This is a genomic window from Paraburkholderia sp. TE9906 (assembly GCF_056279605.1).
In genome coordinates this window covers 458,378-515,432 of sequence record NZ_JBWCCT010000006.1, presented here as the reverse complement: position 1 = coordinate 515,432, position 57,055 = coordinate 458,378, and the positions used below count along the sequence as shown (strand labels likewise).

Genomic DNA, 57,055 nt, shown 5'->3' with positions numbered 1-57,055 from the left:
TGTTCGGCAACATGCCGATGGTGCGCGATCATATGAGTGCGATCGTCCTGCTGGGCATTGCGCTCGGTGGCGCCATGTTGATCGGCGGCACGCTATGGCGCCTGGTCCATCGGCGCTTGCGCGCTCCCTGACCTCCGGGCACGGCATGCCTCGCGTGACCTGCGTGGCGGCAGGTCGCGCCAGCGCCCTCAGCTTGACTCGAAGGGTATACGAAGGTAACCTTCGCAGGTAACCTTCACATCTGGCCGCCATCGCATGAGCAGGAATGCCCCTTCGCCTACCCCCGAAGCGCTGCACGCATTGGCTGAAGACCTGCGCGTGGTGGGCGTGAAACTGCGCCGCCGTCTGCGTGAAGAGTCCAATGTGGGCGACTTCACGCCTTCGCAAATGCAGGTTCTCGCCCTGCTGGAGCGCGAAGGTCCGGCTACGGTCACGGCGCTCGCGCGGGCGCGGGGCATGCGCCCGCAATCGATGGGCGAAACGCTTTCGGCGCTGAAAGCCGCGGGATTCGTCACCGGCGCACCCGATCCGAATGACGGCCGGCAGACGGTTCTCTCCCTGACTCCGGCCTTTCGCAAGAAAATCAAGGCCGCCCGGGCCGCACGCGAAGACTGGCTGTTTCGCACCATCCAGACCCACTTCTCGCCGGCTGAGCAGCAACAACTCGCAATCGGCGTCGACCTGCTCAAACGCCTGATCGACTCGTAACGACTCGTACCATCCTGGAGCACACCATGGCACTCACCACTCTCGATGCAAAGACCGCACTGATCGTCATCGATTTGCAGCGCGGCATCGTCGCACTGCCCGTCGTTCACCCGGCGAGCGAAATCGTCCAACGCTCGGTCGCCGTCCTCGACGCGTTTCGCCGCCACGGTCTGCCCGTGGTGCTCGTGAACGTCGCGGCCGGCGCACCGGGCCGCACCGACCAGGGGCGCCACAGCGGCGACTTCCCCGCCGGTTTCGCGGACCTCGTGCCCGAACTGAAGCAGCAGCCGTCGGATCATCTGGTGACCAAGCGCACCTGGGGCGCGTTCACGAACACGGACCTCGAAGCCTATCTGCGCAAGGAAGGTGTGACGCAAGTGGTACTGGTGGGTATCGCAACCAGCATCGGCGTCGAATCCACCGCGCGCTACGCGAGCGAACTCGGCCTGAACGTCACGCTCGTCGTCGACGCGATGACCGACATGAACGCGGATGCGCACACCAACAGCATCACGCGCATCTTCCCGCGCCTGGGCGAAACCGGCACGACGCAGGAAGTCCTCGCCCTGCTCGACAGCACGCGCGCATGACCATGCGCCTGAGCGCGCGCTCGCGCCTGCTCACAGCATGGCTCGCCGCTCCGACGGGAAGCAGGCTGTGACAGGCACTTTCCGTTCGCTGCGAAATTTCAACTACCGGGTCTGGGCGAGTGGCGCAATCGTCTCGAACGTCGGTACATGGATGCAGCGTACGGCGCAAGACTGGCTCGTACTCACGGAACTCACGCATCACAATGCGACTTCCGTGGGTATCGTCATGTCGTTGCAGTTCGGACCGCAAATGCTGTTGCTGCCTCTCACCGGCTATGCGGCCGATCATTTCGACCGCCGCAAGCTGCTGTTCGCCACCCAGGCGGCGATGGGCTCGCTGGCATTGGCGCTCGGTCTTCTCACGATCACCGGGCTCGTGCAGCTCTGGCAGGTCTACGTTTTCGCGGGGCTGCTCGGCTGCGTCACCGCGTTCGATTCTCCGGCGCGTCAAACCTTCGTATCGGATCTGGTCGGCGAAAGCGATCTGGCGAATGCGGTCGGCCTCAATTCGACCTCGTTCAACGCGGCGCGCATGATCGGGCCCGCGGTAGCGGGGCTGCTGATCGCCTCGGTGGGCACCGGCTGGGTGTTCCTGATCAACGCGCTGTCTTTCGTCGCGGTGCTCGGTTCGCTGCGCATGCTGCGCCTGCACGAACTGCATCTGAAGCCGCGCGCCGTCCGCTCGCGCGGCAGTTTCGTCGAGGGCTTCAGGTATGTGTGGACGCGTCCCGATCTGAAAGCGGCCTTGCTGATGCTGTTCCTGATCGGCACGTTCGGACTGAACTTCCCGATTTTCATCTCCACGATGTCGGTCACGGCCTTTCACGCGGGCGCCAGTCAATACGGCGTGTTGAGCTCGACGATGGCGATCGGCTCGGTCACCGGCGCACTGCTCGCCGCGCGCCGCGCGCGGCCCCGGATGGCGCTGCTGCTCGGCGCGGGCGCGATTTTCGGCGTGGGCTGCACCGTGGCCGCGCTGATGCCGAACTACGTGCTGTTCGGCATGGCGCTCGTCGTGATCGGCGTATCGACGCAAACCTTCACGACCTCCACCAACAGTCTCGTGCAGCTCACCACGGAGCCCGCGATGCGCGGCCGCGTGATCGCAATCCTGCTGGCGATCGCACTGGGCGGCACGCCGCTCGGCGCACCGGTGGTGGGCTGGGTCGCGGATCGGTTCGGCCCGCGCTGGGCGCTCGGCGTGGGTGCCGCATCGGGGTTCGCTGCGGCGCTCGTCGGTCTGCTTTATCTGGTGAAGTACCGGCAGTTGCGCGTGTACGTCGAAGGGCGACGGTTGCGCTACAGCATCGACGACCCGCGTCCGGTTGCGAGCGCGGCAACGTCTTACGTCGGTCCCGTCACCGCGGTGCAGAGCGCCGCCGTGAGCGAAGCGGAGGAAGACGCTTCGTCGAGCGTTTAGACAACGCCGCCGATCTGATTCAATGCAAAAAAGCCGCGCCTGATTCGATCAGGCGCGGCTTTTATCTGTACCGCCGTACTGGTGCTGCGCGGCAGCTTACTTGGCGACCGGCATCGTGAATTCCGCGCCCTTCGCAATGCTGTCCGGCCAGCGCTGCATGATGCTCTTGTAGCGCGTATAGAAGCGCACGCCCTCTTCGCCGTACGCATGGTGATCGCCGAACAGCGAACGCTTCCAGCCGCCGAACGAGTGCCACGCCATCGGCACCGGAATCGGCACGTTGATGCCGACCATGCCCACCTGAATCTGCCGGCCGAACGCACGGGCAACGCCGCCATCCGAGGTGAAGAGCGACACGCCGTTGCCGAACTCGTGCGCGTTGATCAACTCGACGGCGCTAGCGAAGTCGGGCACTCGCACCACCGCCAGCACCGGGCCGAAGATCTCTTCCTTGTAGATCTTCATCTGCGTGCCGACGTTGTCGAACAAGGTACCGCCGATGAAGAAGCCTTCCTCCGCCGCCACCGGATGCGCGCGGCCGTCGACGATCAGCTGCGCGCCTTCCGCCTCGCCCGAGGCGATATAGCCGGCCACCTTGGCCTTATGTTCGGCGGTAACCAACGGCCCCATCTCGGCGTCGAGGTGCTCGCCATTCTTGATGACGAGCGATTTGACGCGCGGCACCAGTCTGTCGATCAACTGGTCGGCGACATCGCCCACCGCCACGGCGACCGAGATCGCCATGCAACGCTCGCCCGCCGACCCGTACGCGGCGCCGATCAGCGCATCGACGGCCTGGTCGAGATCGGCGTCCGGCATCACGACGAGGTGATTCTTCGCGCCGCCCAGCGCCTGCACGCGCTTGCCGTGTTTCGACGCTTCCGTGTGAATGTATTCGGCGATCGGCGTGGATCCCACGAACGACAGCGCCGCGACGTCCGGGTGTTCGATCAGCGCATCGACAGCCACCTTGTCGCCGTTCACCACATTGAATACGCCGTCCGGCAGACCCGCTTCCTTCAGCAGTTCGGCGATCCGCAGCGATGCCGACGGATCACGCTCCGACGGCTTCAGCACGAAGGTGTTGCCACATGCGAGCGCGACCGGGAACATCCACATCGGCACCATCACCGGGAAATTGAACGGCGTGATGCCGGCTACCACGCCGAGCGGCTGACGCAGATTCCAGTTGTCGATGCCGCCGCCGATCTGGTCGGTAAAGTCGGTCTTCAACAGGTTCGGAATGCCGCACGCGAACTCGACCACTTCAATGCCGCGCACCACTTCGCCTTGCGCGTCCGTGAACACCTTGCCGTGTTCGCGCGTGATCAGCATCGCGAGTTCGTCGTGATGCTGATTCAGCAGTTCCTTGAATTTGAACAGGATGCGGGCGCGCTTGAGCGGCGCCGTTTCGCTCCACGCAGCAAACGCGGCCTTCGCAGCCTTGACGGCCGCGTCCACTTCTTCGACCGAAGCCAGCGCGACCGAACCGGTCACCTTGCCTGTCGCGGGATTGAACACGTCCTTGAAGCGGCCGCTCGTCGGCTCGACCGGCGCACCGCCGATGTAATGACCCAGTTGCCGCACCGACAGCTGCGCTTCTTTGTTCGCTACATTCATGTTCGACCTCGTGTTCGGGATAGGCCACGGCGCTTCGCCACCTGGCCGTGAGCAAGAAATATCGGGCTGCGTCGCACAGCGCATGAAAGCGGCGGGCCGCCCGCTGCGCTGGCTTCATGAAGACCCGCCAACTGTATCGACGGCGCCGGTCATACTCCCGATACAGCGCGATAGAACCGCGCCTCACTGTATTGTTTTTTGCGTCGCAACTGTCATGGGGCAGCGCGCGTCGGCAGCGAAGCGATACGCACACGCGGGCGACTCACGACGCGCAGAGCGTCAAAACCCGCCCACGCCCCGCGTGACGAGTGCGTACGGTCCGCACGTCAACTGTTCCCTGAGGAATTCGATGCACACCTGGATCTTCGCCGACGACGACAGCCGCTCCGCCGTCACGGCCCACACATCGGCGGACTGCTGGTAGTCCGGCAGCACGCGCACCAGTTCGCCGGCGCGCAGACTCTCGGCTACATCCCAGATCGACACCATCACCACGCCGTAGCCGTCCTTGGCCCATTGCACGACGATATCGCTGAGATTCGACGCGACCGTGCCCGTCACCTTCACGCTCTTTTCGCCATCCGGTCCGGCCAGACGCCAGACGCCGAAGCGATCGTCGCGGCCGCGAAACAGCAGGCAGTCGTGTTGTGTCAGGTCGCCCAGATCGGCCGGCGTGCCTCGCCGCTCGAGATAAGCGGGCGACGCGCAAAGAATCCGCGCGCTCTCCACCATCTTGTGCGCGATCAGATGCGGCTCCTGCACTTCGCCCACGCGCACGTCGATGTCAAAGTTCTCGCCAACCAGATCCGCGCGGCGGTCCAGCAACTCCAGCCAGATCTCCAGATTCGGATGACGCTCGCGCAGCATCGCGAGAATCGGCGACACGTGTTTGCGGCCGAGCCGCAGACTCGTGCTGATACGCAGCAGCCCGCGCAACTCGGTACGGCGGTCGGCGAACGCATCGGCCATGCCTTGCACGTCGTCGAGTATTTTCTGCGCCCACTGCAAAGCGGCTTCGCCATCGCTCGTCACGCTGACCCGCCGCGTGGTGCGCTGAAACAGCTTCACGCCGAGACTGGCCTCCAGCATCGCGATCCGCTTGCTCACATGCGAGGGCGACAAGCCCATCTCCGTCGACGCCGCGACGAAGCTGCCCCGCCGCGCGATGTTGCAGAACAGCTGGAGATCACGCAGGAAGGACTCATTGCTGGCTGTGAGCGCATTCTGATTTTCCATCTGGGCGCATTGTGTCCGTGCAGAAGCACATTACCCTAGCTCCAACGGATTGATCGGGCAAGCCAGGGCAGACCGGGCGCGATCTTCCGGACACCCAGGTACTGGTTAACCCTGTACCGCAATGCGGCAACGACCGGTAACAGAGCGCCGGCCAGCGCGTCCCGGAAAGTCCTGGCTTGCATAGTTTTGATTTCAGCGCGCCAATGAGTCAGCCATAGAAGCTGACAAAAACATTTCTGTTCAGGAGACGATATGGAAACGAACGCATCGGCGAGCACCCACGGGCATGGCTCGCAAGCTCGCAAAGCAACCGCCAGCGGCTGGATCGGCTCGGCGCTCGAGTACTACGATTTCTTCATCTACGCTCAGGCGGCCGCCCTCATCTTCCCTCAGCTGTTCTTTCCATCCGGCAACCCGAAGATCGCGATCGTCGCCTCGCTCGCCACCTATGGCGTCGGTTACGTCGCGCGGCCGATCGGCGCGGTCGTGCTCGGGCATTGGGGCGACACCCACGGCCGCAAGAACGTGCTGCTCGTATGCATGTTCCTGATGGGCTTCTCGACGATGGCGGTCGGCTTCCTGCCTACCTACCATCAGGTGGGCATGCTGGCGCCGACGCTTCTGGTGATCCTCCGGCTGATTCAGGGCTTCGCCGTCGCCGGTGAAATCTCGGGCGCGAGCTCGATGATTCTCGAACACGCGCCATTCGGACGACGCGGCTACTACGCGAGTTTCACGCTGCAGGGCGTGCAGGCGGGCCAGATTCTCGCCGCCGCCGTGTTCCTGCCGCTCGCCTACTTCATGGACGATAGTGCCTTCAACTCGTGGGGCTGGCGGATTCCGTTCCTGCTCAGCGCGGTGGTGCTGATCGCCGGCTACTACATTCGCCGCGAGGTGGACGAAACGCCCGCCTTCGCCAAGGAAGACGCGAGCGGCAACGTGCCGAAGTCGCCGATCGTCGAAGCCTTCCGCTACAACTGGGGCGATATGCTGCGCGTGGTCGGCTGCTCGCTGATGAATGTGATTCCCGTGGTCGCCACGATCTTCGGCGCGGCGTATGCGGTGCAGCAGTCTTACGGCATTGGTTTTTCGAAGAGCGTCTATCTGTGGATTCCCGTGGTCGGCAACATCGTCGCGGTGCTGGTGATTCCGTATGTGGGCAATCTGTCGGACCGTATCGGGCGGCGCCTGCCGATCATCGTCGGTGCGCTCGGCGCGGGCCTGCTCTCGTTCGCGTATCTCTACGCGATCAGCATCCGCAACGTGCCGCTCGCCATGGTCATGTCGATCCTCATGTGGGGCATCGTCTATCAAGGCTATAACGCGACCTTCCCGAGCTTCTATCCGGAACTGTTCCCGACCCGCTCGCGCGTGTCCGCCATGGCGATCGGCCAGAACATCGGTACGACGATCACCGCACTGCTGCCGGCCCTGTTCGCCTACGTCGCGCCGCCCGGATCGAACAACATCCCGCTCACCATCGGCGCGATCACGTTCGGCATCACGGTCATCGCGGCGGCCACGGCATGGAGTGCGCGCGAGAACTTCCGCGTCAAGCTGAGCGATCTGGGTCAACCCGACGCGGTGCCGATCGACAAGCACAGCTATGAAGCCCTGCGCGCGCAGACCATGGCCGACGCAAAAAAAGCCGTCGCGTGAGCGCCGACACTCACGCATCCGAGCGCAACCGCAGAGGACCCAATTCATGAACAGGACCCGGATCGCCGTGGCCGGTGCGGGCTATATCGGCCGCGCGCATATGGGCGTCGCGCAACAGAGCGGCACGTGCACGCTGTCGGCGATCGTCGATCCTTCGCCGGCGGCCGGGCCGATCGCCGCGCAGGCCGGCGTGCCGCTCTACCGCACGCTCGACGAACTGATCGAACGGGACCGTCCGGACGGTGTGATTCTCGCCACGCCGAACCAGTTGCATGTGGAGCATGCGTTGGCCTGCCTCGCGGCCGGCGTGCCGACGCTCCTCGAAAAGCCGATCGCGCCGACCGTCGATGAAGCCGAGATGCTGGTCGGCGCAGTCGAGCGCAGCGGCGTGCCATTGCTGATCGGCCATCACCGCGCGCATAGTCCGATCATGGCGCGCGCGCGGCAACTGATCGACGAAGGCCGCCTCGGCAAACTGGTCGCGGTGATGGGCAGCGCGGTGTTTTTCAAACCCGACCAGTACTTCGCCGACGCCGAATGGCGGCGCAAGCCAGGCGGCGGCCCGATTCTGCTGAACATGATTCACGAAGTGCACAACCTGCGCATGCTGTGCGGCGACATCGTCGCCGTGCAGGCTTTTTCCTCGCATGCGACGCGCGGCTTTCCGGTCGAAGACACGGTCGCGATCAATCTGCGTTTCGCGAGCGGCGCGCTCGGCAGTTTCATGCTGTCGGACACCGCGGCGAGCGCGCGTAGCTGGGAACAGACTTCGCAGGAAAACAAGGCCTACCCGTCGTATCCGGACGAAGATTGCTACGTGATCGCGGGCACGTTCGGCTCGTTGTCGGTGCCGACCATGCGCCTGAAAACGTATGGCAAAGCCGAGGACCGTTCGTGGTGGAAACCGTTCGACGTGAGCGTCGCCGCCATGACGCGCGACGATCCGCTCAAGCTGCAGCTGGCTCACTTCGAACGCGTGATTCGCCGTGATACGGAGCCGCTCGTGAGCGCCCGGGACGGCTTGCAGAATCTGCGTATTACCGAGGCCATCGCCGAAGCCGCGAACGCGGGCTCGGTCGTGGACACCACGCCCGCCGTCGCGTCGGCTCATTAATACCGTGCGCCGCACCACGCGGGCAAATTCATTCTTCAGGATCCCAGATGAAAACCTTCGTGATGCTGCACGGCATCAACCACAACATGTTCGGCAAACGTGATCCGGCGCAATACGGCACCATCACGCTCGCTGAAATCGACAGCAAGCTGCAGGCGCTCGGCAAGGAACTGGGCGTTCACGTGGAAAGCTTCCAGACCAACAGCGAAGCCGCCATGTGCGAGCGCATTCACCAGGCGTTCACGGACAACGTCGACGGCGTGCTCATCAACGCCGGCGCATGGACGCACTACAGCTACGGAATTCGCGACGCGCTCGCCATTCTGGTGGTGCCGGTGGTCGAAATCCATATGTCGAACATTCACGCGCGCGAAGCGTTCCGGCATCAGTCCGTGTTCGCGGAGATCGTCAAAGGGCAGATTTGCGGCTTTGGCGTCGACAGTTATCTGCTCGGGCTACGGGCGGCTGTGTCGGCGACTGTCTAGCTAGCGGAGCATGCCTGGCGTTGCGTGCGGCCTCTTTTCACGCACGCAACGCCACGTCGCGTGTACTACGCCATTAGCGCCATTGCTCAGTCAGTTCGTTGGCCAGCACCATCTTCTCGCGCACCACGTCCACCAACACGGCATCGACACCGCCCTGCGCTTTCAGGAACTTCAGCGCGGCGGAATGCACCGTGCGCATGGCGCGTCCGTCGATCCCCGCCATGCGTGCCGCGCTGCGCCGCGTTTCTTCGACCAGATCGCGGGCGCTGCCGAAGTCGGGCGACAAACCGCTCTGCGCTTCGAACGCAGCGCGCAAACCTGCCGCGTAGTCGCGCGACTGCCCGAGCCGGTCGATGTCGACCAGCAAATCGACGCCCTCGGCCATTCGCAACGCGCAGAGAATCCACAATGCAACGAACGCCCGATAGGCGTTATTGCCTTCCGCCGTGCGCGCGTATTGCTCGCACGCCGCCGCATAGGCGTCGTCCGGCATCGATCCCACGGGCGGCAAGCTCGCACCGCAAACATCGATCGCCTGCCTGACCAGCGGGTCCGACTGATTCAGACCGAGCACACGAAACGGCGCGGCGACGAAAAACGGATTGCTCCATTGCTGACTGAGCAGCCATCCCGATGCGAACTGCGACGCGGGATTGCGCAGCACGCCCACGTGCATCGCCTGGGGAAAGGCCTGTTTCAACCAGGGGAGCCGGCCCGACGAGCGGCAAAACTTGAAGACCGGCACGCTGTTCTGTTCGACTGTACGTTCACACAGATTGCGCAAATAGGCCTGTAAGGCAGGGAATTCCGCATCCGGCACGCTCGCGAAACGATCGATGCTGAAGCGTTTGCGATAGCCGGCCACGCCGCGCGCGCTGGCCTGAAGGAACGGGCGGTACTCGTCGAAGTAAGGCGCGGCGAGCGGTGGATGCCCCGAGGTCAGCGTGGGACGGGAGGCGGCCACGTCGGCGAGGCTCAGTTCGGCCAGCACGTTGCTGAGCGGTTCATAAAAGCCGGTTGCCGCGTCGAGTTCACGCAGACGGGACCAGACCCACGTGCCTGCGCTGCGCCAGCCCGTGTGCAGAAATACCGCCTGTTTCAGCGCACTTTTCCGCGCGGCCTCGTTCGATCGGGAAACCGGCCCGTCAGCGGTGCTCGACGGACCATTCGACGGCCCTTGTGACAACGGCATGGGACTTCTCTTCTGAAAGCGACAACGATTCGATGGAAAGCGGACACTGCCCGCGCCGCTGCATGGCCGCTCATACCTTAGCGGGCCGGGCTGTCGGCTTCGTGACGGAAACATCACTTTACCTTGCGAGGCCGCGCCGCGTTCGCCCGGGTGCACAGCCGACGGTCATGGAACAGCGCCGCCAAACGCATTATGCTGCCAGACTTGCGCACTCATCCATTGCTGATATGAACGATTCGGCCGATATCCGGTTCCTGCTGACCCTCCGCGAAAGCGGCAGTCTGATCGCCGCAGCGCGCAAACTGGGGCTGTCGCCGTCGGCTGTCACGCAGCGCCTTCAGCAACTCGAAAAGAAGCTGGGTGCGCAGCTGGTGAACCGCACCGCGCGCCGCCTGCAATTCACCGACGAAGGCACGCTGCTGTGCGAACGCGGCGCCGAACTCGTCGAGCAGTTCGACGCATTGTTCGACGACTTGCAGATGCGCCGCGGCGGCCTCGTCGGTACGCTGAAAATCAACGCCCCGCTAGGATTCGGGCGGCGCCATCTCGCGCCCGCGATCGGCGAGTTCCAGCAACAGAATCCGGATATCGACGTCGCGCTCACGCTCTCCGACCGGCCTTTGACCGACACGCTGGATCGTTTCGACATCGTCGTGCATATCGGCGAGTTGCCGCTATCGAATCTGGTCGGCTACACGATCGCGCCGAATGCGCGCTTCGTCTGCGCGGCGCCCACGCTGCTCAAGCGGCTGGGTGCGCCGCAGTCGCCGGACGAGTTGAGCAGGCTGCCGTGCATCCTGCTGCGCGAAAACAATGAAGACGTGTCGCTGTGGCAGTTCAGCAAAGGCCGCATGCGCCGCAGCGTGCGCGTATCGGCGCACCTGAGCTGCAACGACGGCGACGTGATCCGCAAGTGGGCCTGCGAGGGACGCGGCGTGATTCTGCGTTCGGAGTGGGACGTCGCCGACGATATCGCCAAAGGAAAGCTCGTGCGGTTGCTGCCGGGATGGAAAGCACCGGACGCGAATGTGATCGCGCTCACACATCAGCGCGCGGGGCTGCCGGCGCGCACACGTCATTTCATGCAGTACTTGCAGAGTCGATTCAGGCCGCTGCCGCCGTGGCGGCGATAGTCCGCGAGCCACGCGTCAATTCAGTTTCACTGAATCTATGAGTTACTTCATCTGAACGCCCGGCCACCGACGAAACTTTATAATCGACTCACCGTCCACCGCCGGTTAGATCATGACTCCCCCCGCCTACCCCAAAGCTGTCCTCTTCGACCTTCTCACCGCGCTGCTCGACTCGTGGACCTCATGGAATCACGCGGCGGGCTCCGAACAGGCGGGCCGCGCATGGCGCGCCGCCTATTTGCGTCTGACTTATGGCTGCGGCCGCTATGTCGCGTATGAGCAGCTCGTGCGCGAAGCCGCCGCGCAAGTCGGCCTGCACGACGGCGCCGCGCACGCGCTCGAGGCAAACTGGCTCGACCTGACGCCCTGGCAAGGCGCACTCGACGCGCTGCGCGCACTCGAACCGCACTGCAAGCTCGCGGTCGTCACCAATTGCTCCACCCGCCTCGGCACTCAGGCCGCCAACCTGTTCCCGATCCGCTGGGACGCAATCGTGACCGCTGAAGAAGCCGGCGTGTATAAACCGGACCCGCGTCCGTACCGGCTCGCGCTCGCGAAACTCGGCGTTCAGGCTCACGAGGCCGCGTTCGTGGCCGGTTCCAGCTACGACATGTTCGGCACCGCCGCCGTCGGCTTGCGTACATACTGGCACAACCACGTCGGCCTTCCGCTCGTCGCGGGTGCCGAGGCGCCCGAGATCGAAGCGCCGACGCTCGACTCGCTCATCCCGTGGCTCGGCCGTTTCGGCCTGTGAGCCCACATCACTTCCATCCCCGGTGACAGCATGAAACTCGAACAGATCGAAACTCCGGCCGCGCTGATCGATATCGCGCGAATGCAGAAGAACATCGCGCGCATGCAGGCGCGCATGAACACGCTAGGCGTCGCGTTCAGGCCGCACGTGAAGACCACCAAATGCATCGACGTGGTGCGTGCGCAGATCGCGGCCGGCGCGCGCGGCATCACGGTGTCGACGCTGAAGGAAGCGGAAGCGTTCTTTGCCGCCGGCATCCATGACATTCTCTACGCGGTCAGCATGGCGCCCTCGAAGTTGCCGAGAGCGCTCGCGCTGCGCCGCCAGGGCTGCGATCTGAAGCTGGTGGTCGACAACCCCAACGCCGCGTCGGCGCTCGCCGCATTCGGCGACCAGCATGGCGAAACCTTCGAGGTGTGGATCGAAGTCGACACCGACGGACACCGCTCGGGCATCACGCCTGAAGAGGACACGTTGCTCCAGGTCGGCCGGATTCTGCATGAAAACGGCGTGAAAGTGGGCGGCGTGATGACCCACGCGGGTTCGAGCTACGAGCTCGATACGCCGGCGGCGCTCGCCGCGCTCGCCGAGCAGGAGCGCGCGGGCTGCGTGCGCGCGGCGCAACGGCTGCGCGAGGCTGGCATCGCGTGCCCGGCGGTCAGCGTCGGCTCGACGCCCACCGCGCTCGCCGCCGCGCAACTGGACGGCGTCACCGAAGTGCGGGCCGGTGTCTACGTGCTGTTCGACCTGGTCATGCACAACGTCGGCGTGTGCGCGCTCGACGACATCGCGCTCAGCGTCCTCGCCACGGTGATCGGTCATCAGGCGGACAAAGGCTGGGCGATTCTCGACGCGGGCTGGATGGCGATGAGCCGCGATCGCGGCACGTCGAAACAGTCGCACGATTTCGGCTACGGCCAGCCGTGTCTGCTGAACGGCACGCTGCTGCCCGGTTATGTGGTGAGCGGCGCGAATCAGGAGCACGGCATTCTGTCGTCGACTGAAGAAGCCGCGCAGCTCGACGATATCGCGGAGCGCTTTCCGATCGGCATGAAGCTGCGCATTCTGCCGAATCATGCATGCGCGACCGGCGCGCAGTTTCCCGAGTATCACGCGGTCGCGCCGGACGGCCACAGCGTGGAGTGGCGACGCTTTCACGGCTGGTAGGCACACGCGGCCCCAGGCCTTCAGCAGCCCCGCTCACTCACCCTCTTCTCCCAGCCCCGCCAGCAGATCGTCGACCGCGCGATACACGCGCTCGACGATCTCCGGCCCCACCTTGCGCTCCAGTTCGCGATAGTGCGCTTCGAGATCCTTCGAAATCACGCGCACCAGTTCCACGCTCGTGTCCGTCAGCGACACCAGCACGCGGCGCTGATCCTCCGCAAAACGCTCCTTGATGACGAGGTCCATGCTCTCCATGCGCGCGAGCACGCCGGCCATGCTCGGGCTCGAAATCGTACAGATATCGGAAATGTGGCGCGGCTCCATCGGGCCGTGCTCGTCGAGCGCGCGAATCACGCGCCACTGCTGCTCGGTCAGTCCGTGAGCGGTAATGAGCGGACGGAAACGCTCCATCATCTTTTCTCGGGCGCGCAACAACAGCATCGGCAGGTTGCGGTGCAAAACTCGGGTGGCAGCGGACATGTGGGAAAAGGAATAAAAGCAGCCGGCGAAGCTTAAGGGAAAACCCGCGATCAATCGACAGCCTATTGACCATGAATCATATCAAGCGCAATACTACTAACATGTTAGTGTTTTCGCTGAGTTTTTTTCCCGAGAGGCTGCCTTTATGTTCGCTCTTGCCGATCACCTGCTGCATCCCGAAGGCGACCCACTGCCTCGCGACGTGGACGCGCGCACCGCGGCCGCATTGCTTGCACGCGGCATCGCCTGCCGCGCGCCGGTGCATGGCGCGGTGTACGGAACCCTGCTGAACGATCGTGCCGCGCTGGACGCGTTAGGCGACGCGGTGCATGCGGCTCCGTATAAAGCGCCGCCGAAAGCGCCGGTTCTTTATCTGAAGCCCCGCAACACGCTCGCCGGGCATCGCGCGAAAGTTGTCGTGCCGGACGATGCGTTGGGGGTGGAAGTCGGCGCGTCGCTCGGTATCGTGATTGGCCGCACTGCAACACGCGTCGACGCGAATCGCGCGGCCGACTATATCGCCGGCTATACGCTGATCGCCGACCTGAGCGTGCCGCATGCGAGCGTGTACCGGCCTTCGGTGCGGTTTCGCGCGCGCGACGGCTTCTGTGTGGCTGGACCGGTGGTGGTCGCCGCGCGCCACGTTGCAACGCCGGACGATCTCACCGTCGAAGTCTCGCTCAATGACGCCGCGGTCTTTGCGGCAAGTACCGCGTCGTCGGTGCGCAAGGTCGCGCAATTGCTCGCCGACGTCACCGATTTCATGACCCTGGGCGCAGGCGACGTGATCACGCTCGGCGTGCGTCACGGCTCGCCGATCGCGCATATCGGCGACACGGCCACGCTGACGATCGGCGCCATGCCGCCACTCACGGTGTCGTTTGTCGGCGCGCCCGAACACGATGGAGAACAACGATGATGCGCGGCCGTGTTGCGTACGCGGGAGCGATTCACGAGGCCTATCCCGACGTCTATGGTGTGCGCCTCGCGGACGGCCGCGTGCGCCGCGAAGATGAGGTGGTCTGGCTTGCACCGATCGAAGTCGGCACGATCTTCGCGCTCGGGCTGAACTACGCCGAGCATGCGAAGGAATTGCAGTTCAACAAGCAGGAAGAACCGCTCGTCTTTCTGAAGGGGCCGGGCACGGTACTCGGTCATCGCGGCGTCACGCGCCGCCCCGCCGATGTCACCTTCATGCACTACGAGTGCGAGCTGGCGGTCGTGATCGGCCAGAGCGCGCGGAACGTGACGCGCGAAAACGCGCTGCAGCATGTGTCAGGCTACATGATCGCCAACGACTACGCGATCCGCGACTACCTCGAAAACTACTACCGCCCCAACCTGCGCGTGAAGAATCGCGACGGCGGCACGGTGCTCGGCCCCTGGTTCGTCGACGCGGCCGACATCGGCGACGTCACGCGGCTGGAATTGCGCACGTTCGTGAACGGCACGCTGCAACAACGCGGCAACACGCGCGATCTCGTGACCGGCATCCCGGCGCTGATCGAATACCTGAGCGGCTTCATGACCCTCGCATCCGGCGACGTGATTCTTACCGGCACGCCCGAAGGCATCGTCAACGTGAATGCGGGCGACGAAGTGGTCTGCGAGATCGACGGCCTGGGCCGTCTCGTCAACACGATCGGCTCGGACGCGGACTTCGGCCGCGCCTGAGCGACTGAAAAAATATAAAGGACTACGCAATGCGAATCGACCATCTGATCAACGGCGAAGCGTGCGCCGCGCAAGACTATTTCGAAACGGTCAATCCGGCCACGCAGGACGTACTCGCCGAAGTGGCCCGTGGCGGCGCGCGAGAAGTGGATGCCGCCGTGCGCGCCGCCAAAGACGCATTTCCCGCCTGGGCCGGGAAGCCCGCCGCGGAACGCGCGAAGCTCGTGCGCAAGCTCGGCGAACTGATCGCGAGGCATGTGCCGGAAATCTCGGAGACCGAAACAAAGGACACCGGCCAGACCATTTCGCAAACGCGCAAGCAACTCGTGCCGCGCGCCGCCGACAACTTCAGCTACTTCGCCGAGATGTGCACGCGCGTCGACGGTCACACGTATCCGACCGACACGCATCTGAACTACACGCTGTTTCACCCGGTCGGCGTCTGCGCGCTGATCTCGCCGTGGAACGTGCCGTTCATGACCGCCACGTGGAAGGTCGCGCCGTGCCTCGCATTCGGCAACACGGCGGTGCTCAAGATGAGCGAACTGTCGCCGCTCACGGCGTCGATGCTTGGGCAACTGGCGCTCGAAGCCGGCATTCCCGCCGGGGTGCTGAACGTGGTGCACGGCTTCGGCAAGGAAACCGGCGAGCCGCTGGTCGCGCATTCCGATGTGCACGCGGTGTCGTTCACGGGATCGACGGCGACCGGCAACCGCATCGTGCAAACCGCGGGGCTGAAGAAATTCTCGATGGAACTCGGCGGCAAGTCGCCATTCGTCATTTTCGACGACGCCGATTTCGAACGCGCGCTCGACGCCGCCGTGTTCATGATCTTCTCGAACAACGGCGAGCGCTGCACGGCGGGTTCGCGCATTCTGGTGCAGCGCTCGATCTACGCGCGCTTCGCCGAGCGCTTCATCGAGCGCGCGAAGCGTTTGACCGTCGGCGATCCGCTGGCGGACAGCACCATCGTCGGGCCGATGATCAGCCAGGGGCATCTGGCGAAAGTGCGCAGCTATATCGAACTCGGCCCGCAGGAAGGCGCCACGCTCGCGTGCGGCGGCCTCGATATGCCGGACTTGCCCGACGCGATGCGCAAAGGCAACTTCGTCATGCCGACGGTATTCGTCGATGTCGACAACCGCATGCGCATCGCGCAGGAAGAAATCTTCGGCCCGGTCGCGTGCCTGATTCCATTCGACGACGAAGCCGACGCGATCAGGCTCGCCAACGATATCTCGTACGGCCTGTCGAGCTACATCTGGACCGAGAACACGGGCCGCGCGCATCGTGTCGCCGCCGCCGTCGAAGCGGGCATGTGCTTCGTCAACAGCCAGAACGTGCGCGATCTGCGCCAGCCGTTCGGCGGCACCAAGGCATCGGGCGTGGGCCGTGAAGGCGGCACATGGAGCTACGAAGTGTTTCTCGAACCGAAAAACGTCTGCGTATCGCTCGGCTTGCATCACATTCCGCGCTGGGGTGTGTGACGCCGCCGAGGCGGTGAGAACCGAAGCGCGAACGTAACGTGCCTCGCGCCATACACAGAACAGCAACTATCTTGCATGGGGCCGCAGTCAGCGCTAACACGCCAGTTGCAGCCGACACGGAGACCACGATGGGCAAACTCGCATTGGCAGCAAAAGTGACTCACGTCCCGTCGTTATATCTGTCCGAACTCGACGGCCCGCACAAGGGTTGCCGTCAGCCCGCCATCGACGGCCATCATGAAATCGGCCGGCGCTGCCGCGAACTGGGTGTCGATACGATCGTCGTGTTCGACGTGCACTGGCTAGTGAATAGCGAATACCACATCAATTGCGCACCCAGATTCGAGGGCGTGTACACCAGCAACGAGTTGCCGCATTTCATCAGGAACATGCCGTACGCGTATCCGGGCAATGCCGGGCTCGGGCATCTGATCGCCGAAGTCGCCAACGAAATGGGCGTAAAGAGCCGCGCGCACAGCGAAACCACGCTCGAACTCGAATACGGCACGCTGGTTCCGATGCGCTATATGAATAGCGATCAGCATTTCAAGGCCGTTTCGGTGGCGGGCTGGTGCATGTGGCACGACCTGGACACGAGTGCGCGCTTCGGTCTCGCGGTGCGCAAGGCGATTGAGGAGCGTTACGACGGCACCGTCGCGATCCTGGCGAGCGGCTCGCTCAGTCATCACTTCGCCAACAACGGCACGGCCGAGCAGTTCATGCACAAGGTGTGGAACCCGTTTCTCGAACAGATGGACCGCAGCGTCGTCGAGTTGTGGGAAGCCGGCGACTGGAAGACATTCTGCGCCATGCTGCCGCTTTACAACGAGAAATGCTGGGGCGAAGGCGGCATGCATGACACCGCGATGCTGCTCGGTGCGCTCGGTTGGGACCGATATGACGGCAAGGTGGAGGTCGTCACGCCGTATTTCGGCAGTTCGGGCACCGGCCAGATCAACGCGATCTTTCCGGTCACGCCGCTGCCTGCCTGAATAGTGAGGAGATCAACGTGCCGCATCTGACACTCGAATACAGCGCCAATCTCGCCGGTGCAGAGCGCATCGGCCAACTGTGCAACGCGCTCGCGCAATGCCTCGACGCGCAGCGCGAAAACATCGACGAAAGCGAACAGCGGGTCTATCCGCTCGGCGGCATTCGCGTGCGCGCTTTGCGCTGCGAGCAGTACTGCATCGCCGACGGCCGCCCCGACGCCGCATTCCTGCATGCGAACCTGAAAATCGGCGCAGGCCGCTCCGACGCCACGAAAAAGGCTACTGGCGATGCGCTGTTCGCCCTGATCAAACAGCACTTCGCGGCCGAGTTCGAACAGCAGGGCCTGGCGTTGTCGCTGGAGATCGGTGAATTCAGCGAAGCAGGTACATGGAAGCACAACAATCTGCACGCGCGGCTCAAGGGCTGATACCCGAAGCCGCGCTGCGGTTCATAGAGATCCATCATGCTAGACGAACAGACTATCCGCGACCTCGCGTCGCAACTCGATCGCGCCGAAAAGACCCGTACACAACTGCGCCACTTCTCCGCGCAATATCCGCAGATGACCGTACAGGACGGCTACGCGATTCAACGCGAGTGGGTCAAGCTCAAACTGGCCGAGGGCCATGTGATCAAAGGCCGCAAGATCGGGCTGACGTCGCGCGCGATGCAGCGTTCGTCGCAGATCGACGAACCCGACTACGCCCCGCTGCTCGACAGCATGTTCATCGAAAACGGCCAGGACATTCGTGCAGACCGCTTCATCGCGCCGCGCGTCGAAGTGGAACTCGCGTTCGTGCTGGGCAAACCGCTGAAGGGCCCCGGCGTCACGCTATTCGACGTGCTCGACGCCACGGCCTACGTGAGCCCTGCGGTGGAAATCATCGACGCGCGCATCGAACAGTTCGACCGCGAGACCCACGCGCCACGCAAGGTCTACGACACGATCTCGGACTTCGCCGCGAATGCGGGCATCGTGCTCGGCGGCCGCCCGGTGCGTCCGCTCGATGTCGACCTGCGCTGGGTCGGCGCATTGCTCTATAAAAACGGCACCGTCGAAGAAAGCGGCCTTGCCGCGGCGGTGTTGAATCATCCGGCAACGGGCGTGGCGTGGCTCGCCAACAAGATCGCGCCGTACGACGAAGCACTGAACGCGAGCGACGTGATCCTGAGCGGCTCGTTCACGAGCCCGATTGCGGCGCGCGCGGGCGACACCTTCCATGTCGACTATGGTCCGTTGGGCGGCATCGGTTTGAATTTCATCTAAGTGGAGCGATATGTCTTTACCGCACAACCCCTTCAAACGCGCGCTGGCGGAAGGCCGGCCGCAATTCGGCCTGTGGGCCGCGCTCGCCGACGCGTACGTGACCGAACTGCTGGCCACCGCCGGTTTCGACTGGCTGCTGATCGACAACGAGCATGCGCCCAACGACGTGCGCAGCACGCTCTCGCAATTGCAGGCGGTGGCCGCATACGCGTCGCATCCGGTGGTGCGCCCGGTGCGCAGCGACAGCGCATTGATCAAGCAGTTGCTCGACATCGGCGCGCAAACCCTGCTGCTGCCGATGATCGACACGGCCGCCCAAGCCGTCGATGCCGTGGCGGCCACGCGCTATCCGCCGCAAGGCATTCGCGGTGTAGGCAGTGCGTTGGCGCGGGCATCGCGCTGGAACCGGATACCGGACTATCTGAACACCGCCGCCGACGAGTTGTGCGTACTGGTGCAGGCGGAAACCGTGCAAAGCATGGAGAACCTGGCCGCGATTGCGCGCGTCGAGGGCGTCGACGGCGTGTTTTTCGGGCCGTCGGATCTGAGCGCGTCGATGGGCCTGCTCGGCAAGCCGGGCGACGCGAGCGTGCGCGCTGCGATTCGTCACGGCATCGACACCGTGCGTGGTGCGGGCAAAGCGGCGGGCGTGCTGGCGCCCGATCCGGCGATCGCCGCCGACTATCTCGCGGCGGGCGCGAGCTTCGTCGCGGTCGGAACGGATACGGGTCTGCTGAGCCGCGCGGCGGCGGAGCTGGCCGCGTCGTATAAGAAAACCGCGGAAGTCGCCGCGCCGGTCAAAGACAAAGGCGGTTATTGAACCAGGCCATTTACACGCCCACGTCGTGTACGCAGCAAAGCACTACTCCCCCGCGGGCCACGGCAACCCCAGTTCCGACCAGTCCAGCTCCACGCCGATCACCGAGCGTCCGGCCGCGAACTGCACGGCCACCGTCACCGCTACGCAAGGCCGTCCGCTCGCCAGAGAAAGATAAGGATTACTGGCGACCGCCACGCCCGGCAACAGCACCGCATTGCGGAAATAAGGCCGATGATCCCATCGCGCATCCCGCGGATCCGCGACCGGATGCAGCGACGCGCCCTCCTTGCTCCAGGACGGCCCCTGCACCTCGTGACCGATCTGCCGTCCTGAATCGTCGAGGATGAAGCAACTGACGCAGCGCTCGAACGTCGCGAGCGTCGCAAACGCGTCGTCCGTCACGGCGCCGGCCAGCAACGCGTCGGCGGCGAGCCTCAACGCGACCCGGTACGGCTCCACTTCGGATTCGAACAACGCATGCTGATGCGCGCGCCCTTGGGCAATCACGTCGAAGGCGTCGTCGATCTGCTGGTGCATGGACTCCGGCGGCGCGATCTCCACCGCCGGCCGCCCGAGCAGATAGCCCTGCGCGAAATCCACATTTGATTCCACCGCGAGTATCAGCTCCTCGGTGGTCTCCACGCCTTCGACCACCACCAGCATCCCCGCCTGGTGCAGCAGCGAGACGAGCTTGGGCAGGATCGGCTGTTCGGTGCCGTGGGTGGTCGCGCGAATCAGTTCGCCGTCGAGCTTGACGAGGTCCGGGCGGATGCGCAGCAAGCGGTCCAGATTCGACTGCCCGGCGCCGAAGTCGTCGACAGCGATCAGGAAGCCGTGCTCGCGGTACACGGCCGCCGCCCGCGACATATCGTCGACACTGCCGCCGTGCGATTCGAGAATCTCCAGGATCACGCGCTCGGTGTCGAATCCCGAACTCCGCACGATAGTGGCGAGCTGATCGGCGTAACCGTCGGCGATGAAGGTGGCCGGCAGGATATTGAGGAACAGCCACGCATCGCCCGGCAGCGACCGGCACGCGTTGCCCAGATGCACGGCATGGCTTGCCCGGTCGAGCGCGCCTTCGTCGTTGGACGGCTTCGGCGCGAACATGACCACGGGCGGCACCAGCGTCCCGTCCTCCTGCTCGCCGCGCAGCAGCGCCTCGAACCCCACCTGCTTCTGATGGGACAGACTGTAGAGCGGCTGGAAGTGCGAGATCAGGTAAAAGTCGTCCCACCGAGGCCGCCGCCCCGCGCCGCCCCCGATGGCCTGCGCCTCGGCGGCGAACGGCTGCGGCGCTTCGAGCGGCAACGCGCGTTCGGCGCACACGCGGTTCCTGCCTGAGTGCTTCGCGCGCAGCAACGCTTCGTCCGCGCGGTCGAGCAGCACCATGATGCTTTCGCCGCGCCGATGCTCGGCCACGCCGAAGCTCGCGGTCAGATTGCCGTCCGGGCGTTCGATCGCTTCGATCGCGCCGCGCAGCCGTTCGGCCAGATGCAGCGCGCCCGCGAGGCCGTCGTGCAGCAGCACCGCGAACTCCTCGCCACCGATCCGGCTCACGCTGTCTTGCGTGGTGGTCTCGTCCATCAGCACCTGGGCGACCCGGTGCAGCGCCTGGTCGCCGAGCGCATGGCCGAACCGGTCGTTCAAGGACTTGAAGTTGTCGATGTCGACGAAGATCGCGCTGATCCGCGCCTCGGGCGCAAGCGCGCCGAGGCGGCGTTCCGCCTGCTTGAGGAAGGCGCGGCGGTTTCGCAGGCCAGTCAGCGGATCGGTCGCCGCGAGTTGCGTGAGCTGGCTTTCGAGCAGGAAGTGATTGCGCCTGAAGCGGTAAAAGCCGAAGTGAAACACCATCGAAGTCGGCACGCCGATCGCCAGGATCCACATCCACACGGCGATGTCGACGTCGTGCGCAAGCGGCTCGCCGAGCAGCAGCACGAACGCCGCCGCATAGAAGAGCACGCTGCCTGTGAAGAAGTGAGTCGGCGTGAGCCACAGCGGCGCCGCGCAGACCGGGATCACCACCAGCGCGGGCAGCACCCATAGCAGCGGCTGCGCGAGGCCGGCGGTGTTCAGCGCGAGGCCCGCTACCAGCACCTGCATGTACGCGACGCCGATCGCGCCGAACACCCAGGTCGATTTCGCATTCGGGATCGCCAGCACCAGCAGGACGAGCAGCAGCGCGCAGAACAGCCGGTAGGCGAGCGGCGTCGCCGGGCCGTCGACGAGGTTGCGCGCGCCGACCATGCACAGGAACGCGACCACCGTGAATGCCATTGTCACCGTGGACAGTGGGCGCTGATGCTCCAGCGAGCGCCGGTGAAAGCGCTCGCGCAGACCGGGCTCGGGCAGATGCTGCGTTGAGGTGGCAGACATATCGATGGTTATCAGGCTGGTTCCAGTCACTCCGCCAATGGTTATCGGCAAACGTCTTACGAATATTTATGCCTGTCGCGCAAATGGAGGTAAAAAATTCCGTTGATGCCCGAGCTGGTGCCAGCGTTGGGTGCCCGCGTTGCTGCCCCGTCGGTGCCCATTACGCCGCCGCCATCACGCGATCGCGGCCCGATTGCTTGGCCGCATAGAGCGCCCCGTCGGCGCGCGCCATAAACTGGGCGAGCGATTCGGCGCGCCGATGCTGATCCACCCCGACGCTGAAGGTGTACCGCAGCCCGCGCGGCAAGCCGGCCGGCGCGGACGTGGGCAGCCGCCCGCGCAGGCGCTCGAGCAACGCGACCGCGTCGGCGGTGGTGGTGGCCGGGCACAGCACACCGAACTCCTCGCCGCCCAGCCGGCCGAACACGTCGCCGACCCGCAGGTTGTCGGCGACGAACGCCGCAAAGTGGGCCAGCACCTGATCGCCGGCGGCGTGGCCGTAGGTATCGTTGACGGCCTTGAACGAGTCGATGTCGATAATCGCCATTGTCAGCGGCGAGCGGGCCCGCAGCGACGCCTTCAACAGCGTGTCGCCGATCGCCAGGAAGGCGCGGCGCGTCAGCGCACCCGTCAGGTCGTCGACGTTCGCGAGCCGCTCGAGCCGTTCAGCGAGGCGGTCGTGCGCCAGCATCACGACGCCGATAGACAGACACGGCGGCGCGAGAATGCCGAGCGCGAGGAAGAGGATGTTGGACGGCGTGACCTGCATCAGGCCGTTCTGCATGAGGACGCCGAAGCCGTACATCACGCCGCGCGACGCATGCCCCGCGCATAGCAGCATGGCCGCCACCGCGAGGAAGTAGTAGCTGTAGCGCGGCCGGTGCGACGGGCGGCCGCGCAACATCAGCGCGGCGAGCACTGCGTAGAGCCCCGCGTGATACGCCGACACCAGCGTGACGCGCGCATTGAAGTCCGGCACAACGAAGGTCCAGTACGAAATGCCGATCAACACCGCGACGAGACCCGCGTAGGCCGCCCATGGCCGCGTGCGGCGGCCGAGAAAACGCAGACAGCCTTCGATCACGAGCAATAGCGACATGGCCAGCAACTCGTTGGCCGCGACGAAGGTCAGCCAGCGCGATGCATGTCCTTGCAGCGCGAACGCGAACAGCGCCACGATCGCGACCGCGTTGGCCGCGATCCAGTAGCCGACGCCGGGAATCGCCGCGCGCCATAACGACCCGAGCACGGCCATCGCCATCGCGCTGGATAAAACGGTGACGAGCAGAATGCTGAGTGGATTGAGCATGGCAAGTGAATGACTCGAACGACGTGACAGCGGCACGACCCTGTAACGCGTACCCGTGCACGCGCTTGATCCGGGTGATGAATACCGAACTTCACGCACACGCCTGCGCCATTGCATGCGCGGCGAGTGGTGCGCGCTTTCGTCAGCTTATACGTTCTGCGTAAAAATTACTGCACGCCATAGCAAGGGAAGATTTTGTAAGCATCCGCGACGGCAAATCCCTGTACTGTCCGCCAAGCGTTGCATTTACCACGAAATGGCAATACAAAAAGAGCCGCGCAATTATCCGTTAATGCATCTGGGCCTGACGAATTCACGTGCTGTATAGGCCGCGGGGGCGTGCTCCCCGCGATGGCATCAGCAAAAATTACGTAATCGCCATGCATCCACTAGACGCAATTTTGCGTATAAGCTGACGAATGGAAAGTGGCTAAAAGTTAATGTCTTAAGTAGACTTCCCCCCGAAGTGTGTCGGGCTGACTGGACAGTTTTGTAAAGGTCACTTTATGGACGCGTGCAACGCGCGATTTTCCCGAACACTTCGATATTCACCCGGCCGTCGCGTCCTTTGTGCGAATCGGAGCAACGGCCATCCCCCGGAAACCATGGTCCCCATTCTCGATTACCTGCTGGAACGCCAGCTCTCGCCACAGTGGCGCGGCATGCTGACCGCGCTGGCCTCCGAGTTTGAAGCGCAGATCGGCCGCGACGAACTGCGGCAACTGATGCATCGCGTCGGCAGCCGGTTCGCGGCGGCGCATCCGCTGCCCGCCTGCGGATCGACGGCCGAGCTTGCGCACGCGTTGAATTTGTACTGGCAGGAGATGGATTGGGGCTACATCGAACTGGCCGACGAAGCCGAGTCGCTGCGCATCGTCCACTACTGCGCGCCGCTGCAGGCATTCGGCGACGCCGCGCTGACATGGACCCCAGCGTTTCTCGAAGGGGTCTATCAGACGTGGTTGAGCGCGCTCGGCGCGCAAGGTCTGTCGGTCGCGCAAACGAGTGCGTACGGCGAGGACAGCGCGATCGAGTTTCGCCTGGGCCGTCATCCTGCATGACCGGCGTGAACGATGCGGCTGGCGGATCGAGCGGGCGCGACGTGTGCGCGTGCCGGGCACGCGCCGCGCAACTCGCGCTCGCGGCCGGCGCACCGGGCGAGGCAACGCAACAGGTCGAGGCACCCGGGAAGGAAGCAACGCAGTAAGCAGACGCGTCTGACCGGTACGCGTGCAGTGGCGGCGGTAAGAAGGGTTGAGCGCCGCGAGCAGGTAAGGATGGGGGCAGGACAAGTCATGAATAAGACGGCGGCATTATGAGTTCATCGAGCGACATCGAAAAACTATTCGATCATTTTGGCGGCGACGCCAACGCGTACCAGGAAATCGGCCGCGAAAACGAAGCGCGTTCGGCGCGCACGCGTTGGCCGCTTCTGGTGACGCTGGATCTGACGCAACCGGCGATTCCGGCGATCGGGCAAGCTCGGGAGGCGAAGCCTCAGGCGCCGGTGAGCGCCGCGCCGACAGCCGTCGATCGTCAGGACACGACGCCCAGGGACGTCGCCGCGGTGACGCGTGCGAAGGCGCCGTTGTTCACGCGCTCGCATCGACGGGACATTCCGCCGGTGGCGGTGGCCGCCGCAGCGCCGGCTGCGCCGAGCGGCGCATCGCGATTCGGCGCGCCTGAAGCGGAAACTGAAAGCACGGTGTGGGATGCGTCCGGTGGCGGGAGGACCGCTGCTGCACAACATGCGGCTTCCGCGCCGATTGCGCCTGTGGCGTCCGCTGCTTCGGCTGCGTTTGCGCCGGCTACACCGGTGACACCCATTGTGTCCGCGCCTGTCGCGCCGGTTCCTCATTCGGCTGCGTTTGCGCCCGTTGCCGCCGTGCCTGCAGTTCCGCTCGCCGCAGCGGCCGCGCCGGTTGCCGGCGCGTCACCCGCGTTCCCTTTCCCGCTCCGGACGCCGGTTACGCAAACGCCTTCGGCCGCACCGGCCGCCGCGCCCCTGTGGGCGCAAGCGCCGGCACGCGCAGTCGCTTCCACGCCGGCATTCGCACCGACACCGGCATTCGCAGCCACTTACGCACCCGCCACCCCGGCCGCCCAACCCGCCCCGCCCGCATCCATCCTCGGCAAACTCTTCGCCGCGGACCCGCAACCCGCGCCGCCGCAACCCGCCGCGCCCGCTAACGAATCCGCGCCGCTGCAATCGGTCTTCGACCGTCTGCGCGGCGCACCCGCACCCACTCCCGCCACGCCGGCCGACGCATCGCGCGCCGCCGCGCCCGGCATTGCCCATTCGTGGCTGGTCAACGGCCCGCGTCGCTCATGAAAGTCATTGCAGTGGTGTCCGCCAAGGGCGGCGTCGGCAAGACCACCCTCGCCGCCAATCTCGCTTCCGTGCTGGCCGCCAGCGGCCGGCGCGTGATCGCCCTCGACCTCGACCCGCAAAACGCCCTGCGCCTGCACTTCGGCGTGCCGCGCGACAGCATCGACGGCCTGTCGCGCGCGACGCTCACCGGCGACCCGTGGCAAACCGTGATGTTCGACGGCGTCGACGGCGTGACCGTTCTGCCCTACGGCGCCGTGCTCGAAGACGACCGCCGCCGTTTCGAAGCGTATATCGACCAGGAACCGCGCTGGCTCGCGCAGTCGCTGCAAAACCTGCGGCTCGACGCGTCGGACCTCGTCATCATCGACACGCCGCCGGGTTCCTCCACTTATGTGCGCACCGCGTTGTGCGCGGCCAACTTCGCGTTGAACGTGGTGCTCGCCGACGCCGCCTCGTACGCGGCGATTCCGCAGATGGAGCGGCTGATCGCGACCTACGCGGCGCCGCGCGCCGAGTTCGGCGGTGACGGCTACGTGATCAACCAGATCGACCAGTCGCGCCAGTTGACCAAGGACGTGCTCAAGGTGCTGCGCCAGATGCTCGGCGCGAAGGTCTTTCCGGGCGTGATCCATCTTGACGAAGGCGTGAGCGAAGCGCTCGCGTGCGACACCACGCTGCTCCATTACGACCCGCTCAGCCAGGCCGCCGCCGATTTCCGCGCATGCGGCACATGGCTGACGGCGGCGCTCGATGCAATCGCCGTCTCGCCGAGGAACGTCGCATGAGCACGCAGGAATCGCCGCCGGCGCAAGGCGCCGAAGGCGCCGAGCCGTCGCGCTTCGAGCGTTTCGTCGATGCCGGCTTCTGGAACAGCCGCATCGTCACCGTGTTCGTGACGGCGTTCGCGCTCGGCATGCTGTACTTCGTGTTCACGGTGCCGCTCGAGTTCTACCAGCAACTCGCGTTCGCGACCTGCTGCTTCCTGATCGCGCTGCTGTTCCGCCGCCTGCAAGGCCGCTACGCGACCATGGTGATGATCATGCTGTCGGTGGTCACGTCGGGCCGCTACATGTACTGGCGGCTCACCGCGACCACCTACTGGGAGCATCCGCTCGATGCCGCGTGGGGTCTGCTGCTGGTCTCCGCCGAAGTCTATTCGACCATCGTGCTGCTGCTCGGCTACTTCCAGACCGCCTGGCCGCTCAAGCGCACGCCGCTGCCGCTGCCCACCGCGCGCGACGAATGGCCGAGCGTCGACGTGTTCATTCCGACCTACAACGAGCCGCTGTCGGTGGTGAAGCCGACCATCTACGCCGCGCTCGCACTCGACTATCCGCCCGAGAAAATCTCGATCCACGTACTCGACGACGGCCGCCGTCCCGAGTTCAAGGCGTTCTGCGAGGAAGTCGGTGTCAACTGGACGATCCGCACGCACAACCGCCACGCGAAAGCCGGCAACATCAACGAAGCGCTGAAGATCACGAGCGGCGAGTACATCGCGATCTTCGACTGCGATCACATTCCGACCCGCTCGTTCCTGCAGGTCGGCCTCGGCTGGTTCCTGCGCGACAAGCTGCTGTCGATGCTGCAAACGCCGCACCATTTCTTCAACGCCGACCCGTTCGAGCGCAATCTCGGCACCTTCCGCAAGGTGCCGAACGAAGGCGAGCTGTTTTATGGGCTGGTGCAGGACGGCAACGACCTGTGGAACGCGACTTTCTTCTGCGGCTCGTGCGCCCTCCTGCGCCGGACCATGGTCGAAGAGATCGGCGGCATCGCGGTCGAGACCGTGACCGAAGACGCGCACACCGCGCTCAAGCTGCACCGCCTCGGCTACACCACCGCGTATCTGGCGATTCCGCAAGCCGCGGGACTCGCCACCGAAAGCCTGTCCGGCCACATCGGCCAGCGGATTCGCTGGGCGCGCGGCATGACGCAGATCTTCCGGATCGACAATCCGCTGACAGGCAAGGGCCTGAAGTTCGGCCAGCGGCTGTGCTATCTGAACGCGATGATGCACTTCTTCTACGGCATCCCGCGTCTGGTGTTTCTCACCGCGCCGCTTTCGTATCTGTTCTTCGGCGCGCACGTGATCGAAGCCGCCGCCAGCACGATCGCGATCTACGCGCTGCCGCACATGATGCACGCGAGCATCACCAACTCGCGCATGCAGCGTTCGTTTCGCCATTCGTTCTGGGCCGAAGTGTATGAATCGGTGCTGGCGTCGTACATCACCGCGCCGACGCTGCTCGCGCTGATCAACCCGAAGCTCGGCAAGTTCAACGTGACGGCCAAGGGCGGCCAGATCGAGAAGAACTATTTCGACTGGGCGATCTCGCGGCCGTATCTGTTCCTGCTGTTGCTGAATCTGATCGGCTTCTGCGTGGGCCTCGCGCACATCTATCTGAACTGGCACGTGCGCAGCGTGGTCGAGACCACCGTCCTGAATCTGGCGTGGACCACGTACAACATGCTGATTCTCGGTGCGAGCGTGGCCGCCGCGAGCGAGCGCCGGCAGATTCGCGCGGTGCATCGCGTGGCGATGAAGATGCCGGTGATGCTCAAGTTCTCGACCGGCCGCACGCTCGCCTGCGAAACCATCGACTACTCGGAAGGCGGCGTCGGCGTGGCGCTGCCGGCCGCGATCCAGGTGCCGATGCACGAGCGCGTGACGGTGTCGCTGTTTCGCGGCGACGAGGAATACGCGTTTCCCGCGACTGTCGGCTTCACCGCGCCGGGGCGCGTGGGCCTGCGTTTCTCGGCGCTGACGCGCGAGCAGGAGTACGAGTTCGTCAAGACCACTTTCGCGCGCGCGGACGCCTGGACCGGCTGGGCCGAAGGCCGTCAGCAGGACACGCCGCTGCGCGGTCTGTCGCACGTGCTGAGGGTCGGCGCGCGCGGCATCGGCGGGCTGTTCGAACATCTTTACGCCGACCTTCGCAGTTCGATGAAAAGCCGTCCGGTGGACGTCAAGAAGCTAAAAACCAAAGACTGATCAATGGGCAACAGGATGGCGAAGGACAAGATCGAACGCTCGAATCACGAGCGCGGCAGGACCGGATTGCACAGGTTGGTAACGCGCAACGTCGGACGCTCCGGCTCGCGACGGCTGATGCGCGGCCTCGCCTGCTGGCTCGCGTTGCAGACGGCGCTGGCCGCGCCGCTGGCGTCGGCGGCTGAAGTGGTCGCGGCGGCTGGCGCAAGCGCCGCGCCGGCCGCCGGCGTCGGCAGCGTGCCCGCCCCCAGCCCCGCTATGCTCTTCGACCCGAACGCGATCCAGCAGCCGCAACTCGCCACGCCGACGCCCGCGCTCACCGTGGCCACGGTGAAGGCGTTGGGCGTCAGGACGCCGACCACCGCCGAACCCGGCACGCTGGTGCCGGGCGGCCGACGCCAAACGCTGACCTTCGCCGACCTCGGCGCACTCGACCCGCTGCAACTGCGCGGCACCGACGGCCAGAACGGCGTGGCGTTCTCCGTGCGCGGCGACGAAGTGGTGACCGGCGCGGTGCTGCATCTGATCTACAGCTACTCGCCCGCGCTGCTCGCCAACCTTTCGCAACTCAAGGTGCTGGTGAACGGCGAAGTCGCCGCCACGCTGCCCGTGCCGAAGGAACAGGCGGGCATGCTGGTGGCGCGTGACGTGTCGATCGATCCGCGCTTCATCACCGAATTCAACCACCTGAACGTGCAGTTGATCGGCCATTACACGACGAGCTGCGAAGACCCGGCGAATTCTTCTTTGTGGGCCACGGTCAGCAATGCGAGCTCGCTCGACCTGACCTATGCGTCGCTCGCCAGCGCGCCGGATCTGGCCGCGCTGCCTGCGCCCTTCTTCGACCGCCGCGACGTGCGCCGGCTCGAACTGCCTTTCGTGTTTGCGCAGAAGCCCGGCGCGGGCACGCTCGAAGCGGGCGGCATCGTCGCGTCGTGGTTCGGCGCGCTGGCCGGCTATCGCGGCGCGCTGTTTCCCGCGCAACTGGACAACGCGCCGCTGTCGGGCAACGCCGTGGTGTTCGCCACCGACGACCAGCGCCCCGCCGGCGTAACGCTGCCTGCGATCTCCGGCCCGACCATCGCGGTGGTCGATCGCGCGGCGCCCGCGCGCGGCAAGCTGCTGCTCGTGATGGGCCGCACCGAAGCCGAACTGAAGACCGCCGCGAAGTCGCTCGGCATCGGCCAGAACACGCTCTCCGGCCCGAGCGCGACGATCACGCAACTGACCGAACTCACGCCGCGCGTGCCCTACGACGCGCCGAACTGGCTCGCGACCAATCGTCCGGTGCGTTTCGGCGAACTCGCCAATCCGCGTGACCTGACCGTGTTCGGTTATGACGCCGACGCCGTACGCATCAACATGCGCGTGCCGCCCGATCTCTTCATGTGGCACACGCGCGGCGCGCCGCTGGATCTGCGCTACCGCTACACCGTGCGGCCGGCGCGCGACCGCTCGTCGTTGAACGTGAGCGTGAACAACGGCTTCGTGCAGGCGCTGCCGATTCCGGCTGAGTCCGCGTCGGTGTTCGAGCTGAGCCATTACTTCGGCCGCATCATGCCCGACCGCACCGCCGAAGCGCGCCGCACCGTGCGCATTCCGCCGCTGCTGCTGACGCCGCGCGCGCAATTGCGCCTGCATTTCTACTACGACATTCCGAACACCGGCGAATGTCATGCCCGCCTGCTCGACAACGTGGTCGGCGCGATCGATCCGAACTCGACCATCGACCTCTCGTCGTTCCCGCATTACATGGCGCTGCCCGATCTGGCCGCGTTCGCCAATAGCGGCTTCCCGTTCACGCGCATGGCGGACCTTTCCGAGACCGCCGTGATCCTGCCGAACGACGCCGATTCGAGCGACTACAGCCTGTATCTGCTGACCATGGGCCGCATGGGTGAATCGACCGGCTACCCGGTGACGGGCGTGACGGTCGGCAGCGCCGACGACGCCGACAGGTACGCGAGCAAGGACCTGCTGATTTTCGGCGCGCCGGGCAAGCAGCCGCTGTTGCAGCGCTGGGCCAAATCGATGCCGTTCTCGAGCGACGGCAACGCGCACAGCTTCCGCCTCTCCGACATCGCCTTCTGGCTGCAGGACTGGTGGCACGGCGAACGCGGCGTCGAGCGCACGCCCGCGCGCGCCGACCTGACGCTCGTGAGTTCGAACGGCGCCGCCTTGCTGAGCGGCTTCGAGTCGCCGTTGCAGAAGAACCGCAGCGCCGTCGCGCTGGTGAGCGCGGCCGGGCAGTCTGACGCCGACCTCTCGAGCGCGCTGCTCGACGCCGACGTGCTGCCGAAGATTCAAGGCGCGATGGCCGTGATCCACGGCCGCGACGTCACCATCACGTCGAACGGCGACGCGTACTACGTCGGCCATCTGTCGCCGCAGGAATATCTGCGCTGGGCGCTGTCCTCGCATCCGCTGCTGCTGATGCTCGGCGGCGTGCTCGCGGCGCTGATCATCGCCGGCCTCTTCTACCGGACGCTGCGCTCGATCGCCGCGCGCCGCCTGAAGGACTGACAGGACTGATATGCGGGTTCTTCGAATCAACCAGAAAATGACCGTTGCGGTAACGCTCGCCTTGGCGGCGTCGGCGAGTGTCGGCGGCATCGTGAAAGTCGCGCAGAGCAACGGCGCGCCGGGCGCATGCGGCGAATGGAGCGGCTACCGCACCTTCGTCGAACGCTTCGTGCAGGCCGACGGCCGCGTGATCGACTACTCGACGCAGGCTCAGCAGACCACCTCGGAAGGCCAGTCGTACGCACTCTTCTTCGCGCTGGTCGCGAACGACCGCGCGACCTTCGACCGGCTGCTCGCCTGGACCCGCAGCAATCTCGCGGGCAATCAGTTCGACGCGCACAACGTGCGCCTGCCCGCCTGGCAATGGGGCAAAAAGCCGGACGGCTCGTACGGCGTGCTCGATCCGAACTCGGCCTCCGACTCGGACCTGTGGATCGCCTACGATCTGCTGCAAGCCGGCCGCCTGTGGGGCGACGCGAGCTACACGCAGCTCGGCGAGGCCCTCGCCGCGCGGATCGCGCGTGAAGAGATCACCACGCTGCCGGGCGTCGGGCCAATCTTGCTTCCCGGACCGCAAGGCTTCAAAACCGCCGGTGTGACACGTCTGAATCCGAGCTATCTGCCGTTGCCGGTGCTGCGCGGACTCGCGCACGAGTTGCCGGACGGTCCGTGGAACAAGCTCGCGGACAGCGCCTACAAGTTCGTCAGGACCACCGCGCCGCAAGGTTTCGCACCCGACTGGGCGGCCTGGCAAAACGGCCAGTTCGTGGTCGATCCGAAGAACGGCGACGTCGGCAGTTACGACGCGATCCGCGTCTATCTGTGGGCCGGGCTGGCCGCGCCCGCCGATCCGCTCGCGAAGCCCTGGCTCGCGGCGCTCGGCGGCATGCGCGCGAAGGTCGCGCAAAACGGCTTCCCGCCGGAGAACGTGTCCTCGACCACTGGCGCTGCCAGCGGCGAAGGCCCGCTCAGCTACTGGGGCGCGCTCGCGCCGTACTTCAAGTCGCTCGGCGACCAGCACGGCCTCGGCCTCGCGCGCACGCATCTGGCCGCGCTCGACGCCGGCGTGCCGGGCCGCGAACCGGTTTATTACGATCGTGTGCTGGGCTTGTTCGGCACGGGTTTCATCGACGGCCGTTACCGCTTCGACGCAAGCGGCCGTCTCGTGCCAAGCTGGAGAAACGCATGCGATTGAGCGCCCTCGCGTTGTCATTGCGCTTCGCGCTGAGCCTCACCGCAGTCTGCTGTGTGGCGACGGCCGCACCCGATGCGCTGGCGCAAGCGTCGAAAGATCCGTTGAGCGTGCTGATCGATCAGGGCAAGTACTGGCAGTCGCATCAACGCGGCGACCTCGCCGAGCAGGCGTGGCTGAAGGTGCTGCGCATCGATCCGAAGCAGCCCGACGCGCTGTTCGGCATGGGCATGGTACTCGCCGACCGCAAGGACGGCGCCGGCGCGCAGCAATATCTCGCGCGCCTGAAGGCGGCCGCGCCGAACTATCCGAGTCTCGATGAACTGGGGCGGCGTCTGGGCGAGTCGAGCCCGCGCGACCAGACCGTCAACGACGCACGGCGGCTTGCGCAAAGCGGTCAGAGCGCGAGCGCGGTGCAGGAATATCAACGCGCGCTGCAGGGCAAACCGGCGACGCCGCAATTGCAGCTCGAGTACTACCAGGCCCTGTCGGCCACGCCACAGGGTTGGGATCAGGCGCGCCGCGGGCTCGAACAGCTTGCGCGCGACAACCCCGACGATCCGCGTTACGCGCTCGCCTACGCGCAGCATCTGACCTATCGCGACGTGACGCGCCGCGACGGTATCGCGCGGCTGCAAAAACTTTCGGGCGACGGCACGGTTGGCGCGGCGGCGAAAAAGAGCTGGCGCCAGGCGCTCTTGTGGCTGGATGCGCGGCCTTCCGACGCCGCGCTGTACCAGGCCTATCTGCAAACCGCGAGCGACGACGCAGCGGTCAAGGCGCGCTTCGATTCGATGGTGCAGCAGGACAGCGCGGCGCGCGCTCGCGCGCAGGAAAACACCGCCGTCGATGCGCGCGGCCGCGTGATCGCCGAGGGCTTCGCCGCGCTCGAGCGCAACGACGTCGCCACCGCGCGCGCGAAGTTTTCGTCGGTCCTCGCGAGCAGTCCGAACGATACCGATGCGCTCGGCGGCATGGGCATCGCCGCGTTGAAGCAGGAACACTTCGCCGAAGCGCGCAACTATCTGGAGCGCGCCTCGCGCGGCGGCAATCCGGCGCGCTGGAAAACCGCGCTCGACAGCGCGACCTACTGGACCTACACCAGCGACGCGATCGGCGCGCGCAGCAACGGCGAATTCGCAAAGGCGAAGTCGTTGTTCGAACGCGCGATCGCGCTGAATCCGTCCGACGTCACCGCGCAGGTGCTGCTCGGCGAAATGCTGCTCGCCAACCACGACGCAGCCGGCGCGGAACAGGCGTACCGGATGGCGCTGCGCCGCCAGGCCGACAATCCCGATGCAATTCGCGGGCTGGTCGGTGCGCTCGCCGCGCAAGGGCGCGGCGACGAGGCGTTGCAGTTCGCCAATCGGCTGAACACCGAACAGCAATCGAAGGCCGGCGGCATCAACCGTCTGCGCGGCGAGGCGCAGGCCGCTCAGGCGCGCGCCGCCGAAGCGCGCGGCGATCTCGGCAGCGCGCGCAGCCTGTTCGAGGACGCGCTGCTGAACACGCCCGACGACCCTTGGCTGCGCCTCGACCTCGCGCGCATCTACGTGCGCCAGGGCGCGGTCGCGAACGCGCGCAGCATGATGGACGGCCTGCTCGCCGCGCATCCCGACATGACCGACGCGTTGTATGCGAGTGCGCTGCTGTCGGCGGAAACGCAAGACTGGAGCGCGGGTCTCGCGCAGCTCGACCGCATTCCGGTCGCGCAACGCACCGACGCGATGACCACCTTGCAGCACCGCCTGTGGGTGCATCAACAGGCCGACATCGCGACGCGGCTCGCGCGCAACGCTCAGACGCAGCAGGCGCTCGCCACGCTGCGCGCCGCCGAACCGATCGCGGGCAGCAGCCCCGAGCTGATCGGCGTGATCGCCGGCGCCTATCAGCAGGCGGGCGACCCGACCCGCGCGCTCGGCCTCGTGCGCGGCGCGATGAACGCGGCGCCGGGCAATACCGATCTGCTGCTGCAATACGCGGGCATTCTGTCCGCGACGGGACAGGAAGCCGAACTCGGCATGGTGATGCGCCGGCTCGCGTCGATGCAGTTGACGCCGCAGCAGCGCACGGACTTCGGCAACCTGAATCTCGGCATCGTGATCAAGCAGGCCGATGCGGTGCGTCAGCGCGGCGATCTCGCGAGCGCCTATGACGTGATCGCGCCGTGGCTCGCGGCGATGCCCGACAATCCGGATCTGCAGGCCGCGCTGGGCCGCCTCTATTCGAGCGCCGGCGACGATCGCAACGCGCTCGCCAGCTACCGCGTCGCGCTGCAGCGCCGCCCCGACGACCTGAGCCTGCTGCAGGCGGCGATCCCCGCCGCGGTCGGCGCGAAGCAGAACAGCTACGCCGAATCGCTCGCGAATCAGGCGCTGAACCTGGCGCCCAACGATCCAACCGTGCTCGCGACGGTCGGCCGCATGTATCGCGCGCAGGGCAAGCTGTCGCTCGCGTCGACCTATTTGCAGCGCTCGCTCGTCGCGGCCAACACGCCGATGGGCAGCGCCCCGCGCAACAATCCGGCGAGCAACGTGCCGCGCGGGTGGGAAACCGCGATGCGCCAGATCGGCGCGACGCCGCTGCCGGGCGTCAATCCGTTCGAAGGCAAAACGGTCGCGCCGAGCGCCGCCGACAACGCCGCGCCCGCCGGTGGCAGCTTCAATGCCGCGCGCGCAACCAATCCGTATTCGCAGTCCTCCTTGCCGACGCAGACCGTGCCGAACTATCCGCCGCCCACGCAGCCCGCGCCTTACGTCGCGCCCTATACGGCGCCCGCCCAGCCTTATGCGCCGAATGCCGCGCCCGCCGCGTTGCCGTACAACGCGCCGCGCTCGGGCGCCGACTCGGGCGGCTATGGACAGGAGACCTACGGGTCGAGCCAGTCCGGTGCGCCATTGCAGCCTTATCCGGGGCAAGGGCAGGCACAAACGCAAATGCCGCCGATGCAGCAGCAATACAGCCCGGGTTATCCGCAGCAGGCGCCTTATGCGCAGCAGGCGCCTTATGCGCAGCAGGCGCCGCAGCAACCGCAATACGGCGCGCCGGATGGCTATGCCGCTACGCCATGGCCCATGTCGCCCGCCTCGCGCGAGGCGCAGGACAATGCCGGATCGGCGCAACAACAGCCGTATGCCGCTTCAACCGCGACTACGAGGCGCTCGACGAGCAAGAAGCAAAGCACGTCGAAGACCGCGCGCAGCGCACCCGCTTACGCGCAGCAGCCCTATGCACAGCAGCAGCCGTATGCGCAGCAGCAGCCGTATTACGGCCAGCAGGCTTATCCGCAGCAACAGCAAGGCTACCCGCAGCAACCTTATCAACCCTATCCGCCGCAGCAGCAGGCGTATCCGAATCAGGGCTACTACGGGCAACAGCAGCCGTACATTCCGCAGCCGCCGACCGGCTACGCACAGCCTTACTACCCGCAGCAAGCTGGGGGCAACAGCGGCAACGCCGGCAACTACGCGGGCGCGAACCTCGCGAACACGCAGACGCTCGGCGTCGCCGAAGAGCTGGCGCAGATCAATCGCGAGCAGGCAAGCACGGTGTCGGGCGGCATCGTGTTCCGCAACCGCGACGGCGAGGACGGCCTGTCCACGCTGACCGACATCGAAGCGCCGATCCAGGGGCGCATCAAGGCGGGCAACGGCCATGTCGTCGTGACCGCGACGCCCGTCACGCTCGATGCCGGTACCGCGTCCAACAACGTGTCGACGCTCGCGCGCTTCGGCGCGGGCCTCTCCGACAGCGCGTCGAATTCGGCGGCGAAGGCCGGCAACAACGTGTACGGCAGCCAGACGGCGAGCGGCGTGGGGCTGTCGGTCGGCTACGAGGGCCGCAGCGTCAGCGGCGATATCGGCGTGACGCCGCTCGGTTTCCGCGAGACGAACATCGTGGGCGGTGCGCGGTACAACGGCGGCATCACCGACAAGGTCTCCTATTCGCTCGCCGTCGCGCGGCGCGCCGTCACCGACAGTCTGCTGTCGTATGCCGGCGCGCACGACGCGGGTTCCGGACTCGAATGGGGCGGCGTCACCTCGACCGGCGGCCTCGGCAGCCTCGCCTGGGACGACGGCACGAGCGGCCTGTACGTGAACGCTTCGTATCAGTACTACGGCGGCCACAACGTCGCGAGCAACAACTCGGTCAAGGGCGGCGGCGGGGTCTACACGCGCCTGCTGAAAGACGCCGACCAGACACTGACGGTCGGCGTGAACACCACGCTGATGCGCTACGACAGGAACCTCTCGTACTTCACGTACGGCCAGGGCGGTTATTTCAGCCCGCAACAATACGTGATCCTGAATTTGCCGGTGGAATGGACCGGACGCAATGGTCCGTTCACCTATGACCTGAAGGGCTCGATCGGCGTGCAGCACTATCGGGAGGATCCGTCGAACTACTTCCCGTTGAACGACGCCTCCCGCCGACAGGGCGCGGCGGCGGACAATGCGGCTTCGATCGGCAGCGGCGTGGATAGCGGCGCGGTGTATCCCGGCCAGAGCAAGACGGGCGTGTCGTATTCGCTCAGCGCGGTCGGCGAATATCAACTGGCGCCGCAGCTGGCGTTCGGCGCGACGGCGTCGCTCGGCAATGCGTATGAGTATCGCGAGTTCTTCGCCGCCGTCTATGTGCGCTACAGCTTCAGCAAGCAGACGGGCTTGCAGCCGTTCCCGCCGACGCCGCTCAGTTCGCCGTATCTGTCGTTGTCGAACTGACGGGAGGTTGCGGGCGGCGGTGATCGTTGCAATGCTCAGCTATCCGGGCATTGCAACGTTCATCGGCCGCAAGTACGCCGCCTCGCCGCTCGCCGCCCCTCAAACCTTGACGACGGAAGCCTGATAAATCTCTTCGACGGCCTTTTCCAGCGCCGCGTCGAATTCACTGTCGCTCATCGGCTTCTTGAGGTCGTTGATCAGCGCCCGCGAGAAGCTGGCGATCATGCCGTGATTGGAAGCGAGCCGCGTGCACGCATCGGTTCGCGAGTAGCCCCCCGACAGCGCAACGACCCGCGCCACCCGCGGATGCTCGATCAGCGGACGATAAAAGTCCGCGGTCTCGGGCAAGGTCAGCTTGAGCATGACGCGGCTGCTCTGCGGCAACGCGTCGAGCCCCTTGCTCAGTTCCGCGCGCAGCGTGGCCTCGGCGCCCGCCTTGTCGGGACTCTTGATCGACACTTCGGGTTCGAGAATCGGCATCAGGCCGTGCGATTCGATCTGCGCCGCCCGTTCGAATTGCTGCCTCACGATCGCCGCGATACCGGCCGGCGAATTCCCGTTGATGACCGAGCGCATCTTCGTGCCGAACACGCCGAGCTTCACCGCGCGCTCGAGCAGTGCGTCCAGTCCCGGTATCGGTTTCATCAGTTGCACGCCGTTGGCTTCGGCTTCCAGTCCCTTGTCGACCTTGAGGAACGGCACGACGCCACGGTCCTCCCACAGGAAGGCCGGCACCGGCTTGCCCTGGGCCTGACCATCCATGGTGGCTTCGAACAGAATCGCGCCGATGATCCTCGCGCCGGTAAAAGCAGGCGCGGTGATGATGCGCACGCGCATCTCGTGGATCAGTTTGAACATGCCGGCGTCGTCGCTGTAGGCGGTATCCGGAATGCCGTAGAGCCGCAACGCGCCGGGCGTCGAGCCGCCGCTCTGATCGAGGGCCGCGAAGAAGCCCTGCTTGTCACACACCTGCGTCATCATTCCGTCTTTAGCCATGAACACCTCTCTCTTTCGATAGCCGGATAACGGCCCGGTGAGTCCGATCCGGGCCCGTTGAAATCTGCTCCATCAGGGTTCTGCCTGAACTGAACGGCATAGCCGTATTCAAGCGCATCCGCTGAAGGCGCCGCAAGCCCTATCTTCCCGCGTTCGCTCCCGCGTCGGCGCGGTTGCGTAGCCGCTGCCTGCGCCGCCGGGCGCGGACTATGCTGACGAAGATCAGCACGATCGACAGCAACGCCAACTCGATCAGCGCGGGAATCTGGATAGGATCATGGAACATGAGGGAAGCCTCCGCCACAAGGTCTGCTCATATTACGCCCGGCGGGCGCCGCTGTACGGCATCCGGTTCATGATTCGGTGTTGCCCGGCTTTGCAGCGGGCGAGTCGAGGCCGGCATGGCCCGACGTCCATCGCGATCGCGGCGTAGCAACACCTTTGGCAACTGCAAGCCTTTCGGGTGGCGTTATGCGCGGCAGCGCACAGAGTCGTTTGCATGGGCGGCCCTACTCTGCTGGATACTGCAGAAGCGCCTCCCTGGCTCCCCAGGACCCGCCTTTCCGCCTCCCCTTCGCCAGTCCCAGCTCCACCGGCAGTCGGGCCATTATCGGTCACAACACCACGTCGACATCGGCACGCCGCGCCGCCCCGTGGAAAGTAGCGCTCTTGCCAACAGGTGCCGCCGATGCGTTTCCGATCCATCGCCCATGCGTTGATTCTTGCCTGCGGATGTGCGGCCACCGCCAATGCGCGCGCGGAGGATGCCGCCGGCGTCGTCAAGACCGTCAAGGGCGCGGTGCGCATCGAGCACGCGGGCGCAAGCTCGGGCGCGACGATCGGCACCGACGTGTACAGCAGCGACCGCATCGTGACCGGGCCTGAGTCGTCGGTCGGCATCACGCTGCGCGACACGACGTTGCTGTCCGCGGGCGCGAACACCACGCTCGAACTCAACCGCTTCGCGTTCGACAGCACGACCCACGCCGGCGTGCTCGACGCCAGCGTCAAACGCGGTTCGCTGGCCGTGATCTCCGGCAAGCTCGCCAAGGCGAATCCGGACGCGGTCCGCTTCAGCACGCCGACCACCACGCTGGGGGTGCGTGGCACCGAGTTCATTATCGAAGTCGGCGAGAACGGGGGGAATGCACGTTGACAGCCCTCATCCGGCCTCACCGGCCAGCATCGCTATCGGCAGCGGTGTTCGCAGCGGCATTCGTCGTGCTGACCTGCCTCGCCGGATGCAGCACGCCGCCGGACCGGATCGTTCTGTTGCCCGATCCCGAAGGCAAAGTCGGCGCGGTCATCGTGCACAGCGCCAAGGCGGAGCAGACCATCGACACGGCCTACGCGGGCGTCGACGTGACGAAGAACGGCGCCATCGAAAAGACCATGGACAGCCGCTCCGGCGTGCAAGCCCGCTACGGCGAACTGCTCGCCGCCCGGCCGCCGCGCCCGATGACCTTCACCCTGTTCTTCCTGTTCGACTCGGCCACCGAGTTGGCCCCGGAGTCGCCCGCCACGGTCGAGAAGCTGAAGGCCGTCCTCGCGAACTGGCCCGCGCCGCAGATCGTGGTGATCGGCCATACGGATCTGGCCGGCTCCCAGGAATTCAACGACAGGCTGTCGCTGCGGCGGGCCAAAAGCGCCGCGGCGTTTCTGATCAAGCAAGGCATTCCCGCCGGGAAAATCGAAACCGCGGGCCGGGGCAAACGCGAGCCGCTGGTCCCCACGGCGGATGGCGTGCCCAATCGCATGAACCGGCGGGTCGTCATCACCATTCAATGACGCGCGCGGGTCGTCGGCGCTGAATCGCCCTCCCTTCGATGAAACGCTATTACGACCTCTGGCTCGCCCGCATCAAGTCTCTGCTGAAAGCGGCGCAGGGGCGTCCGGTCGCGCTCGCGGTGCTGTTTGCGCTGAGCCTGCTCAACCTGGCCAGCGAATGGCCGAGCAACCTCGCGCGTCCGGCCTTCATCACCACGCTCGACGAGACGCTGCCCGACTCGTTCAAATCCGCGCGGCAACTGCTGTTCGACCAGTACCAGCGTCACTACCCGCGCATGCCGAACGCACAGCCGGTGACGATCGTCGAAATCGACGAGGAGACGCTCGCAAGCGTCGGTCAATGGCCGTGGCCGCGCAACCGCCTCGCCGGTCTGATCGACGCGATCGCGGCACACAAGCCGCTCGCGATCGGTCTCGACATCTACATGCCGGAGCCCGATCAAACCTCGCCCGACATGGTGGCCGGCAATCTGCCGGAAACGGCCACGGCGCTCGCGGCCGCGTTGCGTGCGCTGCCCAGCCACGACACGATTCTCGCTGGCGCGCTCCATGCGGCGCCGACCATTCTGGGCGCGGCCGCGCTCGATCACGCGGCCTTCGCCACCAGCATCGATCTGCGTAGCGCGCCGATTCTCCTGCACGGCGCCGACCCGCTGCCCCGCGTGCCGCGTTACGACTACGTGCTCGCCAGCCTGCCGCAATTGCAGGCCGCGGCGCACGGTCAGGCGATGCTGAGCGTCGCGCTCGAACAGGGCGTGGTCCGGCATATTCCGCTCATCATGGGTCTGCGCGACACGCTGGTCCCCAGCCTGCCGATGGAGATGCTGCGCGTGGCCACCGGTTCGGCGGCGCTCGAAGTCTCGACCAACGGTTCGGGTGTGCAAACGGTCGGGGTCGCCGACGTGCAGGTGCCCACGCAACCCGGCGGCGACATCTGGCTGCATTTCGCTTCCATCCGCTCGACGCTGGACCGTTATGTGTCCGCACGCGAGGTGCTCGACGGCAAGGTGGACGAGGACCGCATCCGCGACAAACTCGTGCTCGTCGGATTGACCGGCGCCGGCGTGACCGACATGCGCACGACTCCGTTAGGAGAACTGGTACCGGGCATCGAGATTCAGGCTCAGGTCATCGAGACCATCGTCGAGGGACGTTTCCTGCTGCGTCCCACGTGGCTCAAATGGGCCGAGAGCGGGTTCATCATGGGCGTCGGCCTGCTGCTCATCTGGTATGTGCCGCGCAGGCAATCGCGGCTCGCGGGCGTGATCCGGGTCGTGCCGAAGGCAGTCACCGTGCTGGGCCTGTGCCTGCATCTGCTGAATCTCCTATGCTGCTTCTATATTTTCATTCGCTTCGGACTGCTCGTCGATGCGGCCGCGATCTTCATCATCCTGTCCGCGGTGATGGGCTGTTTCCTCTCGCCCGCGCTGCTTCATCTCCAGGAGCAAACCCGGATGGAAGCCGCCCTCACACAAGCTCGACCAGCCGATCAGGACGGCGCAGGCAAGGCGCCGGGCGCTTGATTAGCACTCTTATGAAAGCTCGTTGTCAGCCTGACGAAAATCGGTAAAATCCGCCATAGCTGGCCCTAAAGCGCGCTATTTGAGCTACAGTACATCTGCGGTCGATCAGGCTGCGAGCCCGTTTCGATAATTTTCCAGGTTCTTCCAGCGCGTTCGACGCGCCGTGCGAGGTGACGGAAATGGCAGATGCGGAAAGTGTTCCGGTGAGCGCGCGTGCAGACGCTCATGTCCCTCACAAGACAACCGGACGCGAGTTACGAAGAAGAATACAGGCCGCGTGTTACGCGATCGAAACCGGACCCTCGGACGACATCGCGCCATGCCCTATCTAGTCGCCTACTGCGGGCCAGCCGCGATCCCCGCCGATCTGTGGTTACGCTGGAACACCGACCCGCTGCTGCTCGCAGCGCTTGCCGTTTTCGCCTACGTCGTCGCCAGCGGCCGCAGCGCCGATGCGCGAGCGGGCTGGGCCGCGCTCGTGCTGATGGTGGTCGTGTTCGTCTCGCCGCTGTGCGCGCTGTCATCGGCCTTGTTCTCGGCGCGCGTGACCCATCACATCATTCTGATTGCGGCCGTCGCGCCCTTGCTCGCACGCGCGTTTGCGCTGCCGCGCCTCGGCTATCCGCCGCTCGTTCCCGTGGTCGCCGCACATGCGGTCATCGTGTGGCTCTGGCATGCGCCAGGTCCGTACGCCTGGGGGCTCGCCACGGTGCCCGCTTACTGGCTGATGCAGACCACGCTGCTCGGCAGCGCGTGGCTGATGTGGCGCAGCGTCCTTGCGCCGACGCTGCAAACGGGCGCCGCCTTGATGGCGCTCGTCGCGACGATCGGGCAAATGGGCTTGCTCGGCGCGCTGATCGTGTTCGCGCCCGCGCCGCTCTACGTCGTGCATTTCGCCAGCACCGCCGCATGGGGACTCACCCCGCTTGCCGACCAGCAGCTTGCCGGCCTCTTGATGTGGGTGCTGGCGATGATCCCTTATCTCGCAGCGGGACTGTGGCTCGCCTGGTCCAGCCTGCGCGTCAGAGAGCCCGCACTGTGACCACCCTGCTGAAGTTCATCCATCTGGGCGCGATCGCGATATGGTCAGGTGGCCTGATCGTATTGCCGTTTCTGTTCCGGCAGCGCCGCGCGCTGCCGCCTGGTTCAGACCTCGACCGCCTGCACCGCATCACGCGGCTGGTCTATGTGGAGCTGACTTCGCCCGCCGCGTTCGTCGCGATTGCGAGCGGCACGGCGCTGATCTTCCTGCAGGCCACCTTCGTCGAATGGTTCTCTCTCAAGATGGTGCTGGTCGGCATCATGGCGATGCTGCACGTGGTGGCCGGCCTCGTGATGCTGCATCTGTTCCTGCCCGACGGGCATTTCGGCAAGCTCTCCTCGATCGCGCTGACGAGCGCCTATGTGGTGGTGATCGTCGCGATCATCTGGATCGTGCTCGCCAAGCCGCACCTCGACTCAAACCTGTTCGCCCCGCATCTGTTCGAGCCAGGCGGACTCGCCCGCTGGCTGCATCAGTCCTTCGGCGACACCAGAATGCCGACGCCATGATCGAACACGAGCTTGCCCCCATGCCAGCCGGCGAAGCCCGTCATCACCGAGGCCAGAACCGAGAGCGCGAGGCCGTGCGGAAGGATCTGCTCGGGATAGTAGAGACGCACGCCCCAGCTGGCGCCCGCGATGGCGACCAGCGTCATCGCGGCCACCGCGTGGGACCAGCTCGCTTCCTTCAGGCGGATGCCGCGCACGAGCAGAATCTCGCCGGTGCCGACGAGGCTCGCGCCCACGCCGCTCCAGAACGCGAAGCCGGCGGCCCACAGACCCGCCCTCACCCAGAACGGATCGCCCGACCACCAGTAGAGGACGTCGATGCCGAGCGTGGCGACGACGAACGCGATCGGGAAATGCACCATCATCACGTGAATCGGATGCCCGACGAATGCGACGGCCGAACCCGCATCGAGCCGCAACAGTTCCAGCAACACCTCGCTCTTGCCGTTGGATCCGGCATGGTCTTTCTTTGCCATGGTCACAGTCCCTCGCGTCGAATGTGTGATCGTGCGAACCATCATAGCCGCTTGCGTGGACCGGTCCAAGCGGGATTGATCGCGGCGGTAGGCGCGGCGCTGTCGGGCTGCGCCGGCCCGCTGTCGACGCTCGCGCCGTCCGGACCCGCGGCGGCGTCGATTGCCGGGCTGTGGTGGACCATGCTGGCGGGCTCGGCCGTGCTGTTCGCGCTGGTGCTCGTGCTGTTCGCGCTGGTGATGCGGCGCCCGGGCTGGGGCTCGCAGGTGTCGCCCGCGCGCTGGATCGTGCTGGGCGGCCTCGTGCTGCCCGCCGTGATCCTGATCCCGCTGGTCTGTTATGCGCTCCTTGCCGGTGAACGGCTGCTGCCGCTGCCGGGCCATGCGCCCGCACGCGTCGACGCGATCGGCAAGCAGTGGAGCTGGACCTTCCGCTATCCGGACCAGGGCGGTCTCGAAACCCATGACGTGCTGCACCTGCCCGCCGGCACGCCGGTCGATATCGTCGTCACGAGCGAGGACGTCGTGCATTCGTTCTGGATTCCGCGCTTCGCCGGCAAGATCGACGCGATACCCGGGCACGCCACGCGTCTGCGCGTGCAGGCCGATCAGCCCGGTCAGTACGAAGGGCAATGCAACCAGTTCTGCGGGCTGGGACATGCAGGGATGCACTTCACGGTGATCGTCGATCGTCCGGAAGACTTTGCCGCCGCCGTCAAGCAGGCGGCCGCCAACGGGGAGATAAAGAAATGAGTGTGCCCGTCGAGCCGCCGTCACAGGGCATGAACGCGTTGCGGCTGCATCGCCAGCTCGCCGCGATCTGGGCCACCGGACCCGGCGTGCAGCGCCTCGCCGCCGTGAACCATACGGTCCTCGGCATGCGCATGATGATCACGTCGTTCCTGTTCTTTGCGATCGCGGGCGTGCTCGGCATGCTCACGCGCGTACAGCTCGCGACGCCGCACGCGGCCTTCATGGACGCCGAGACCTATAACCAGGTCTTCACGATGCACGGCTCGATGATGCTGTTCCTGTTCGCGATTCCGATGGTGGAAAGCTTCGCGGTCTACCTCACGCCGAAAATTCTCGGCACACGCGACTTCGCCTTTCCGCGCCTGACCGCGTACGGCTACTGGTGCTATCTGTTCGGCGGCACGATCCTGACGGTCTCGCTGATCATGCGCGCCGCGCCCGACGGCGGCTGGTTCATGTACACGCCGCTCAGCTCGAACGTCTACACGCCGGGCATCAACGCCGACGTGTGGCTGCTCGGCATCACCTTCGTGGAAATCTCGGCGCTCTCGCTCGCGATGGAGATCGTCGTGTCGATTCTGAAGATGCGCGCGCCCGGCATGTCGCTCGACCGCATGCCGATTTTCGCGTGGTACATCCTCGTCACCGCGATGATGATGATCGTCGCCTTTCCGCCGCTGATCCTCGGCTCGATCCTGCTCGAAGTGGAGCGCGCCTTCGGCCTGCCCTTCTTCGATCCACGGCGCGGCGGCGATCCGCTGCTGTGGCAGCACCTGTTCTGGCTGTTCGGCCACCCGGACGTGTACATCATCTTCCTGCCGATGGCGGGCGTGCTGTCGACCATCATCCCCGTGTTCGCGCGGCGGCCGCTGGTCGGCTACCGGGCCATCGTCGTCGCGATCATCGCGCTCGCCTTCCTGAGCTTCGGCATCTGGGTCCATCACATGTTCACGGTGGGCATTCCGCATCTGGCGCTCGCGTTCTTCTCGGCCGGCTCGGCGATCGTCGCGGTGCCGACCGCGATCCAGTTCTTCGCGTGGCTCGCGACGCTCTCGCACGGACGCCCGCGCTGGGACGTGCCGATGCTGTACGTGTTCGGCTTCTTCTTCGTGTTCACGGCGGGCGGGCTGACCGGCGTGATGCTCGCGATGGTGCCGTTCGACTGGCAGGCGCACGACACTTACTTCGTCGTCGCGCACATGCACTACGTGGTGGCCGGCGCGCTCGCGTTTCCGATGCTCGCGGCGTTCTACTACTGGCTGCCGTTGCTGACCGGGCGCACCGCCGTGCACAAGCTGTCGCTGCCGGCGTTCTGGCTGGTGTTCATCGGCTTCAACATGACGTTCTTCATGATGCACCTGACCGGCCTGCTCGGCATGCCGCGGCGCATCTTCACCTATCGCGGCGACGAGGGGTGGAACTGGCTCAATCTGCTGTCGTCGGTGGGCAGCTTCGTGATGACGATCGGCTTCGCGCTGGTGGTGATCGACATCATCGTGCAGGTGCGCTACGGCCGGCGCGTGCGGCGCAATCCGTGGGATTCGACCACGCTCGAATGGGCGATGCCGATTCCGCCCGCGCCGTACGCGTTCGCGTCGATCCCGCGGGTGGGCACGGAAACGGAAGGCGTCGCGCCGGGCAAACTGGCGGCGCTGCTCGCGCGCGGCGACGGCTATCTCGGCTTCACGCGCAACGGCTGGCAGGAAACACTCGGTGTGCACATGACTTCCGGCGAGCCCGAACAACTGATCGTGCTGCCGCGTGCGACCTATCTGCCGCTCGTCACTGCCATCGTGACCTGCGCGGCGGTGCTGTCGATGCTGTTCGGCTTCTATCTGCTGTCGCTGACCTTTGCGTTCGTGACCTTCGGTCTCTTCATCTACGCGGGCCAGAGCGCCGGTCACGCGCGCGATTACGGACCGCTGCCGGTGGGCCGTGGCGTCAGCGTGCCGCCGCATACCGAAGTGGCCGGCGCGCCGGCGTGGCTCGCGCTGATCTGCACGCTGGTCGCGAACGGCACGCTGTTCACGTCGCTCGTATTCGGCACGTTCTATCTGTGGATCGCCGCGCCGAACTGGCCGGCCGCGGTGACGCCCGAGCCGAGCCGCCTGTTCGCGCTCGTGAGCGTCGTCGCGCTGGCCGTCGCGGCGGTCGCGGCACGCGGGTCGCTGCGCGCGGCCGCCGCGGACCGTCACGCGCATCGCTGGATCAGCGTGGCCGCGCTGGCACTGGTCATCGCGATCGCCGCCGATGTCGCGCTGATCGCCGGCGTCATGCCGCATCCGCGTGAGCACGCGCTCGGCGCAACGGCGGCAGCGTTGCTGACGTACGTCGGCATTCATGCGGGCATCGGCCTGCTGTTTCTGATCAGCAATGTACTGCGCATCGGCGCCGGCTTCGTCTCCCCGCGACGGCTCACGGACCTGCGGCTCACGCGCTTGTGGCTCGACTACACGCTGACGACGGGCATCATTGCGCTGGTCCTCGTGCTCGCGCTGCCCTCGCTGGTCGCGATGCTGGGAGCACGGCCATGAACGCGCGGCCGCTTGCGCCACGGCGTCTGTGGTGGCTCGCCGTGGGCTTCACCATCTGGTGCGTTGCGCTCGTGATCCTGTATGCGCTGCACGCGATCGGCTGCGCGTTCGGCTGGCCGACCGGGCCGCTGCGTGTGAGCCTTGCGATCGTGTTGCTGCTGCATCTGGTCGCGATCGGCTGGCTATGGCGCTATCGTGCGGCGGCCATTCGCGATCCGGGTCCGGAGCCCATCAGTACGTTCATGCATACCGTCGTCATCTGGACTTTGATCGCGGCGCTGGTTGCCACGGTTATTACGTTTGGGCCCGCGCTCCTGCTGACTACTTGCCTATGAGCGCGACCGACAAGCAGCGACGCTTGAGGTACCAGACGACGCAATAGCTCGCGCACTGGCCGGCGCGCCGGTTGGCGCTTCGGTCGGCACGCTCCCCGCTTCATAGCCGCCATGCCGGCATGTCTGAATGCTCTAATAGAGAGGGATTTCATGCAGTATCGCGATCTTGTGCGCAAGGCCATCTGGTCCGCCGTCTATCTGCTGTTCATTCTTGCTCCGCTGTTCGCGCTGCTCGCGGGCAACCTGCCGCCAGCCCGCAATTTCGCCACCGAGTTTTCCGTCGCGCTCGGCTATTCCGGCCTCGCGATGATGGGGCTGCAATTCGGTCTCACCGCGCGCTTTCGCCATGTGACCGAGCCGTGGGGCGAGGACGTCATCTATCACTTCCACCGGCGCATTTCGCTGATGGCGGTCGGCCTCGTCGTCGCGCATCCGTTGATTCTGATCGCGATCCGCTCGCCGCAGCTCGCGCTGCCCGATTCGATCTGGGACATTCCGTGGGGCGCGCGCTTCGCGGTGCTGTCGATCGGCTCACTGATTCTGCTCGTGATCATGGCGCTGTGGCGCAAACAGTTGAAGCTGCGCTACGAACTCTGGCATCTGTCGCATATCGTGCTCGCGCTGGTCGCGATTGCCGCCGGCATGCTGCACATGGTGGGCTGGGGCTTTTATCTGGTCGACCCGCTCAAGCGCACGTTGTGGATCGGCATGACGATCTTCTGGATCGGCTTGCTGTTTTATGTGCGTCTGTTCAAGCCGCTGTTCATGCTGCGGCGTCCCTATCGCGTCACCGAGGTGCGCGCGGAACACGGCGACACCACGACGCTCGTGATGCAGCCCGAGGGGCACGCGGGCTTTCGCTTCAAGCCGGGCCAGTTCGGCTGGCTGACGTTGTGGGCGAGCCCGTTTCGCATCACCGGGCATCCGTTTTCGTTTTCATCGAGCGCGGAAGCCGCGGACGGCCGTGTCGAAATGACGATCCGCAACCTCGGCGATTTCACGAGCGCCGTGAGAACGGTGACGGCCGGCCAGCGGGTCTATCTCGACGGGCCGTATGGCGCTTTCACGATCGGCCATCCGACCGACATGCACGTGTTGATCGCGGGCGGCATCGGCATCACGCCGATGATGAGCATGATCCGCACGCTCGCCGATCGCGGCGACCGGCGCCCGCTGGTCCTTTTGTACGGGAGCAAGAACTGGGAGTCGGTGACCTTCCGCGAGGAACTGGAGGCGCTGAAAACGCGGCTCGATCTGAAGGTCGTGTATGTGCTGTCGGACCCGCCCGAAGGCTGGAGCGGCGAAAGCGGACGTATCAACGCCGAACTGTTCAGGCGTCATCTGCCGCCCGAGTACGCCGAACACGAGTACTTCATCTGCGGGCCCGACGTGATGATGGACGCGATCGAAACCGCGCTGGGCGAGATGAAAGTGCCGCTCGCGCGCTACCATTCCGAGCGGTATAGCTTCGTCTAGCTGAGGAGAGTTGCGATGCGCCGATTGTTAGCTGATCGACTGGCCGTTGCCACAGGGGTGATCGTGGTGGCACTGTCGCTGGTGTTTGCGTTGTTGCGGGTGAGTTCGGGGCATTAGCGGGTGAGGTTGGGGGCGCGTCTGGTTGGGCGTTGCAAGATACCTCGAGGTTATCGGGTATGCGGCCCCGCTCCGGCATACCCCCTGGATAGCGGGCTCAACGCGCGCTGGCGGCGCGCATTTCCCGGTACTCCCGCCGCACGATGTCCATGAGCTCCGACACGGAAGTCAGCGCACTCTTTTGCTCGTAGGTCACGCGGCCTCGCTGCATCAGCATGATGCGATCGGCGATATCGAGCGTCTGCGCATAGTTGTGCATGATCATGATGATGGACAGGCCGCCCTTTTCCTTCAGCCGCATCAGGAGATCGATGATGAGCCCCGCCTCGCGTGCGCCCATTGCGGCGAGCGGCTCGTCGAGCAGGAGAATCTTCGCATTGGAATGCACGGCGCGCGCCACGGCGATGGCTTGACGCTGCCCGCCCGAGAGGCGCTCCACGGGCAAATCCACCGACGACACGTGCACGCCGATATCGTCGAGACATTGCGCCGCACGCTCGCGCATCTGTTTGTGGTCGAGCAGCCTGAACGGTCCGCGCCGCACGATCTCGCGGTTCAGGAACATGTTGTGGTAAATGCTCAGCGAATTGGCGAGCGCGAGATCCTGATACACGCATTCGATGCCGAGCGAACGCGCATGATCGACCGAGCGCAGCAGCGTCTCGTGGCCGTCGATATGGAGCGTGCCGCCCGTCGGCTGATGAAAGCCCGTGAGAATCTTGACGAGCGTGGACTTGCCCGCGCCATTGTCGCCGAGTATGCCGAGAATCTCGCCCTTGCCGAGCGTGAACGAGACGCCGTCGAGCGCGGTCACCGCGCCGAAACGTTTGACGAGGCTCTCGCCGCGCAGCGCGAGCGGCGCAGCGGGCGCGGCATTCGCGACTGAGGAGGAGGCTTGTGATGGGTCCATCAGCGCCCTCCCTTACGGCGAATACGCCCGACGTGGATATTGAAGATCATCGCCGCCAGGATCGCGGCGCCGAGAATAATGTTGAACGTGAACGCGTTGATGCCGATGAGCGTGAAGCCGTCGTTGAGAATGCCGAGCACCGCCGCGCCGATCAAGCCGCCCACGATGGTGCCCGACCCGCCCGTGAGCGGCGTGCCGCCGATCACGGCGGCGGCCACGGCAAGGAACATGATCTGGTTGCCGCCCGCCTGCGGATCGATCGAGGTAATGCGAAAGGCTTCGAGGATGCCGGTGAAGCCCGCCAGCACCGCCGCGAGGATAAAGTTGCCGAGGCGCAGCCGGTTCACCTGAATGCCGGCCTCGCTCGCGCCGATTGGATTCGCGCCCGCGGCCTGTGTATGCAGGCCCCAGCGGGTATGCCGCAAAAGCACGTGCATCGCGAAAGCGATCGCCACGGTCCAGATGATCTCGCTGTAACCCCACGCACCCATGAACCCCGAGAACGTAGGCGATCCTGGAGCAGGCGCGGGCGTGCCGCGCGAGACGGTGAGCGTGATGCCGTTGATGAGAAAGAGCGTACCGAGCGTGGTGACGAACGAAGGCAGGCGCAGCCACACTGTCACGGCGCCGTTCACGAAGCCGACGATCGCCGCGGCCACGAGCCCCGCGATCACGGCGAGCCACATGGGCGCGCCTGCGTCGTTCGCAAACACCATCATGAACGGCGCGAATGCGAACACCATGCCCGCCGAGAGATCGATGTCGCCGCCAATCATCAACATGATTTCGCCGAACGCGATGATCGCCACCGGCGCGATGAACTGCGACAGGTTGACGAGGCTCGCGTTGGTGAGCAGGAAATCGTGATTAGCGAATTCAAAGTAGGCAGCCAGCAGCACCGCCACGAGCAGGATACGCAGCTCGGCCGACCAGTGTGACGCAAATGAAACCCCCGCGCGCCGGGGCGCGCGGGCCGCTTCGATCTTGCTGGTTTCGTTCACTGTGTCCATCACGACCTGATTGCGCCGCTCATCGGAACGATTTGCGGCTTGGTGGTTTTGCCTTCATAGCGCGTCGAGGTATTCAGGTAGGGCTCGACGGTCTCCTTAGTCACGAATTTCAAGCCGGTGTTGATGTCGGCCGGCCCGACCAGCCCGCCCGAGGAGAGGAACACGAACGCCTCCATCACCGTATAGAAACCCTGCACGTAGGGCTGCTGATCGATCGTGAAGTCGAGGAAGCCTTCGTGGATAAGCTGGATCGTGGTCGGCAGCAGGTCGAAGCCTCCACCGTGCACACCCTTCGAAGGAAGGTTCGATTCCTTCATCACCTGCGCGACGCCCTGCGTGCTGCCCGCATCGACGGCGAACATGCCCTTCAGGTCCTGATGGCCCAGATAGAACGACTTGATTTTTGAAAGCTCCTCGTTGACGGTCGCGCCCGTCGCCACCGTCTGGATGTCGATCTTCTTGCCCGACTTCTTGATGGCGTCGCTCGCACCGTCCAGGCGCGGCTGGATATTGAGCTGCCCCGGCGTCGCGATGAAAAGCGCGACCATGCCGCTGTCGATGAGGCTCACGATGCGCTCGCCCATCTGATAGCCGGAGAGATACAGGTCCTGGCCGATATAGGCGAGTCGCGGGTTCTTCTTGCCGCGCGGCGCGTCCGCGTTATAGGCGAACACAGGAATGCCGGCGTCGAGCGCGGCCTGGATCGGCTTGTCGAAGGCGCCCGGATCGACGATCGGCACGGCAATGGCGTCGGCCTTCGCGGCAATGGCCGAGTTCACGGCGCGGACCATCTCGCCCGCGTCCGAAGTGGCCGAGCCGGTCCACTGATAATCCATGCTGAGCAGCGAGCAGGCATCCTGAATGCCATACTGGGTGGGTACGAAGAAAGGGTTCGTGGTGACGTGATTGACGAACACGATCCTCCACTTTTTGTGGGCGGGAAAAGCCGCCTCCGCCGCCTGCGCGGTGCCGACCAGCCCGCCCGCGCCGCCTAGCGCGCCCATCAGCGAAAGCGCCGCGCCTAATCCCGTACCCTGCATCAGCCCGCGCCGCGCTGCGCTGAAACCGTTGCGCCGCTGTTCCTCGTCGTCATCCCGTTGCTGTGCCATGTCGTCCTCCGGTTCTCTTCTTCGTTCGTTGATGTGCTCGACTTCGAGTCGATCGCGTGCAGATGCTGGACGGCACCGGAGTGCGCTGGGCAGCGCGGGACTGAGGCGTGAAGATGTGCAACCCCGATTCGAAAGCGCTCGATACGCGCCGTGCGGTACCGAAAAAATGGTAGTGCAGCGCGGTTGTACCTCCTAATCCATGTATACCCCTAACTAGTCCGACTATTGGGATGCCCGGTGAGCGGACCGCGAGGCCAGGAAATCGACAGAGCCGTTAGGGGCGTCTCAAAGTCGAGGAATCAGTCGTGCAAAGATTGCTTCGCCGACGTTGCGCAGTCGGCCGCAGTAAGGGTTCCGAAATTTTTATCAGCGCGCCTCGCGCCCGGCAAAAGGACATTCAGCGGACGTTCCACGAAGCCGGGCTGGCCGTGCAGGTATCGGAAGGCCAGGAAAGAATGGGGTGTGGGAGCACTGCTTCGGGAAGGGGAACTGCGTCTGTTTCTGTCAAGCTCAGATAGTGGACATCAGGCTGGGCAGCGGCATGTGATTGACCTCGCCGCGATGACACAACTCATCGCTCAATTCCCCTGCGCCATCAATGCCCTGAAAAGCACCTGGTGATCGAACGGCTTCTGACAGCGCGGGTAATGACGATACGGCTGAGCGACCGCGTCGGCGCCATATCCCGTGGCAAACACGAACCGGATATGGCGCGACGCGAGCGCGTCCGCCACCGCATACGACTTCTCACCGTTCAGGTCGACGTCGAGGATCGCGGCGTCGATGTGCTCCTTGCCTTCTTCGATCAGCATGACCGCTTCCTGCGCGCGGGAGATCGGGCCGACGACGCTCGCCCCCGCCTCCTCAAGCAGGCTGGAAAGGGCGAGCGCCACCAGGTAGTCGTCTTCGACCACCATCACCCTTTGATCCTGCAGCTGTCTTTCCGAGCGGGGCATCTGCCGCCTTTCCTATGAAGAAGTGCTGTCGTGCGAACGGACCGACGGCAACGGTATCTCGATGTGGCACGTCACGCCGTCCGTCTTGAAAACGAGTTCGGTATTCGCATGAAGCGTGAACTTCAATGCCTTTTCGATCAGTTGCCGGCCGAAGCCGGTTTTGGACGCATCCGGCGGTGTTCGCAAGCCGCTTTCGATCCAGTCGATCACGAGTGCGCCGCCTCCCGCCGCTGCGGGCCGAACATCCCAGTTCAACGCGAGCCGCGCCTCCCCGTCCTTCAGTGCGCCGTACTTGATCGCATTCGTTGCCAGTTCGTGCAGCACGAGCGCTATCGTTTGTACGCTGCGAAACGATAGCGGCACGGCCGGGCCGCTTACGGTAAGCCGGTCACCGTCTGTCACGCCGAGTGCATCGAATTCCAGCCGCACGATGTCGTTGAGGTCGATCAGATTTCCATTCGCTTCACCGATGAGCCCCTGCAGGCGCCCAAGCGCCGCCAGACGGGTCGCGAACGTTTCGAGGGCGGGATCGTCCGCGAGCGTCTGCTGCGCGATCGACTGGATGACGGCCAGCAGGTTGCGCGTACGGTGCTGCAATTCCGAAATCAGCACGTCCTGCCTTTCCTCAGCATGCACCATGCCTGTCACGTCGACAAACGCGACGACCACGCCGTCCGTTGTCCGGTCGCCATTGCGGTAAGGCGCGAGGCGCACCAGAAAATGGGTCTGACCGTTGTTGGCGCTGACGTGCCGTTCGCGCGGCTCATCGGTGCGGAAGACGGTCGCGATGTCGTCCTCGAGTCCGGCCAGTTCCAGACGGCTTGCGAGTTCCGTGATGGGACGTCCGCGGTCGCCAGGCCGAATGTGAAAAATGCCGCTCATGGCGGGCGTAAACGAACGGATCACGAGGTTGCGATCGAGAAACACGGTCGCGACCGAAGTGCTCTCGAACAGGTTTTGCAGATCGGTATTCGCGCGATCTAACGAATCGATCTTGCCGTTCAGTTCCAGATTGACGGTATGCAACTCCTCGTTCAATGAAACGAGTTCCTCTTTCGACGCCTCCAGCTCCTCGTTCGACGATTGCAGTTCCTCGTTGACCGACACCAGTTCCTCGTTCGACGACTTGAGTTCCTCGAGTGCCGTTTCGTACTCTTCGATCATCGACTGCAAACGCTCGCGGGTATCGCGCAGTTCTTTCTCGGCCTGGGCCGCGGTTCCGTCGTACGTGGTCTGGGCGCGCAGGAACGCCTCCTCGCGCGTCAAACCCGGCCCATGGTCGGCGAAGACGACGAGATACATGCGCTCGTTTTGCGTGTGTTCGGCCAACGGCTCGACGCTCAGACTGACGACCTGCACCCGCCCGTCCTCGCCCTCGACGACTACGCCATCGCGCGTCACCAGGCGTCCCGACTCCACCGCCTCCCGGAAGACCGCGCGCAGGTCGAGGCTGAGTCCCTTGCGCGCCATCGAAAACAGCTGCCGCGACGGGGCGCCCGGTGCGGCCTCCAGATATTTGCCCGTGCGGCCCGAGTAGTAGACGACATCGCCGTCACGCGTGGCAAGCACGTGCGGGGGGGTGAAGCGCTCCAGCATGTGGGTATCGACCGCATGGCGAAGCGCGGCGCCGCCAAGGGGCGGCCGGCTGGGCGAGAACGCCGCCAGATTGCCGATGCGCGGCGACGACACCGCGAGCGGCAGACGGATTTGCGGCGCAACGTCCGCCCGGCGACGGAAGATCCGGTGCTTCTTCTCGATCGGGACGAAAAGCTCGTCGAACTGGCTGACGTGCTCCGACGTGCCGAGAAACAGGTAACCGTCCGGACGCAGCGCATAGTGAAACGTCGGGATGACCTGATTCTGAACGTCGGTCCCGAAGTAGATCAGAAGGTTGCGACACGACACGAGGTCGATGCGGGAATAAGGCGGGTCGCGAATGACGCTGTGCGGCGAAAAGATGCAGAGGTCACGGACCTCTTTGGCCACCACGTAACTGCCGCCATCGGGAACGAAAAACCGCCGGCGGCGCTCATCCGACACCCCGTCGAGTAACGGCAGCGGATAACGGGCCGCGCGCGCGACGGCGAGCGCGCCGTCATCGATATCGGTCGCGAAAATCTGGACGCGGGGCGCGTCGGTGCGGCCGTTGATCCGCTCGCGCATCAGGATGGCGAGCGAATAGACCTCTTCGCCCGTCGCGCAGCCCGGCACCCACACCCGCACGGTATGGTCGGCGCCGTGTCCATCCAGTAGTTTCGGAATGACGATATTCGCGAGACTTTCGAAGGCGTGCTCATCGCGAAAGAAGCTGGTGACGTTGATCAGCAGATCGCGAAACAGCGCCGTGACCTCTTGCGGATCCGCGGATAGCCGCGCCACGTAAGCTTCAGGGGTCTGGATCTCGAGAACCTGCATGCGACGCTGCACGCGGCGCAGAAAAGTCTTGATCTTGTAGCCGCTGAAGTCATGTCCGACCTGGCTGCGCAAAACGGCATAGATGGCTTCGCGCGCCTCGTCGAACCCGGCTGCTTCAGGCTGTGCGGTGGCCTCTCCGGCAAGCCCATCGAGCATGAACGCGCCGGCGGCAAAGCGGACGAGCTTCGCCCCCATCTGCTCGACCGGCACCGCGAAATCCACGAGACCGGTTGAGATTGCACTGTCGGGCATGTCCGCATGATGCGGGCCGAAGCCGTCGGTGGCCTGCGCGAGCGTCAGGCCGCCGCACTCCTTGATGGCCTTGATGCCGAGCGTGCCGTCGGAATCCGCGCCGGAAAGAATGACGCCGGCGGAGAACTCGCCGACGTCCGCTGCAAGGGCGCTCAGGAACACGTCGATCGGCCTGCGTTCCCGGCGGTGCTTGTCCTGGATCTGAACCCGAAGCGTCCGGTTCTCGATACTCAGCACGGCATCCGTCGGCAACAGATACACACTGTCAGTCTCGATCTGCATGCCGTCGGTAATGATGCGCACAGGCATCGCGGTGAAACGCGCGACGATCTCCGGCAGCAGGCTTTCGCGGTCCGGGCTCAGGTGAGTCACGATTACGCACGCGAGACCGGGCTTTGCCGGCATGCCGCGGAAAAAGCCCTCCAGTGCCTCGACAGCCCCGGCCGACGCACCCACGCCCACGACCGGAAATTCATTGCCTGACATCACGGCTTCTCCCGCATTGCCGCGCGAGCGTGTCCGTCTGCACGTCCTTTGGGCGGCGACGTCGAACTGGCGCCGACACCGTCCGGGGCGGCACGATGCGCGGCCTGCTCTTCGAGCAGGCGCAGCCCCGCGCGGACGACCTCGCTGGCCGTGCCGTAACGGCCTTTAGCGATCTCGGATTTGACGAACGAAGCGAGATGCTCCGTCAGGCTGACGCTGATTGCGTATTTAGCCGGCATGGGTGTCTCGGAACCAAGGGGGTAATACCTAATGTTACCCCTTGCATGAATGCGATGGCGCAACATTCCAATGGGAGTTCCGAGGTCAATCGCTGCACGAGGGCCGACTGCGTTTTATCGCTGTGCTATCCAACTGGCGATCATTGACCTCCGTTCGATGGAAGCGTCACGAATGAGGCGGAAAGAGCTCGACTTCGCCCTCGATCTCAACCGGGATGTCGAAGGGAAGCTCGGCCATTCCCACCGCGCTGCGCGCGTGAGCGCCGCGCTCCGGGCCGAAGACGTCGAGCATGAGTTCTGTGAAGCCGTTGATGACCGCGGGCTGCCGGTTGAACCCCGGTGCCGAGTTGACCATGGCGAACACTTTCGTCCAGCAGGCGATGCGCTCCAAGCTGCCGAGTTCGCGCTTGAGGCTCCCGAGGATGGCCAGTCCTGTGAGACGGGCAGCCGCAAACGCCTGCTCCTGGGTGACCTCGCTCCCCACCTTGCCGAGAGGCTCGGCGAGCGAACCGTCGGCGTTAGTGGGTCCGTGACCGGAGATGAGCGCCCTGTTGCCCACCACCCGTACCCAGGGGAATGGAAGCGCGACACCTGGCGGTAGCCGCAAGGGTTCGGGTATGACGTAGCCGAGTGCGTGCAGACGATCTTCGATGGTCGACATCTTTGGACTCCGGGTAAAGGCCTAAGGGTTCGGTGGCCGCGCCGCTACTCCGTTTCGCTGTCGTCAGTGTCTGCATTGGCGCCCGCCGTTTCCTGATTCATGGCGGCGGCCGCCAGTGTCGTGGCGAGTTCCGGATGCGCTTCTTTCCGCTCGCTGTAGCGGTCGGTCAGGTAGTCCGAGCGGTCACGCACCAACAGCGTGAACTTGACCAGTTCTTCCATCAC

Annotated in this window: 51 protein-coding genes (2 of these 51 cut by a window edge); 34 read left to right on the top strand and 17 right to left on the bottom strand. The window is 65.2% G+C overall.

The annotated features are described in order from the left end of the window. The 4 genes from ACZ9H4_RS19220 to ACZ9H4_RS19205 all read left to right on the top strand — a co-directional run. A protein-coding gene (locus ACZ9H4_RS19220) for a VTT domain-containing protein (RefSeq protein ID WP_408142531.1) crosses the window boundary here: on the top strand, positions 1–131 show its end. 517 nt of this gene lie to the left of the window's left edge; only the last 131 of its 648 coding nucleotides appear in the window; its start codon lies beyond the left edge, outside the window; the stop codon is at positions 129–131. Between the two features lie 124 nt (positions 132–255). Further along, positions 256–708: a MarR family winged helix-turn-helix transcriptional regulator gene (locus ACZ9H4_RS19215; protein WP_408142533.1), complete on the top strand. Its 453-nt coding sequence runs from the start codon at positions 256–258 to the stop codon at positions 706–708. Positions 709–734: 26 nt separating this feature from the next. Continuing rightward, on the top strand, positions 735–1,298 hold the full coding sequence (locus ACZ9H4_RS19210) for an isochorismatase family protein (protein ID WP_408153040.1): 564 nt from the start codon (positions 735–737) through the stop codon (positions 1,296–1,298). 67 nt (positions 1,299–1,365) lie between these two features. Then, positions 1,366–2,718: an MFS transporter gene (locus ACZ9H4_RS19205; protein ID WP_408323952.1), complete on the top strand. Its 1,353-nt coding sequence runs from the start codon at positions 1,366–1,368 to the stop codon at positions 2,716–2,718. 96 nt (positions 2,719–2,814) lie between these two features. Here the strand turns inward: ACZ9H4_RS19205 and ACZ9H4_RS19200 are convergent, their stop codons facing one another. Next, positions 2,815–4,338 carry a CoA-acylating methylmalonate-semialdehyde dehydrogenase gene (locus ACZ9H4_RS19200; protein ID WP_408153042.1) on the bottom strand — a complete coding sequence of 508 codons (1,524 nt, stop codon included), beginning with the start codon at positions 4,336–4,338 and terminating at the stop codon, positions 2,815–2,817. Positions 4,339–4,617: 279 nt separating this feature from the next. Continuing rightward, positions 4,618–5,574: a LysR family transcriptional regulator gene (locus ACZ9H4_RS19195; RefSeq protein ID WP_408323953.1), complete on the bottom strand. Its 957-nt coding sequence runs from the start codon at positions 5,572–5,574 to the stop codon at positions 4,618–4,620. 252 nt (positions 5,575–5,826) lie between these two features. Here ACZ9H4_RS19195 and ACZ9H4_RS19190 point away from each other — a divergent pair, with 252 nt between their 5' ends. From ACZ9H4_RS19190 to aroQ, 3 genes are read left to right on the top strand one after another with little or no spacing between them, the layout of a single operon-like run. Beyond that, the gene (locus ACZ9H4_RS19190; protein WP_408142543.1) at positions 5,827–7,233 is read left to right on the top strand and encodes an MFS transporter; all 1,407 of its coding nucleotides are present in this window, start codon (positions 5,827–5,829) and stop codon (positions 7,231–7,233) included. Between the two features lie 46 nt (positions 7,234–7,279). Further along, on the top strand, positions 7,280–8,347 hold the full coding sequence (locus ACZ9H4_RS19185; protein ID WP_408142545.1) for a Gfo/Idh/MocA family protein: 1,068 nt from the start codon (positions 7,280–7,282) through the stop codon (positions 8,345–8,347). 47 nt (positions 8,348–8,394) lie between these two features. Beyond that, a complete protein-coding gene (aroQ, locus tag ACZ9H4_RS19180) occupies positions 8,395–8,832 on the top strand; it encodes a type II 3-dehydroquinate dehydratase (RefSeq protein WP_408323955.1) in 438 nt (145 codons plus the stop codon). 73 nt (positions 8,833–8,905) lie between these two features. Here the strand turns inward: aroQ and ACZ9H4_RS19175 are convergent, their stop codons facing one another. Further along, on the bottom strand, positions 8,906–10,024 hold the full coding sequence (locus tag ACZ9H4_RS19175) for a hypothetical protein (protein WP_476120289.1): 1,119 nt from the start codon (positions 10,022–10,024) through the stop codon (positions 8,906–8,908). A 227-nt stretch (positions 10,025–10,251) separates the two neighbouring features. Between ACZ9H4_RS19175 and ACZ9H4_RS19170 the strand changes: the two genes are divergently transcribed. From ACZ9H4_RS19170 to ACZ9H4_RS19160, 3 genes are all read left to right on the top strand, one after another. Further along, entirely contained in the window at positions 10,252–11,157 is a 906-nt protein-coding gene (locus ACZ9H4_RS19170; protein WP_408142551.1) for a LysR family transcriptional regulator, read from the top strand. Between the two features lie 112 nt (positions 11,158–11,269). Further along, a complete protein-coding gene (locus tag ACZ9H4_RS19165; protein ID WP_476120287.1) occupies positions 11,270–11,911 on the top strand; it encodes an HAD family hydrolase in 642 nt (213 codons plus the stop codon). A gap of 30 nt (positions 11,912–11,941) precedes the next feature. Beyond that, positions 11,942–13,078: a DSD1 family PLP-dependent enzyme gene (locus ACZ9H4_RS19160; RefSeq protein ID WP_408323961.1), complete on the top strand. Its 1,137-nt coding sequence runs from the start codon at positions 11,942–11,944 to the stop codon at positions 13,076–13,078. A 33-nt stretch (positions 13,079–13,111) separates the two neighbouring features. Here ACZ9H4_RS19160 and hpaR read toward each other — a convergent pair whose 3' ends face one another. Further along, positions 13,112–13,519 (bottom strand): homoprotocatechuate degradation operon regulator HpaR, encoded by a 408-nt coding sequence (gene hpaR, locus ACZ9H4_RS19155; protein WP_408324117.1) that lies wholly within the window; start codon positions 13,517–13,519, stop codon positions 13,112–13,114. A gap of 184 nt (positions 13,520–13,703) precedes the next feature. Here hpaR and ACZ9H4_RS19150 point away from each other — a divergent pair, with 184 nt between their 5' ends. From ACZ9H4_RS19150 to hpaI, 7 genes are all read left to right on the top strand, one after another. Then, positions 13,704–14,477 carry a fumarylacetoacetate hydrolase family protein gene (locus tag ACZ9H4_RS19150; protein ID WP_476120284.1) on the top strand — a complete coding sequence of 258 codons (774 nt, stop codon included), beginning with the start codon at positions 13,704–13,706 and terminating at the stop codon, positions 14,475–14,477. Then, a complete protein-coding gene (locus tag ACZ9H4_RS19145; protein ID WP_476120282.1) occupies positions 14,474–15,232 on the top strand; it encodes a fumarylacetoacetate hydrolase family protein in 759 nt (252 codons plus the stop codon). Before ACZ9H4_RS19150 ends, ACZ9H4_RS19145 begins: the two co-directional genes overlap by 4 nt. Before the next feature lie 29 nt (positions 15,233–15,261). Further along, positions 15,262–16,719, top strand: coding sequence for a 5-carboxymethyl-2-hydroxymuconate semialdehyde dehydrogenase (gene hpaE, locus ACZ9H4_RS19140; RefSeq protein ID WP_476120279.1), 1,458 nt, complete (start codon positions 15,262–15,264; stop codon positions 16,717–16,719). A 128-nt stretch (positions 16,720–16,847) separates the two neighbouring features. Beyond that, complete coding sequence (gene hpaD, locus ACZ9H4_RS19135; RefSeq protein WP_408142562.1) at positions 16,848–17,711, top strand: 3,4-dihydroxyphenylacetate 2,3-dioxygenase; 864 nt, start codon at positions 16,848–16,850, stop codon at positions 17,709–17,711. Positions 17,712–17,728: 17 nt separating this feature from the next. Next, the gene (locus tag ACZ9H4_RS19130; RefSeq protein ID WP_476120277.1) at positions 17,729–18,139 is read left to right on the top strand and encodes a 5-carboxymethyl-2-hydroxymuconate Delta-isomerase; all 411 of its coding nucleotides are present in this window, start codon (positions 17,729–17,731) and stop codon (positions 18,137–18,139) included. Positions 18,140–18,175: 36 nt separating this feature from the next. Further along, on the top strand, positions 18,176–18,979 hold the full coding sequence (hpaH, locus tag ACZ9H4_RS19125; RefSeq protein ID WP_476120275.1) for a 2-oxo-hept-4-ene-1,7-dioate hydratase: 804 nt from the start codon (positions 18,176–18,178) through the stop codon (positions 18,977–18,979). A gap of 10 nt (positions 18,980–18,989) precedes the next feature. Continuing rightward, on the top strand, positions 18,990–19,799 hold the full coding sequence (gene hpaI / locus ACZ9H4_RS19120; protein ID WP_408142568.1) for a 4-hydroxy-2-oxoheptanedioate aldolase: 810 nt from the start codon (positions 18,990–18,992) through the stop codon (positions 19,797–19,799). 42 nt (positions 19,800–19,841) lie between these two features. Here the strand turns inward: hpaI and ACZ9H4_RS19115 are convergent, their stop codons facing one another. Beyond that, a complete protein-coding gene (locus ACZ9H4_RS19115; protein WP_476120273.1) occupies positions 19,842–22,175 on the bottom strand; it encodes an EAL domain-containing protein in 2,334 nt (777 codons plus the stop codon). Between the two features lie 160 nt (positions 22,176–22,335). Next, positions 22,336–23,484, bottom strand: a complete 1,149-nt coding sequence (locus ACZ9H4_RS19110) for a GGDEF domain-containing protein (RefSeq protein ID WP_408142572.1) — start codon at positions 23,482–23,484, stop codon at positions 22,336–22,338. Between the two features lie 605 nt (positions 23,485–24,089). Here ACZ9H4_RS19110 and bcsD point away from each other — a divergent pair. From bcsD to ACZ9H4_RS19070, 8 genes are all read left to right on the top strand, one after another. Beyond that, on the top strand, positions 24,090–24,545 hold the full coding sequence (bcsD, locus tag ACZ9H4_RS19105) for a cellulose biosynthesis protein BcsD (protein ID WP_408153056.1): 456 nt from the start codon (positions 24,090–24,092) through the stop codon (positions 24,543–24,545). After that, positions 24,542–24,691, top strand: a complete 150-nt coding sequence (locus tag ACZ9H4_RS19100; protein ID WP_408323972.1) for a hypothetical protein — start codon at positions 24,542–24,544, stop codon at positions 24,689–24,691. The genes bcsD and ACZ9H4_RS19100 overlap by 4 nt, the downstream gene beginning before the upstream one ends. 108 nt (positions 24,692–24,799) lie before the next feature. Further along, positions 24,800–25,816 (top strand): cellulose biosynthesis protein BcsP, encoded by a 1,017-nt coding sequence (gene bcsP, locus ACZ9H4_RS19095; RefSeq protein ID WP_476120270.1) that lies wholly within the window; start codon positions 24,800–24,802, stop codon positions 25,814–25,816. Further along, entirely contained in the window at positions 25,813–26,601 is a 789-nt protein-coding gene (gene bcsQ / locus ACZ9H4_RS19090) for a cellulose biosynthesis protein BcsQ (RefSeq protein ID WP_476120268.1), read from the top strand. The genes bcsP and bcsQ overlap by 4 nt, the downstream gene beginning before the upstream one ends. Continuing rightward, positions 26,598–28,811, top strand: coding sequence for a UDP-forming cellulose synthase catalytic subunit (gene bcsA, locus ACZ9H4_RS19085; RefSeq protein WP_408142581.1), 2,214 nt, complete (start codon positions 26,598–26,600; stop codon positions 28,809–28,811). The genes bcsQ and bcsA overlap by 4 nt, the downstream gene beginning before the upstream one ends. A gap of 3 nt (positions 28,812–28,814) precedes the next feature. Continuing rightward, positions 28,815–31,334 carry a cellulose biosynthesis cyclic di-GMP-binding regulatory protein BcsB gene (gene bcsB / locus ACZ9H4_RS19080; protein ID WP_476120266.1) on the top strand — a complete coding sequence of 840 codons (2,520 nt, stop codon included), beginning with the start codon at positions 28,815–28,817 and terminating at the stop codon, positions 31,332–31,334. Positions 31,335–31,344: 10 nt separating this feature from the next. Next, positions 31,345–32,529 carry a cellulose synthase complex periplasmic endoglucanase BcsZ gene (bcsZ, locus tag ACZ9H4_RS19075; protein ID WP_476120264.1) on the top strand — a complete coding sequence of 395 codons (1,185 nt, stop codon included), beginning with the start codon at positions 31,345–31,347 and terminating at the stop codon, positions 32,527–32,529. Then, positions 32,520–37,247: a cellulose synthase subunit BcsC-related outer membrane protein gene (locus ACZ9H4_RS19070; protein WP_476120262.1), complete on the top strand. Its 4,728-nt coding sequence runs from the start codon at positions 32,520–32,522 to the stop codon at positions 37,245–37,247. Before bcsZ ends, ACZ9H4_RS19070 begins: the two co-directional genes overlap by 10 nt. 99 nt (positions 37,248–37,346) lie before the next feature. Here the strand turns inward: ACZ9H4_RS19070 and ACZ9H4_RS19065 are convergent, their stop codons facing one another. Next, positions 37,347–38,243 carry a fructose bisphosphate aldolase gene (locus tag ACZ9H4_RS19065; protein ID WP_476120260.1) on the bottom strand — a complete coding sequence of 299 codons (897 nt, stop codon included), beginning with the start codon at positions 38,241–38,243 and terminating at the stop codon, positions 37,347–37,349. A gap of 139 nt (positions 38,244–38,382) precedes the next feature. Next, positions 38,383–38,529 (bottom strand): hypothetical protein, encoded by a 147-nt coding sequence (locus tag ACZ9H4_RS19060; protein ID WP_408142590.1) that lies wholly within the window; start codon positions 38,527–38,529, stop codon positions 38,383–38,385. Positions 38,530–38,931: 402 nt separating this feature from the next. On the opposite strand from ACZ9H4_RS19060, the gene ACZ9H4_RS19055 reads away from it, so the two are divergent. The 5 genes from ACZ9H4_RS19055 (at position 38,932) to ACZ9H4_RS19035 (ending at position 43,105) form a co-directional block, all read left to right on the top strand. After that, a complete protein-coding gene (locus tag ACZ9H4_RS19055) occupies positions 38,932–39,399 on the top strand; it encodes a FecR family protein (RefSeq protein ID WP_408142592.1) in 468 nt (155 codons plus the stop codon). Between the two features lie 65 nt (positions 39,400–39,464). Continuing rightward, on the top strand, positions 39,465–40,031 hold the full coding sequence (locus ACZ9H4_RS19050) for an OmpA family protein (protein ID WP_476120258.1): 567 nt from the start codon (positions 39,465–39,467) through the stop codon (positions 40,029–40,031). Positions 40,032–40,069: 38 nt separating this feature from the next. Then, positions 40,070–41,554 carry a CHASE2 domain-containing protein gene (locus tag ACZ9H4_RS19045; protein ID WP_408323987.1) on the top strand — a complete coding sequence of 495 codons (1,485 nt, stop codon included), beginning with the start codon at positions 40,070–40,072 and terminating at the stop codon, positions 41,552–41,554. Positions 41,555–41,873: 319 nt separating this feature from the next. Continuing rightward, a complete protein-coding gene (locus tag ACZ9H4_RS19040; RefSeq protein ID WP_408142598.1) occupies positions 41,874–42,596 on the top strand; it encodes a cytochrome c oxidase assembly protein in 723 nt (240 codons plus the stop codon). Then, positions 42,593–43,105 carry a CopD family protein gene (locus tag ACZ9H4_RS19035; protein ID WP_408142600.1) on the top strand — a complete coding sequence of 171 codons (513 nt, stop codon included), beginning with the start codon at positions 42,593–42,595 and terminating at the stop codon, positions 43,103–43,105. The genes ACZ9H4_RS19040 and ACZ9H4_RS19035 overlap by 4 nt, the downstream gene beginning before the upstream one ends. On the opposite strand, the gene ACZ9H4_RS19030 is transcribed toward ACZ9H4_RS19035, so the two are convergent. Continuing rightward, positions 43,069–43,581, bottom strand: a complete 513-nt coding sequence (locus tag ACZ9H4_RS19030; RefSeq protein WP_408142602.1) for a DUF2231 domain-containing protein — start codon at positions 43,579–43,581, stop codon at positions 43,069–43,071. The two genes, ACZ9H4_RS19035 and ACZ9H4_RS19030, sit on opposite strands and share 37 nt — an antisense overlap. Positions 43,582–43,632: 51 nt before the next feature. Here ACZ9H4_RS19030 and coxB point away from each other — a divergent pair, with 51 nt between their 5' ends. The 4 genes from coxB to ACZ9H4_RS19010 all read left to right on the top strand — a co-directional run bounded on the left by coxB (position 43,633) and on the right by ACZ9H4_RS19010 (position 48,676). After that, positions 43,633–44,331, top strand: a complete 699-nt coding sequence (gene coxB, locus ACZ9H4_RS19025) for a cytochrome c oxidase subunit II (protein WP_476120254.1) — start codon at positions 43,633–43,635, stop codon at positions 44,329–44,331. Further along, positions 44,328–46,865 carry a cytochrome c oxidase subunit I gene (gene ctaD / locus ACZ9H4_RS19020; protein ID WP_408142606.1) on the top strand — a complete coding sequence of 846 codons (2,538 nt, stop codon included), beginning with the start codon at positions 44,328–44,330 and terminating at the stop codon, positions 46,863–46,865. The genes coxB and ctaD overlap by 4 nt, the downstream gene beginning before the upstream one ends. Next, a complete protein-coding gene (locus tag ACZ9H4_RS19015) occupies positions 46,862–47,200 on the top strand; it encodes a hypothetical protein (protein WP_476120252.1) in 339 nt (112 codons plus the stop codon). Before ctaD ends, ACZ9H4_RS19015 begins: the two co-directional genes overlap by 4 nt. Positions 47,201–47,350: 150 nt before the next feature. Further along, positions 47,351–48,676 carry a ferredoxin reductase family protein gene (locus ACZ9H4_RS19010; RefSeq protein ID WP_476120250.1) on the top strand — a complete coding sequence of 442 codons (1,326 nt, stop codon included), beginning with the start codon at positions 47,351–47,353 and terminating at the stop codon, positions 48,674–48,676. Between the two features lie 214 nt (positions 48,677–48,890). Here the strand turns inward: ACZ9H4_RS19010 and ACZ9H4_RS19005 are convergent, their stop codons facing one another. From ACZ9H4_RS19005 to arsH, 8 genes are all read right to left on the bottom strand, one after another. Further along, positions 48,891–49,703, bottom strand: a complete 813-nt coding sequence (locus ACZ9H4_RS19005) for an ATP-binding cassette domain-containing protein (protein WP_408153075.1) — start codon at positions 49,701–49,703, stop codon at positions 48,891–48,893. Next, a complete protein-coding gene (locus tag ACZ9H4_RS19000; protein ID WP_476120248.1) occupies positions 49,703–50,713 on the bottom strand; it encodes an ABC transporter permease in 1,011 nt (336 codons plus the stop codon). The genes ACZ9H4_RS19005 and ACZ9H4_RS19000 overlap by 1 nt, the downstream gene beginning before the upstream one ends. Beyond that, positions 50,713–51,822: a sugar ABC transporter substrate-binding protein gene (locus ACZ9H4_RS18995; RefSeq protein ID WP_408142616.1), complete on the bottom strand. Its 1,110-nt coding sequence runs from the start codon at positions 51,820–51,822 to the stop codon at positions 50,713–50,715. Before ACZ9H4_RS18995 ends, ACZ9H4_RS19000 begins: the two co-directional genes overlap by 1 nt. 578 nt (positions 51,823–52,400) lie before the next feature. Then, on the bottom strand, positions 52,401–52,778 hold the full coding sequence (locus ACZ9H4_RS18990; protein ID WP_408153076.1) for a response regulator: 378 nt from the start codon (positions 52,776–52,778) through the stop codon (positions 52,401–52,403). Positions 52,779–52,790: 12 nt separating this feature from the next. Further along, the gene (locus ACZ9H4_RS18985; RefSeq protein WP_476120245.1) at positions 52,791–55,931 is read right to left on the bottom strand and encodes a CheR family methyltransferase; all 3,141 of its coding nucleotides are present in this window, start codon (positions 55,929–55,931) and stop codon (positions 52,791–52,793) included. Beyond that, on the bottom strand, positions 55,931–56,170 hold the full coding sequence (locus ACZ9H4_RS18980; protein WP_408142622.1) for a type II toxin-antitoxin system ParD family antitoxin: 240 nt from the start codon (positions 56,168–56,170) through the stop codon (positions 55,931–55,933). Before ACZ9H4_RS18980 ends, ACZ9H4_RS18985 begins: the two co-directional genes overlap by 1 nt. Positions 56,171–56,336: 166 nt before the next feature. Then, complete coding sequence (locus ACZ9H4_RS18975; RefSeq protein ID WP_408142624.1) at positions 56,337–56,831, bottom strand: RidA family protein; 495 nt, start codon at positions 56,829–56,831, stop codon at positions 56,337–56,339. Between the two features lie 44 nt (positions 56,832–56,875). Beyond that, positions 56,876–57,055: the 3' end of an arsenical resistance protein ArsH gene (gene arsH / locus ACZ9H4_RS18970; protein ID WP_408323998.1), read on the bottom strand. 585 nt of this gene lie beyond the right edge of the window; the window shows 180 of its 765 coding nt (coding positions 586–765); its start codon lies beyond the right edge, outside the window; the stop codon is at positions 56,876–56,878.

Coding starts and splice junctions, on each gene's coding strand:
- ACZ9H4_RS19045 (WP_408323987.1), top strand. CDS start 40,070: ATGAAACGCTATTACGACCTCTGGCTCGCCCGCATCAAGTCTCTGCTG.
- ACZ9H4_RS19015 (WP_476120252.1), top strand. CDS start 46,862: ATGAACGCGCGGCCGCTTGCGCCACGGCGTCTGTGGTGGCTCGCCGTG.
- ACZ9H4_RS19165 (WP_476120287.1), top strand. CDS start 11,270: ATGACTCCCCCCGCCTACCCCAAAGCTGTCCTCTTCGACCTTCTCACC.
- ACZ9H4_RS19185 (WP_408142545.1), top strand. CDS start 7,280: ATGAACAGGACCCGGATCGCCGTGGCCGGTGCGGGCTATATCGGCCGC.
- ACZ9H4_RS18980 (WP_408142622.1), bottom strand. CDS start 56,170: ATGCCGGCTAAATACGCAATCAGCGTCAGCCTGACGGAGCATCTCGCT.
- ACZ9H4_RS18985 (WP_476120245.1), bottom strand. CDS start 55,931: ATGTCAGGCAATGAATTTCCGGTCGTGGGCGTGGGTGCGTCGGCCGGG.
- ACZ9H4_RS18975 (WP_408142624.1), bottom strand. CDS start 56,831: ATGTCGACCATCGAAGATCGTCTGCACGCACTCGGCTACGTCATACCC.
- ACZ9H4_RS18990 (WP_408153076.1), bottom strand. CDS start 52,778: ATGCCCCGCTCGGAAAGACAGCTGCAGGATCAAAGGGTGATGGTGGTC.
- ACZ9H4_RS19215 (WP_408142533.1), top strand. CDS start 256: ATGAGCAGGAATGCCCCTTCGCCTACCCCCGAAGCGCTGCACGCATTG.
- ACZ9H4_RS19040 (WP_408142598.1), top strand. CDS start 41,874: ATGCCCTATCTAGTCGCCTACTGCGGGCCAGCCGCGATCCCCGCCGAT.
- ACZ9H4_RS19110 (WP_408142572.1), bottom strand. CDS start 23,484: ATGCTCAATCCACTCAGCATTCTGCTCGTCACCGTTTTATCCAGCGCG.
- hpaD (WP_408142562.1), top strand. CDS start 16,848: ATGGGCAAACTCGCATTGGCAGCAAAAGTGACTCACGTCCCGTCGTTA.
- ACZ9H4_RS19010 (WP_476120250.1), top strand. CDS start 47,351: ATGCAGTATCGCGATCTTGTGCGCAAGGCCATCTGGTCCGCCGTCTAT.
- ACZ9H4_RS19005 (WP_408153075.1), bottom strand. CDS start 49,703: ATGGACCCATCACAAGCCTCCTCCTCAGTCGCGAATGCCGCGCCCGCT.
- ACZ9H4_RS19065 (WP_476120260.1), bottom strand. CDS start 38,243: ATGGCTAAAGACGGAATGATGACGCAGGTGTGTGACAAGCAGGGCTTC.
- ACZ9H4_RS19000 (WP_476120248.1), bottom strand. CDS start 50,713: ATGGACACAGTGAACGAAACCAGCAAGATCGAAGCGGCCCGCGCGCCC.
- ctaD (WP_408142606.1), top strand. CDS start 44,328: ATGAGTGTGCCCGTCGAGCCGCCGTCACAGGGCATGAACGCGTTGCGG.
- bcsP (WP_476120270.1), top strand. CDS start 24,800: ATGAGTTCATCGAGCGACATCGAAAAACTATTCGATCATTTTGGCGGC.
- ACZ9H4_RS19070 (WP_476120262.1), top strand. CDS start 32,520: ATGCGATTGAGCGCCCTCGCGTTGTCATTGCGCTTCGCGCTGAGCCTC.
- ACZ9H4_RS18995 (WP_408142616.1), bottom strand. CDS start 51,822: ATGGCACAGCAACGGGATGACGACGAGGAACAGCGGCGCAACGGTTTC.
- bcsZ (WP_476120264.1), top strand. CDS start 31,345: ATGCGGGTTCTTCGAATCAACCAGAAAATGACCGTTGCGGTAACGCTC.
- ACZ9H4_RS19170 (WP_408142551.1), top strand. CDS start 10,252: ATGAACGATTCGGCCGATATCCGGTTCCTGCTGACCCTCCGCGAAAGC.
- ACZ9H4_RS19100 (WP_408323972.1), top strand. CDS start 24,542: ATGACCGGCGTGAACGATGCGGCTGGCGGATCGAGCGGGCGCGACGTG.
- ACZ9H4_RS19060 (WP_408142590.1), bottom strand. CDS start 38,529: ATGTTCCATGATCCTATCCAGATTCCCGCGCTGATCGAGTTGGCGTTG.
- ACZ9H4_RS19030 (WP_408142602.1), bottom strand. CDS start 43,581: ATGGCAAAGAAAGACCATGCCGGATCCAACGGCAAGAGCGAGGTGTTG.
- ACZ9H4_RS19160 (WP_408323961.1), top strand. CDS start 11,942: ATGAAACTCGAACAGATCGAAACTCCGGCCGCGCTGATCGATATCGCG.
- hpaI (WP_408142568.1), top strand. CDS start 18,990: ATGTCTTTACCGCACAACCCCTTCAAACGCGCGCTGGCGGAAGGCCGG.
- ACZ9H4_RS19200 (WP_408153042.1), bottom strand. CDS start 4,338: ATGAATGTAGCGAACAAAGAAGCGCAGCTGTCGGTGCGGCAACTGGGT.
- aroQ (WP_408323955.1), top strand. CDS start 8,395: ATGAAAACCTTCGTGATGCTGCACGGCATCAACCACAACATGTTCGGC.
- ACZ9H4_RS19115 (WP_476120273.1), bottom strand. CDS start 22,175: ATGTCTGCCACCTCAACGCAGCATCTGCCCGAGCCCGGTCTGCGCGAG.
- ACZ9H4_RS19195 (WP_408323953.1), bottom strand. CDS start 5,574: ATGGAAAATCAGAATGCGCTCACAGCCAGCAATGAGTCCTTCCTGCGT.
- ACZ9H4_RS19145 (WP_476120282.1), top strand. CDS start 14,474: ATGATGCGCGGCCGTGTTGCGTACGCGGGAGCGATTCACGAGGCCTAT.
- bcsB (WP_476120266.1), top strand. CDS start 28,815: ATGGGCAACAGGATGGCGAAGGACAAGATCGAACGCTCGAATCACGAG.
- bcsA (WP_408142581.1), top strand. CDS start 26,598: ATGAGCACGCAGGAATCGCCGCCGGCGCAAGGCGCCGAAGGCGCCGAG.
- ACZ9H4_RS19150 (WP_476120284.1), top strand. CDS start 13,704: ATGTTCGCTCTTGCCGATCACCTGCTGCATCCCGAAGGCGACCCACTG.
- ACZ9H4_RS19055 (WP_408142592.1), top strand. CDS start 38,932: ATGCGTTTCCGATCCATCGCCCATGCGTTGATTCTTGCCTGCGGATGT.
- hpaR (WP_408324117.1), bottom strand. CDS start 13,519: ATGCTGTTGTTGCGCGCCCGAGAAAAGATGATGGAGCGTTTCCGTCCG.
- ACZ9H4_RS19175 (WP_476120289.1), bottom strand. CDS start 10,024: ATGCCGTTGTCACAAGGGCCGTCGAATGGTCCGTCGAGCACCGCTGAC.
- hpaE (WP_476120279.1), top strand. CDS start 15,262: ATGCGAATCGACCATCTGATCAACGGCGAAGCGTGCGCCGCGCAAGAC.
- ACZ9H4_RS19210 (WP_408153040.1), top strand. CDS start 735: ATGGCACTCACCACTCTCGATGCAAAGACCGCACTGATCGTCATCGAT.
- bcsQ (WP_476120268.1), top strand. CDS start 25,813: ATGAAAGTCATTGCAGTGGTGTCCGCCAAGGGCGGCGTCGGCAAGACC.
- bcsD (WP_408153056.1), top strand. CDS start 24,090: ATGGTCCCCATTCTCGATTACCTGCTGGAACGCCAGCTCTCGCCACAG.
- hpaH (WP_476120275.1), top strand. CDS start 18,176: ATGCTAGACGAACAGACTATCCGCGACCTCGCGTCGCAACTCGATCGC.
- ACZ9H4_RS19190 (WP_408142543.1), top strand. CDS start 5,827: ATGGAAACGAACGCATCGGCGAGCACCCACGGGCATGGCTCGCAAGCT.